Annotated in this window: 45 protein-coding genes (1 of these 45 running past the window's edge); 13 read left to right on the top strand and 32 right to left on the bottom strand. The window is 44.4% G+C overall.

Going from position 1 to position 57671, the window contains the following annotated elements; all coding sequences use genetic code 11:
* Nucleotides 1-2237 carry the 3' portion of a serine/threonine-protein kinase gene (locus tag AC438_RS08875; RefSeq protein WP_053980899.1) on the top strand. Its footprint begins 181 nt before the window's first position, so only the last 2237 of its 2418 coding nucleotides appear in the window; its start codon lies off the left edge, out of view; the stop codon is at nucleotides 2235-2237.
* 301 nt (nucleotides 2238-2538) lie between these two features.
* Nucleotides 2539-4767 carry a DUF1631 family protein gene (locus AC438_RS08870; protein ID WP_156317042.1) on the top strand — a complete coding sequence of 743 codons (2229 nt, stop codon included), beginning with the start codon at nucleotides 2539-2541 and terminating at the stop codon, nucleotides 4765-4767.
* A gap of 462 nt (nucleotides 4768-5229) precedes the next feature.
* On the opposite strand, the gene AC438_RS08865 is transcribed toward AC438_RS08870, so the two are convergent.
* The 21 genes from AC438_RS08865 to AC438_RS08765 form a co-directional block, all read right to left on the bottom strand.
* Entirely contained in the window at nucleotides 5230-5637 is a 408-nt protein-coding gene (locus AC438_RS08865; RefSeq protein ID WP_162230715.1) for a DUF2802 domain-containing protein, read from the bottom strand.
* Nucleotides 5638-5667: 30 nt separating this feature from the next.
* Entirely contained in the window at nucleotides 5668-6153 is a 486-nt protein-coding gene (locus AC438_RS08860) for a chemotaxis protein CheW (protein ID WP_053980896.1), read from the bottom strand.
* Nucleotides 6154-6252: 99 nt separating this feature from the next.
* Nucleotides 6253-7449, bottom strand: coding sequence for a chemotaxis protein CheW (locus AC438_RS08855; RefSeq protein WP_053980895.1), 1197 nt, complete (start codon nucleotides 7447-7449; stop codon nucleotides 6253-6255).
* Nucleotides 7450-7463: 14 nt separating this feature from the next.
* A complete protein-coding gene (locus AC438_RS08850) occupies nucleotides 7464-8267 on the bottom strand; it encodes a ParA family protein (RefSeq protein ID WP_053980894.1) in 804 nt (267 codons plus the stop codon).
* Nucleotides 8268-8645: 378 nt separating this feature from the next.
* A complete protein-coding gene (locus AC438_RS08845) occupies nucleotides 8646-9506 on the bottom strand; it encodes an OmpA/MotB family protein (RefSeq protein ID WP_053980893.1) in 861 nt (286 codons plus the stop codon).
* On the bottom strand, nucleotides 9503-10243 hold the full coding sequence (locus AC438_RS08840) for a flagellar motor protein (protein WP_053980892.1): 741 nt from the start codon (nucleotides 10241-10243) through the stop codon (nucleotides 9503-9505). Before AC438_RS08840 ends, AC438_RS08845 begins: the two co-directional genes overlap by 4 nt.
* A 1-nt stretch (nucleotide 10244) precedes the next feature.
* Nucleotides 10245-11363 (bottom strand): protein-glutamate methylesterase/protein-glutamine glutaminase, encoded by a 1119-nt coding sequence (locus AC438_RS08835; RefSeq protein ID WP_053980891.1) that lies wholly within the window; start codon nucleotides 11361-11363, stop codon nucleotides 10245-10247.
* Between the two features lie 36 nt (nucleotides 11364-11399).
* Nucleotides 11400-13727 carry a chemotaxis protein CheA gene (locus tag AC438_RS08830; protein WP_053980890.1) on the bottom strand — a complete coding sequence of 776 codons (2328 nt, stop codon included), beginning with the start codon at nucleotides 13725-13727 and terminating at the stop codon, nucleotides 11400-11402.
* A 9-nt stretch (nucleotides 13728-13736) separates the two neighbouring features.
* Nucleotides 13737-14549, bottom strand: a complete 813-nt coding sequence (locus AC438_RS08825; protein WP_053980889.1) for a protein phosphatase CheZ — start codon at nucleotides 14547-14549, stop codon at nucleotides 13737-13739.
* Nucleotides 14550-14718: 169 nt separating this feature from the next.
* Nucleotides 14719-15102 carry a chemotaxis response regulator CheY gene (gene cheY, locus AC438_RS08820; RefSeq protein WP_053980927.1) on the bottom strand — a complete coding sequence of 128 codons (384 nt, stop codon included), beginning with the start codon at nucleotides 15100-15102 and terminating at the stop codon, nucleotides 14719-14721.
* A 462-nt stretch (nucleotides 15103-15564) separates the two neighbouring features.
* On the bottom strand, nucleotides 15565-16284 hold the full coding sequence (locus tag AC438_RS08815) for an RNA polymerase sigma factor FliA (protein WP_053980888.1): 720 nt from the start codon (nucleotides 16282-16284) through the stop codon (nucleotides 15565-15567).
* Nucleotides 16285-16290: 6 nt separating this feature from the next.
* A complete protein-coding gene (locus tag AC438_RS08810; protein WP_053980887.1) occupies nucleotides 16291-17112 on the bottom strand; it encodes a MinD/ParA family protein in 822 nt (273 codons plus the stop codon).
* A 204-nt stretch (nucleotides 17113-17316) separates the two neighbouring features.
* The gene (flhF, locus tag AC438_RS08805; RefSeq protein WP_053980886.1) at nucleotides 17317-18846 is read right to left on the bottom strand and encodes a flagellar biosynthesis GTPase FlhF; all 1530 of its coding nucleotides are present in this window, start codon (nucleotides 18844-18846) and stop codon (nucleotides 17317-17319) included.
* A 62-nt stretch (nucleotides 18847-18908) separates the two neighbouring features.
* Nucleotides 18909-21131: a flagellar biosynthesis protein FlhA gene (gene flhA, locus AC438_RS08800; protein ID WP_053980885.1), complete on the bottom strand. Its 2223-nt coding sequence runs from the start codon at nucleotides 21129-21131 to the stop codon at nucleotides 18909-18911.
* Between the two features lie 196 nt (nucleotides 21132-21327).
* Nucleotides 21328-22554, bottom strand: a complete 1227-nt coding sequence (locus AC438_RS08795; protein ID WP_053980884.1) for a type II secretion system F family protein — start codon at nucleotides 22552-22554, stop codon at nucleotides 21328-21330.
* Nucleotides 22541-24397, bottom strand: a complete 1857-nt coding sequence (locus tag AC438_RS08790; RefSeq protein WP_082354049.1) for a GspE/PulE family protein — start codon at nucleotides 24395-24397, stop codon at nucleotides 22541-22543. Before AC438_RS08790 ends, AC438_RS08795 begins: the two co-directional genes overlap by 14 nt.
* 125 nt (nucleotides 24398-24522) lie before the next feature.
* On the bottom strand, nucleotides 24523-26133 hold the full coding sequence (mshL, locus tag AC438_RS08785) for a pilus (MSHA type) biogenesis protein MshL (protein WP_082354048.1): 1611 nt from the start codon (nucleotides 26131-26133) through the stop codon (nucleotides 24523-24525).
* 18 nt (nucleotides 26134-26151) lie between these two features.
* Nucleotides 26152-26511 (bottom strand): hypothetical protein, encoded by a 360-nt coding sequence (locus AC438_RS08780; protein ID WP_053980882.1) that lies wholly within the window; start codon nucleotides 26509-26511, stop codon nucleotides 26152-26154.
* Nucleotides 26501-27238 carry a hypothetical protein gene (locus AC438_RS08775; RefSeq protein WP_053980881.1) on the bottom strand — a complete coding sequence of 246 codons (738 nt, stop codon included), beginning with the start codon at nucleotides 27236-27238 and terminating at the stop codon, nucleotides 26501-26503. Before AC438_RS08775 ends, AC438_RS08780 begins: the two co-directional genes overlap by 11 nt.
* Nucleotides 27235-27849, bottom strand: coding sequence for a hypothetical protein (locus tag AC438_RS08770; RefSeq protein WP_053980880.1), 615 nt, complete (start codon nucleotides 27847-27849; stop codon nucleotides 27235-27237). The genes AC438_RS08775 and AC438_RS08770 overlap by 4 nt, the downstream gene beginning before the upstream one ends.
* Complete coding sequence (locus AC438_RS08765) at nucleotides 27836-28774, bottom strand: hypothetical protein (protein ID WP_053980879.1); 939 nt, start codon at nucleotides 28772-28774, stop codon at nucleotides 27836-27838. The genes AC438_RS08770 and AC438_RS08765 overlap by 14 nt, the downstream gene beginning before the upstream one ends.
* 220 nt (nucleotides 28775-28994) lie before the next feature.
* Here AC438_RS08765 and trmL point away from each other — a divergent pair, with 220 nt between their 5' ends.
* The gene (gene trmL, locus AC438_RS08760) at nucleotides 28995-29459 is read left to right on the top strand and encodes a tRNA (uridine(34)/cytosine(34)/5-carboxymethylaminomethyluridine(34)-2'-O)-methyltransferase TrmL (protein WP_053980878.1); all 465 of its coding nucleotides are present in this window, start codon (nucleotides 28995-28997) and stop codon (nucleotides 29457-29459) included.
* A gap of 245 nt (nucleotides 29460-29704) precedes the next feature.
* Here trmL and AC438_RS08755 read toward each other — a convergent pair whose 3' ends face one another.
* Nucleotides 29705-30028 (bottom strand): BolA family protein, encoded by a 324-nt coding sequence (locus AC438_RS08755; protein WP_053980877.1) that lies wholly within the window; start codon nucleotides 30026-30028, stop codon nucleotides 29705-29707.
* A 173-nt stretch (nucleotides 30029-30201) separates the two neighbouring features.
* Between AC438_RS08755 and efpL the strand changes: the two genes are divergently transcribed.
* The 5 genes from efpL (at nucleotide 30202) to AC438_RS08725 (ending at nucleotide 36942) form a co-directional block, all read left to right on the top strand.
* Nucleotides 30202-30768, top strand: a complete 567-nt coding sequence (gene efpL, locus AC438_RS08750) for an elongation factor P-like protein EfpL (RefSeq protein ID WP_053980876.1) — start codon at nucleotides 30202-30204, stop codon at nucleotides 30766-30768.
* 597 nt (nucleotides 30769-31365) lie between these two features.
* Nucleotides 31366-33195, top strand: coding sequence for an extracellular solute-binding protein (locus AC438_RS08740; RefSeq protein WP_053980874.1), 1830 nt, complete (start codon nucleotides 31366-31368; stop codon nucleotides 33193-33195).
* Nucleotides 33196-33257: 62 nt separating this feature from the next.
* Nucleotides 33258-34256: a microcin C ABC transporter permease YejB gene (gene yejB / locus AC438_RS08735; RefSeq protein ID WP_238376360.1), complete on the top strand. Its 999-nt coding sequence runs from the start codon at nucleotides 33258-33260 to the stop codon at nucleotides 34254-34256.
* 5 nt (nucleotides 34257-34261) lie between these two features.
* Nucleotides 34262-35350, top strand: a complete 1089-nt coding sequence (locus AC438_RS08730; protein ID WP_053980872.1) for an ABC transporter permease — start codon at nucleotides 34262-34264, stop codon at nucleotides 35348-35350.
* Between the two features lie 2 nt (nucleotides 35351-35352).
* The gene (locus AC438_RS08725; RefSeq protein WP_202904732.1) at nucleotides 35353-36942 is read left to right on the top strand and encodes an ABC transporter ATP-binding protein; all 1590 of its coding nucleotides are present in this window, start codon (nucleotides 35353-35355) and stop codon (nucleotides 36940-36942) included.
* 28 nt (nucleotides 36943-36970) lie between these two features.
* On the opposite strand, the gene AC438_RS16965 is transcribed toward AC438_RS08725, so the two are convergent.
* The 3 genes from AC438_RS16965 to AC438_RS08710 form a co-directional block, all read right to left on the bottom strand.
* Nucleotides 36971-38614: a caspase family protein gene (locus AC438_RS16965; RefSeq protein ID WP_162230714.1), complete on the bottom strand. Its 1644-nt coding sequence runs from the start codon at nucleotides 38612-38614 to the stop codon at nucleotides 36971-36973.
* 80 nt (nucleotides 38615-38694) lie between these two features.
* Nucleotides 38695-40239: a serine/threonine-protein kinase gene (locus tag AC438_RS08715; RefSeq protein WP_053980870.1), complete on the bottom strand. Its 1545-nt coding sequence runs from the start codon at nucleotides 40237-40239 to the stop codon at nucleotides 38695-38697.
* 47 nt (nucleotides 40240-40286) lie between these two features.
* Nucleotides 40287-41024, bottom strand: a complete 738-nt coding sequence (locus tag AC438_RS08710) for a DUF599 domain-containing protein (protein ID WP_053980869.1) — start codon at nucleotides 41022-41024, stop codon at nucleotides 40287-40289.
* 240 nt (nucleotides 41025-41264) lie between these two features.
* On the opposite strand from AC438_RS08710, the gene AC438_RS08705 reads away from it, so the two are divergent.
* Nucleotides 41265-44198, top strand: a complete 2934-nt coding sequence (locus AC438_RS08705) for an insulinase family protein (RefSeq protein WP_053980868.1) — start codon at nucleotides 41265-41267, stop codon at nucleotides 44196-44198.
* Nucleotides 44199-44310: 112 nt separating this feature from the next.
* On the opposite strand, the gene AC438_RS08700 is transcribed toward AC438_RS08705, so the two are convergent.
* From AC438_RS08700 to AC438_RS08680, 5 genes are all read right to left on the bottom strand, one after another.
* Complete coding sequence (locus AC438_RS08700) at nucleotides 44311-46329, bottom strand: transglutaminase TgpA family protein (protein ID WP_053980867.1); 2019 nt, start codon at nucleotides 46327-46329, stop codon at nucleotides 44311-44313.
* A gap of 7 nt (nucleotides 46330-46336) precedes the next feature.
* On the bottom strand, nucleotides 46337-47380 hold the full coding sequence (locus AC438_RS08695; RefSeq protein ID WP_082354047.1) for a DUF58 domain-containing protein: 1044 nt from the start codon (nucleotides 47378-47380) through the stop codon (nucleotides 46337-46339).
* Nucleotides 47381-47424: 44 nt separating this feature from the next.
* On the bottom strand, nucleotides 47425-48378 hold the full coding sequence (locus AC438_RS08690) for an AAA family ATPase (RefSeq protein ID WP_053980866.1): 954 nt from the start codon (nucleotides 48376-48378) through the stop codon (nucleotides 47425-47427).
* A gap of 143 nt (nucleotides 48379-48521) precedes the next feature.
* A complete protein-coding gene (locus AC438_RS08685) occupies nucleotides 48522-49709 on the bottom strand; it encodes an O-succinylhomoserine sulfhydrylase (protein ID WP_053980865.1) in 1188 nt (395 codons plus the stop codon).
* 82 nt (nucleotides 49710-49791) lie between these two features.
* Entirely contained in the window at nucleotides 49792-50286 is a 495-nt protein-coding gene (locus AC438_RS08680; protein ID WP_053980864.1) for a DUF2489 domain-containing protein, read from the bottom strand.
* Nucleotides 50287-50409: 123 nt separating this feature from the next.
* Here AC438_RS08680 and murI point away from each other — a divergent pair, with 123 nt between their 5' ends.
* The 4 genes from murI (at nucleotide 50410) to AC438_RS16960 (ending at nucleotide 54436) form a co-directional block, all read left to right on the top strand.
* The gene (gene murI, locus AC438_RS08675) at nucleotides 50410-51330 is read left to right on the top strand and encodes a glutamate racemase (protein WP_053980863.1); all 921 of its coding nucleotides are present in this window, start codon (nucleotides 50410-50412) and stop codon (nucleotides 51328-51330) included.
* A 117-nt stretch (nucleotides 51331-51447) separates the two neighbouring features.
* Nucleotides 51448-52455 carry an ArsJ-associated glyceraldehyde-3-phosphate dehydrogenase gene (locus AC438_RS08670; protein ID WP_053980862.1) on the top strand — a complete coding sequence of 336 codons (1008 nt, stop codon included), beginning with the start codon at nucleotides 51448-51450 and terminating at the stop codon, nucleotides 52453-52455.
* Between the two features lie 25 nt (nucleotides 52456-52480).
* Nucleotides 52481-53797: an organoarsenical effux MFS transporter ArsJ gene (gene arsJ / locus AC438_RS08665; RefSeq protein WP_156317041.1), complete on the top strand. Its 1317-nt coding sequence runs from the start codon at nucleotides 52481-52483 to the stop codon at nucleotides 53795-53797.
* Between the two features lie 363 nt (nucleotides 53798-54160).
* A complete protein-coding gene (locus AC438_RS16960; protein ID WP_053980860.1) occupies nucleotides 54161-54436 on the top strand; it encodes a hypothetical protein in 276 nt (91 codons plus the stop codon).
* Nucleotides 54437-54554: 118 nt separating this feature from the next.
* Here AC438_RS16960 and AC438_RS08655 read toward each other — a convergent pair whose 3' ends face one another.
* Complete coding sequence (locus AC438_RS08655) at nucleotides 54555-54998, bottom strand: DUF3015 family protein (protein ID WP_053980859.1); 444 nt, start codon at nucleotides 54996-54998, stop codon at nucleotides 54555-54557.
* A gap of 5 nt (nucleotides 54999-55003) precedes the next feature.
* Nucleotides 55004-56905, bottom strand: coding sequence for an Lnb N-terminal periplasmic domain-containing protein (locus tag AC438_RS08650; protein WP_202904731.1), 1902 nt, complete (start codon nucleotides 56903-56905; stop codon nucleotides 55004-55006).
* Between the last annotated feature and the right edge of the window lie 766 nt (nucleotides 56906-57671).

Below are 57671 nucleotides of genomic sequence, written 5' to 3'. Positions count from 1 at the left end.
GTAAGTTAATTCACCCGAATATTGTCACGGTTTACGATGTTGGTCTTTTTGAAGGTAGCTATTACCTGTCGATGGAATACATCGACGGTGAGGATCTTAAACACTGCCGCAAGCAACTGACTTTCCAAGAAAAAATACGCGCAGTCAAAGATATCGCCAGTGCCCTAGATACTTCGGGAGCTAAAGGGTATGTACATCGCGATATTAAACCCGAAAACATTATGATCGAAGCGGCAACCAAACGCGCCGTTTTAATGGATTTTGGCATTGCCCGTGCCAGCGAAGCCGATATCAGCGTTACCCAAGCCGGTACCGCAATAGGTACACCTCATTATATGAGCCCAGAGCAAGCCAAAGGGCTCGATGTTGATCCGCGTGCCGACCTCTATAGCCTCGGGGTTGTCTTATTTTATTTGACCGCAGGCTACGTGCCCTTCGAGGGAGATTCTGCCGTGGCTATTGGTATTCGGCATATTACCGAAGCCATTCCCGAGCTACCCGCCTACCTGCGAGAAATGCAATGGCTAATCGATAAATCAATGGCCAAAGACCCCGATGATCGCTTTCAAAGTGGTGCCGAGTTTATTGCGGCCCTTGACGAACTGGATGTGACCTTACTAGCGGATAATATGCACCGCGAAAGCGATCACTCGGAACCTGTCGATTTTGACACGCCAACACTGGTCGGTGAGCAGCCTCTCCACCAGTATGGCGACGGGATTCATGAAGAAGAGCCCGAAAACTTTACCTTATCATTTCACTCGCAAGAGCCGCCAACTATTGTGGATATAAAGTGGCCTATGTATGCTGCCGGCGCTTGTGTCACCTTACTGGTTTCAATCGGGCTCTACTTGGTAAGCACTTATGAGCCCAGTAGTATTGAGGCTCAATCCTCGCTGGGTCAGCCGCAAAACCTGCAAAGCTCACGATCTAACCTTAAAGCTGACAAGCCGCTATCAGCCGAACAACAACAAGCACTGCGCAGTATTCAGCAACGTATTACTCATGCAAAAAGCAGCTACCATCACGAGAAATCTGAGCACCATTTAACCCAATTAGTTGAGCTGTACCGTCAAGTATTATCGATTGAGCCTAACAATAGCGACACTCAATATATACTTAATGCCCTAGCAGACGAGCAGATAAACCGCATTATGCCTTTGTTTAATCAGGGTAAATTCAAAGAGGCTCAGCGTCAGCTGGCACTGGTTGTCTCGCTGTTTCCTCGCTATACGACAGCAATGCTAAACAATATACGCAGCCAAATGACCCTTCGCAGCCAAATCGAGTCACTGCAGCAAAAGGCCCAGCAATATTGGATACGCAAACAACTCGTCGAACCCAACGAGCACAATGCCGCCGCGAGCTACCAAGCAATACTGGCCATTGCACCTGAATTTAAGCCTGCTCATGACGGTCTCTCGCGCATTGCCCAATCGCTAACACAAAGTGCACGCAATGCTTTAGACGCGCAAGACATTAAAAATGCGCGCCGTTTTATGTATTTGGCGCTCTCGGTATTACCTTTTTATCAGCCAGCTTTAAACCTAGAGGCGCAGCTGTTTAATCAAAGTGCCCACGCCGAGAAAATTCAAGCACTGCTTAAAAAAGCCGAACGCTATCAACAACATGGAGCTATCTATAGCCCTAAAGCCCAAAATGCCTATGCTGTATTATCTCGCCTGTTAATCCTTGATCCAGACAACACATCCGCAGTGCAACAACGCAACCAGTTAAGCGCTGTATTTAAAGCTCATTTGCTCTCACTTATTCAACAAGGGCACTATGGCCAGGCACAAAGAGCAGCCAGCGAAGCACAGCAAGAGCACTCTCGCGATAAAGCAATACAAACCGTTGCACACGATATAGAACAGATTATTCAAGAGCATCAAACTGCTAACCGCCCTAAAATTATTAATATCAGAGCCTCAGGGGCACCCAAGCCTCGCCTCGACCGCAAACAACCACGCAGTATTGCCGTGGCCGACAAATTATTTTTTAGATTTGAATATCTCAATTTTGCCCCCGAGCAAATGCAACTACACGCCCAGTTAATTGATGAGACAAACAACCTAACGCTTGGCCACAAAGTATTATTTATTACTGGTCCTAAAGGCGAATATGAGTTTTTACTCGACCTAAGCCGCGCAGGCATTAAGGCGGGTCGCTACCGCATCGATATTCATAAAACACACTCAAGTCCAGCCTTAGGATCACTACACTTTAAAGTGAGTTAAGTCATAGGGATACCAATATCCCCGAATACAACATTTTACTGGCTCTAGCTTCTCAGCCCACCTCAAGAACCGACAAGCACTAGTCTTCAGTCCTCTGGCATCCTCCTCATTGCAAATATAGCCTTATACTTTATTGATATAACGCTCATCCCAAATTATTAACCACTCGAAAAAATAGCACTTTAGTTTATGTTAGAGTAAGTAATGAGATAAGCCTTTAGCGTTTTATTTCACTTTGGAATCATTAATACCTTGACTTAGGCAATTATTGAAAGTGACGCTAGATTTGCAGGAGTAAATTGTGCCCCCGACTAACACCAGTGCCGAGATAGTAACGCTCGACTCGATGGCAAACCCTATTCACCTAGAGTTAAATAAACTGCCAGCCAGTATCGCCTGCGTGCACCAAAAATACAGAGTCGTCTTAGAGGCGTTGCTCAATGTCTTTTTTGAACGAGCCGATGAAGCTATTTTTTTTGCTGCAGATACGGCCGCTCATCAACACCTCGAAAGACAGCTTTTTGAGGTAAGTCACACGTTGAGAGCACAAAAAAAGACTTTTATTCGGGCTTTCCTTAATCATATTGATATGTCTTTTAGTCATTTTATGAGTGCGCAAACTCATACTCAATCACCCATTACCACAACCAGCGTCACCTCTGACAAACACAATCGGTCGGGCGAAGTCAGAGCGTTAAATCATTTAATGGCTCGTATTCATAGCGCATTAGCACACCGTGTTACCGATCAAAACATCATGTCGCGACCTGTTTTAAGTGCATTTTTTCGCACGCAAATACAGCATTTAGCGCTACCTCCAGAGGCTCTGATGTGCGTAAAAAAGGCCTTTAATGATATCGTTCTTAACTCGCTTGAAGCAGTTTATGAAGGCCTAGAGCAACAACTCAACGCCTATAATATCCCTGCCACCGATCCCACTGACAAACACTTTTCAGGCCAGCAAGTCACGCAATTAATCCTTCAAAAAAAACAAGAAAATAACCGCTACTGCTTTGATGATGTCACAGCATCCATACTACAAAACACACTAAAAAATAACAAAAAATCGCAAGAAATAACACCTAAAGATCAACTCAGAATATTAGATATTGCACAGCGTGAACTCGCCCAAACAACCACACATCACTCTGGTGCAACGATTCAGTTGCTCACGAATATACAGAGCCGCCTAGCCATTCACGGTCAGATATCTACTCGCACACTAGAGCTCATTAAACTGGTCAATGTGATGTTTGCCATCACAACTCGGCATAAAAATATTGACACTATTATAAAAGGTTATATTCATCGATTATTAATTCCCACTTTGAAAATAACAATGATTGATAAGTCATTTTTTACCACCAGTCAACACCCCTTTAGAGTGCTAATTAATGAAATAGTCACCTTTGCCTTAGATTGGCAGCACAGCAATGATCCTAAGCTCAACAGTCCTATTATTCGATGCGTTGATAATATCACCGCTGACATTTGTGAAAACTTTAGCTCTGATATCGAGATTTTTACACGAGCATTAAAAAAACTTCGGCAGCAGCCTCGTACCGTTAAGCAATTATCATTACTGAGTACTCGCCTCACGGCGAGCACTCAGAGTAAACTTACGCTTCAAAAAATTGACACCATCGTTAACTCGGCAATTAAAGAGCAAATTAAGCAGCTCAAACCACCGACTATTATTGTTTTATTTGCCAATACATTATGGCGAGAAGTACTGACTGTTTGCGCACTGAATAATGGCACCCAGTCAACCCAATGGAAACAGCATATAGCGCTACTTCAAAGACTTAGCCGATTAGCAACGCCTTGCACGAACACCAAAGAAAAAATCAATAGAGCGCAACAACTACCTCTGATTTTTATAGAAATACAACAGTGCCTAGCGCTTTGCACACATAGCGTATTTGATGCAGCAGAAATGATCGAAGCACTTAATCAGACGTTACGCACCTGCCTAGCGGGTCAAGAAGCACCTAAGGACTTTACACTTAAAAACACGCAAACCGCTGAAAACCCTAATCCACATAATATCGAGCACGCCCACACAATCTCATCTATACCGACACTCAAAAACGATAATTCAATCACACGTACCGAACAACCTAGTCCAGTACAAGCAGCGCCAATCTCATCCAAAATCAGTGTCGATAGCTCATCGTCTTCGACAAGGCTGAATACCAGTACCCCGCATACTCCCCTGCACACTGATGCCGAAATAGAGCAACAAATATTCACTTTTAGTCGAGGTATGGCTTTTAACTGGCATGAGCCAGGTAGGGGTATTATAAGATGCCGCTTAGCGGCTATCATAAAGCAAACCAACAACTATATTTTTATTAACAGAAATGGTATTAAAGTCGTACAGTTAGGTATGCCAGGACTGGTCGATGCCATTAAAAATGGCCAAATGACTACCATTGAAAATGATAATAAAATATTTAACTCCGCATTAGAAGAAGTAGTATCGGGACTGCGCCGAGATAAAACAAATAACGCAAGCACCAATCATTAAAAATCGTAACTATTCAATAGCATTTAATTAATTCAGTAAGACTCCATAAATCAGTCACAAGTCTAGTTAATTTCTTATTTGCTCTTTGCCCGCAGGAGTAAAAATACAACAAGACATCATAGGTTATTTTCTGGACATGTAAACACTACGCCTTACAGGTAGCAAAGATTAAGCCGTAACGTATATTTTGCATCTCATCGGAGCCTACAAGGTAGGGGCACATAATAAGCCTATAAGATAAGACTTTGCACCTGCATAAGGATATGCAAGATTAGACTTTACAGGAAATAAAGTCGAGGAGCATAAAGTCGTAGATAGCTTGAGCGGCCCAGACAATAATTCGTGAGTGCCCAACTTCGGCACCTCTGAATAGTTGCATATTTGATTATTACACTTTATTGATTTATTGCGATAAAGCACTGAGCACGTCCAGCCATACACAGCTCACAAGATAAGCATAAACTAATCACTTTCAACCAAACCTTCAGCACACATACGTTGCATCAGATGAGCTTCAGAATGAGATATTCCACAGGTCGCGGCAATAGTATCGACATCCGCACCCTGCCGAATCATTTGGGCTGCTTGTGAATAGGAAAAAGACGGCTCCTCCATGACCTCTGCCGTAGGCTGCTCAAGTAAAGTTTTAACACGCTTTTCTAAATGCAGCATTCGCTGCCCCATGCCAATCGAAACTTTTAACGATTGAGCCTGTGCTTTTTGTAAATCTAATAATATTTGGTGATCCGAAGCAGCTTTACGCGCATACCTGCGACACTGTAGTAAACATATATACAAAACAATCAGTGCAGGCAGTACACCTACCGCAGCAATAATAGCCCCCTCTAATATGACACTACCGCTCAACATGAACATCTCATATCGCTATCTGCATGATGATCAAAAACCACCTATGGCTGCCCATTCCTCATCAGAAATCAACTTATCTAATTCAATTAAAATCAGTAATTCACTATTTTTATGACAGACGCCCTGAATAAATTTAGCGCTTTCTTCGTTACCCACATTAGGGGCGGTTTCAATTTCTGACTGACGTAAATAAACAACCTCTGCAACACTATCAACGAGTATACCCACAACATTTTTTTCAGCTTCAATAATCACAATTCGGGTATTATCAGTAATTTCACCAGGCGATAGTGCAAAGCGATTACGCGTATCGATCACCGTCACAACGTTGCCACGCAAGTTAATAATGCCAATAACATAATGCGGCGCTCCGGGTACAGGGGCGATTTCGGTATAACGCAAAACCTCTTGCACTTGCATCACATTAACGCCATACGTTTCACCGGCCAAATGAAATGTCACCCACTGTAAAACAGGATCTTCACTGGGGTTTTTTTTTGTTAATTGTGCCGTCATGCCCTGCGCCCTCAAAAAGCTGCCAATAATACATTACTCTTCTTTACTATAGACGACAGCAGCAGCTGTGCCAGTAGCCTAACGATAGGATTGTAAGCTTTAGACAGATGGCAGCTGCAAAAAAGTCAGCAATGCAGGGGCATCAATTAAGACACACATTTGCTTTTTAATTGCGCCAGCGAGCCAGGGATTATGGCTATTTAAAGATCGCCACTGAACGTCTTCGGGCTTAATAGTTACTGGATTGGTGAGAGTATCGACCGCAAAACCCCATAAGCACCCCGCCAAACCGAGAATATAGAGTTCACCCTCTAGATTAAGGCTAGGCGCGCGCTCAGGCATAAAGTATGCTCCTGCATCAATGACTTTTAACTGACCTTGAGGCAAAGGCTTAACCCCTAGCATCCATGACGGTGTATTAGGTAATTGCTTGAGCCTCTCCTCATGAGTATAAATATGCCCGAGCGAGGTTAAAGGGATAGCTAAGGTCACCCCTCGGCATTTGAATAGCAGTGCATCAAAGGTGCCTTGGGCCCACGAGGGACAGTGATTACTCCAATGAGCGCGGTAGTCCGGTAAATCGGGTGATATTGTTTTGCATACCGCCTCTAGTGCGCTTACGTCAGAGTTCGTTAATACTTGATGATTAACACGCATCTCATCAGTACATTCGGTTTTGATGGCTGGCATTAGATGAGTGCTAGGCAACGGTATATCCGATAACCTTATGCCCGAATCATGGAGCGTAGATGCCTGAATACGCGGCTTATCTTGCGCGGCAATCGTTGTTGCGACCACTGAGCGTTGAGGACTTGCGATGGGCTGACGATAAGATTCATCAGCACAAGACGTCAAAGAAGCATTAAGACTTTGATCTAAGAGCGCCTGTAGCTCTCTTTTTTGATTCGGCGCCAACAATACATCAGTAGGAATCTGCTCTGCCTTGTAATCTGATTTTTTAGGCGTGGAGATGGAAGCACTTGCTTTACAATCATCAACTACTGTCGGTAGTATCGAAGTGGTGCCTGATGAAGCCTTAAGGCCGTCGTCAGTAATCAGCGAGCCTTTATCTGGGTGCTGATCGGAAGCCACTGTATGCATCTCGCCTGTCACTGTATTAAGTCTGGGGCTTTTTCGAAGTACGGTATTCTGATTGCGCTCTAGTTCTTGCTTTTCCTCTTGCGGTATCGTGATGTCGAGTTTTGATGACGTACTGCTCGGCACGCTAAAAAGGCTCATCATATAGTGCTCAAGGGGGTCATCCCCTGCTTCCGATTGATCAACAACATCAGACATAATAGCAACCCAAATTAACTGGCACACCTATGCTCGCCATCGGTGAGTATTTCATGGCAAGCAAGCTGATCATAAAGCCTCTGATAACACTCAACCGCGGAAGAATGCGGTGAAAATAAATTAGGTGGTACACCGGCCTTACTAGCATCACGAATGCGTGTATCGATGACAACTTTACCTTTCCAAACACAATCGCCGTACTCATTCCGTAAGGCGCGCAGGCTTTGTACACTCGCTGATGTTCGGCGATCAAACATCGTCGGCACCACAACATAGGATAAAGGGGTGGGCCTTGAACGCCCAAGCATCTTTAATGTATGCAGCATTCGCTCAAGACCTTTTATCGCTAAGTACTCTGTTTGCACGGGAATAATCAATTGCTGGCAGGCCGCCAACGCATTGATCATTAATACTCCCAATACAGGCGGGCAATCAAGAATAACCAGATCAAAGTCCTCTTTAATCAGCTCGAGTGCGCGGCTTATCACCAAGCCTAAACCATCGCAGGCATGCATTTGCCGCTCTAACGTAGCTAATGCTGTTGCCGCTGGCAATAAATGTAATGTCGGCAGAGGTGTTTTTCGAATTAAACTGAGTAGTAATTCTTTATTTAATCGATTTCGCTTTTCAAATAAAGTGTAAGTACTTTTGTGGGTGTAATCAGGCTCTTGCCTAAAATACATACTCAATGAACCATGAGGATCTAAATCGACCATTAAAACCCGCTGCCCTGCTGCGGCAGCAATGCCTGCTAAGGCCACAGTGGTAGAAGTTTTACCGACACCACCTTTTTGATTTGCAATAGTCCAGACTTCCATCTTAAATACCCGACGATGAGTTCATTGATCTGTGAAAATACAAAGCAATATTCGCTCCAGTATTAGCACATACATTGAATCCAGAACCGCTCTAAAACCCACTATTAAAGCGTTATATCACTGCCTAAGATAACCAGGGTTAGCCCTTACTCTGAATGTTGGCAAGAGAAGGCTGCAAGGAAGCTCTGAATAGCAGTACCTGACTTATGAGCCACTATACTCAGTATCTCATAGGTAAAAGCGACGTCACTATTCGGCGATAGCGAAATTGGGCCGCTGTAAACACGCTCGGTTTAAATGCCCAGAAAATAATACATCACCCCTGCCTACTGCGGTTTATCCGTTAATTTGAAGAGTGACAAAGCAGTGACATAGCGGCTAATCTTTTGAAAATTTAACACCGCCATTTATTTTTTTTTGGGGCGTTATACCCTTTTTCAGCAGTCGTTGCTGCAATATTTGTTTAACATCTTGCGTTGAACGCACAGTATTACCAATATCTGCCTCGTTAACATTATCAAGACGAACATCAGAAGAGGATGAGGCGGGCTGTACGGAATAATCACCCTCTGAATAATCATAGGAATGATGGGTTTTGTTATCAAAATACTTCTGCATAATTAAAGGGTTATCATTTTGTACTTTTATCACGACACGTCTATTTTTTTTGCGTCCTGAGGCCAAATCATTATCGGCAATCGGCGAATACTGTCCAAAACCAACCGCTCTGAAGCGCTCACCTTGCACACCATGATCATAACTAACAAAAAAATCCACAACAGCGACCGCTCTGGCACTCGATAAAGCCCAATTACTGGCATAACGTTCCGTATGAATGGGTTGATTATCTGTATGGCCTTCCACCTCAACCACACCTGATTGCGCAGCGATCATTGGAGCTATTTTTGTCAATTCACGTTTTGCGACTGATGTCAGGCTTGCACTGCCACTATCAAACAAAGCCTCACTCGCCACCGTTAAATATAACCACTGCCCTTGCATATCAATAGTAAAAAATTGGCTATCGGAACGGCTCATGCTAGGCAATGATAACGAAGGTAAAGGTGTGGGTGATATGAAACTCTGCTGCAGTGCTTTGATAACTTGCTCTTTTTCTTCGGATTCCATGGCGCTGATCGCATACATCACAATAAAAAACCCTAATAACAACGTTAGCAAGTCTGCATAGCTGACTTGCCAGCGGTCAGGTCCTGTCAATTGCTGTGACCGAAAAGTCATAAGCAATAACCGCTCAATCTCGCCTCGATAGCTTTAGGGTTATCACCTTCGGCAATAGCTGAAATACCATCAACTAATAACTGCTGCCATATCGCAACTCTATTCACATGCGCTCGCAATTTATTAGCCACAGGAAGACATATTAAATTAGCCATACTAACGCCATAAAGCGTTGCAACAAAAGCAATAGCTAATGCAGGGCCAAGCTCTTCAGGGCTCCCAAGATGACCCATTACATGAATCAAGCCAATAACTGCCCCTATAATACCTACCGTAGGCGCATATCCACCCATCGATTCAAAAAAGCCTGCAGCATCATTATCACGCTGCTTAAGTAGTGTAATATCATTTTCTAACACCTGCTTTATTTTGGCAGCGCAAGTGCCATCTACCAACATTTGCAGTCCTTTTTTTATAAAAATATTTTTTTCTGATGCAATAATGGTATCTAACCCTAACAACCCTCGTTTTCGCGCAATTTCAGCCCAGCTAACCACTTGCTTAATCGTTTTTTTTTGAGATAACAGCGGGGGTTTAATAACCCATATCAATAAAATTAAGGCACGCCTTAAAATATTTTTAGGTGTTTGTAAAATAGCTGCGCCGACAGTACCGCCCAACACGATGATTGCAGCAGGATAATTAATTAATAAATGCCAAGCACCACCTTCTAAATAATTACCGCCAATAACCGCCGAAAAAGCAACAACAATACCAATAACAGTTAAACCATCCATACTATGTGACTCGCGTTAATGCAGCACCCATTTCACCAGGCCGCATCACCTGATCGCATAACCCAGCATCAGCGACTGCCTTGGGCATGCCATAGACGATACAACTAGCTTCATCTTGCCCCCATAACGTGCCGCCTTTGTGCTTTAATATTTTTGCACCTTCGCAGCCATCAGCTCCCATACCGGTCAATACAATACCCAAAACACCTGCACCAAAACAATTAGCGGCCGATGCAAAAGCAATATCCAATGAGGGCTTGTAATTCATGCGATCATCACCTTCGAGCAGTTTAACGGCACCGGATGCATTAAACATACACTGCATCCCCCCTGGAGCCACTAAAATATTACCAGCTATTAATTGATCGCCATTTTTAGCTTCTGTTACATTTAAAGCGCACACTTTATTGAGGCGTTCGGCCAAAGCCCGTGTAAAATTAGGTGGCATATGTTGAATCACAACAATCGGTAATGGAAAGTCGCTGGGCAAAGCATCAAGAACTTGGTGTACCGCAACAGGGCCACCCGTCGATGCACCAATCACCAATAATTTACTTTTACTGGGTCGATGCACATGCAAAGGCAAGTGCTTCTTATTATGTACTAATATATTTTTCTGATTGTCATTAGAATTTTCATCTAATGTAGGTTCAAATTCAGATTGAACATGATTTATTTGGTTTTGAGAGTCGACCTGCTCACCCTGCTGCTTAGCCAGATTAAATTTTTTCGCAAACGATAATAGGCGTGAATGTAATTTTTGTTTTAAATGTGAGGAGTTTTGAGAGATTTCAGAAAAATTTTTAGATATAAAATCGACAGCGCCAGCATCTAATGCATCAAGTGTAATTCTTGCACCATCATAAGTTAACGATGAGAACATAATAATAGGCACTTTTTGCTCAGCAAGAATCATCTTGACTGCCGTCACACCATCAAGCAATGGCATTTCATAATCCATTGAAATCACATCAGGTTTTAATTCTCTGGCAAGATCAATCGCCTCTTGACCATTCGTCGCAACCCCAATAACATTCAAATCGGGGTGCTCGTTAATAATTTCTGTTAACCTATTCTGAAAGAAATTAGAGTCGTCGACGACTAAGACATTATAAATCACACAAAGGCCCAATCCATTTAAACATTAATAATAAAATCACATCACCCCAACATATTTATTCAACATGCTAGGTACATCTAAAATTAACGCAATAGTTCCATCACCTGTAATCGTTGCGCCCGCCATACCGGGCGTTCCTTGCAACATTTTACCTAATGGCTTAATCACAACCTCTTCCTGACCAATAAGCTGATCAACAATAAAGCCAACCCTACGTGTACCAACATTCACAATGACAACATGCCCTTCTTCTGGTTTATCAGCCGATACAGGCCCGCGAACCAGCCAGCGCTTTAGATGGAAAATAGGAATAGCTTTTTCTCGAATCGTTACACATTCTTGGCCATCGACAACATTGGTTTTGCGTAAATCCATATGGAAAATTTCGTTAACACTTACTAACGGCAAGGCAAATGTCTGACGTCCTAACATAATCATTAACGTTGGCATAATCGCTAGAGTCAAAGGTACTTTAATGGCAATACGCGTCCCTTCACCTAATTTAGAATCGATATCAATAGAGCCATTGAGCTGAGTGATTTTAGTTTTAACCACATCCATGCCGACACCACGACCACTGACATCAGAAATTTCTGTTTTTGTTGAGAAGCCTGGTGCGAAAATTAAACTGAACGCTTCAATATCTGACAACCTCGCAGCTGCATCGGCATCGAGTATTCCCTTTTCCACCGCTTTTTCTCGGAGCTTATTCGGATCCATACCCCCGCCATCATCAGTAATGGATAACAAGATATGATCGCCCTCTTGCTCTGCTGCTAAAATTACCTTTCCTAAACGGGATTTACCTTTTTCTTCACGTACTGAAGGCAATTCGATACCATGATCAACACTGTTTCGAACTAAGTGAACTAAAGGGTCAGCAAGTGCTTCAACGAGATTTTTATCTAGATCGGTTTCTTCTCCAACCAGCTCAAGTACAATTTCTTTTTTTAGATTACGCGCAAGGTCACGTACAACACGCGGGAAACGGCCAAATACTTTTTTGATCGGCTGCATCCGCGTTTTCATCACTGCGGTTTGTAAATCGGCCGTGACAACATCTAAATTACTCACCGCTTTAGACAGTGACTCATCATTAGCGTCTAGCCCTAAACGCACTAAACGATTACGGACTAAGACCAGTTCACCGACCATATTCATAATATCGTCTAGCCGCTGAGTATCGACTCTGACTGTCGCCTCTGCTGCTGGAGCAGCATTGACACTAGCACCCCCGCTTGCAGTTTCACGCGCAGGTGCTGGTGATACAGTGGGCTTAGCCGAACCAATGGCGGCTATATGAGTGCCAGAATCTGAGGCTTTGGCGTTAGTTACCCCTGCTGCAGCGGGCACTTTTTTCATGCCGGATGACGTCGCAGCTTTTGGCGCCTGTGTTATTGGTGTCACTGACGAAGGTGCTGATGCTATGCTCGAGTTGCTATCGTGTGAAGGTGATGCAATCGTAGGGCCTTTACCTGCGCCATGGAGTTGATCCAGTAAATCTTCGAATTCACTATCGGTTATTAAGTCGCCACCTTGAGACGCAGCTGTATTAACAACCGGATCGGCTGATTTTTCGGCTGCTGATGGACTCTTACCCGAACCGTGCAGCTGATCGAGTAATGCTTCAAATTCATCCTCGGAGATTTCATCGCTTGAGTGATCACTAGCAGCGTTAGAGGCTTTAGGGGCGCTAGGTGTCGAATCCGCTGCGGTGTGACTTGAGGATTCCACACCTGGGCCAGAACCCTTGCCGTGTAACTGATCTAATAAATCATCAAATTCCTCTTCTGATATTTCATTACTGCTCGACGATTCTGGAACATGCGTACTGGCACTCGCTTCGTCTTTATCAGAAATCGCGTCCATATAACCTTCATATTGATCATCCGATAAATCCAGATGATCATTGACTACCTGACTAGAAGATTCCGGTGGCAAAGACGCAAGTTCTTCCACATTATCGTTTAGGTCTTCACACGAAACTAAACGTTCTAATCGAGTCACCAATTCAGCAGGCGGATCCAACGCAGGGCGACGTTGCTGTACATCTTCAAATTGAGAATTGACCGTATCCAGTGCTTGCAATACGACATCCATTAACTCAGAGGTTACAGGGCGCTTACCGTTTCTTAAAATATCAAATAAATTTTCTGTGACATGACAGCATGTCACCATATTATTGAGCTGTAAAAATCCCGCTCCACCTTTGACCGTATGAAATCCTCGAAAGATAGCATTCAGTAAGTCTCGGTCATCAGGTCGCTGCTCGAGCTCCACCAGCTGCTCAGAGAGTTGGTCTAGTATTTCTCCAGCCTCGACTAAAAAGTCCTGAAGTATCTCTTCATCTTCACCAAAAGACATAGCAGCTCCTTAAAACCCTAAGCTTGACAATAAATCATCAACATCGTCTTGACCGTTAACGACATCGTCACGTTGTGCAGCATGAATTTGAGGCCCTTCTGCTTCGCAGGGCGATACCGTTTTTTTCTTGGATAATGAAGTGTCAATAGGTTTGTCAGTGCTAATACCTGCAACTGCTTCAATTTTTCCTGCGATACGCATTAGATTAACCAGTTCATTCTCAACATCTGTCACTAAGCCTATGACTTTTTTTAGTACTTGTCCGGTTAAATCCTGAAAGCCTTGCTCTAAAATAATGGCCTGTAAGTTTTCATTTAATTCATCGGCACCTAATGTCATACCAAGTAAAAATTCATCGATACGCGCATATAATTGAGCAAATTCTTCTTTACTCACCTCTCGCCGTCGGAGCCGGTCCCACTCATCCTTTAGTGTTTTAGCTTCACGGCCTAAATTCATCGCAATAGGCGCCGCAATTTCTACACGATCCATCGTTTTTTCAGCCGCATTTTGTGTCATATTAATTACGTAATGTAAGCGATCGGATGCGTCTTTTATCTCGCTATCACTGCCATCAGCATGACTATTGACACCAGTCATATCAGTGTCAACATTGAAATTGACAATGGCGCTATGCAAAGCACGGGTTAATTGACCCACAGAATTAAACAGGTGCTGATCTCGCGAGTCCATGATAGAGCGGATAACGCCAGAGGCATTCTCGTAATCCTTTTTTTGTAATTGCTCAACCAGCTGAGCTGAGCACTCTTTCAGTTCATCCAGAAATTGTTCGTCGTGATGCCAATTATCCGTTGATTCCATAATAACTCAATGCCTCGCAGCGATAGTTCCTCACACACATATTTATAATGAAGCTGCTAGCATATACTCATAAATCGCAGCAAACATAATGACTATGCAACACAGCAAAACACCTGCACTTTACTAACCTATTAATTCAATGCTGGCACAATGCTTTAAAAAGTAGGAACTACCCTACGCGCTCAAAAATCTTATCGATTTTTTCTTTTAACACTTGTGCAGTAAAAGGCTTAACAACATACCCGTTTACACCCGCTTGTGCAGCTTCAATGATTTGATCTCGCTTGGCTTCTGCTGTCACCATTAACACCGGCAGCGAGACTAAACGTTCATCAGCACGCACTTGCTTTAACAGCTCAATACCTGTCATACCTGGCATATTCCAATCTGTAACTAAAAAATCGAAATCACCACTTTTGAGCATCGGTAATGCTGTTGCTCCATCATCTGCCTCTTGTGTATTTGTAAAGCCCAAATCCCTGAGAAGATTTTTGATGATCCTACGCATTGTTGAAAAATCATCAACGATTAGGATTTTCATATTCTTATCCAATGCAACCTCCAAAATGGTGATTAAGATCGACGTTCTTTCTTGAGCCCCAAGACTATTCACGCAACCTAACAACGAAGCAATCCGCACAGCCTTTTCATTATTTACCACATTATTGTGTTCAACTATTTTAATAGATCAATTTATAGATAGATCAATACTGGGATAATGAATTTTTAAATCGCCTATTTGAGTACCTATTTTAAATACGCTATTTCAGTGCTCCACAGTCAGGGTATACCACACGATTGTCATCATTTTTTGCAGATTAACAATACTAAAAACCCATCCCGAGTAATCATAAGTCTAGCTGGTCAATGGCGGCTAGCCAGTTTTCGTTTTGAATTAAATAATGATTTTTAGTACAATTTGTCATCGCCCAAGGCGACCCAAGGAGAGGGTTTTATAGAAGAATAACGCGCGATGGCAGTGCATCGAAATACTCAGCTTTAGTACTCTACAAGATTAGCGCTGCCACTGCGCCATCCGCGATCGAATACGCAAGGCTGTTTGACTTAAAATTTGACTGACTCGTGACTCTGTTACACCCAGTACTTCGCCAATTTCTTTTAAATTCAATTCTTGCTCGTAATATAAACTCAACACCATTTGTTCGCGTTCTTTAAGACCTTTAATGACCTCTGTTAATGCGGTTTTAAGGGCTTGCTTTTGCACCATGTCGGCTGGATTTTGATGCTGTTTTGAGCTATCGCTTGTCAATATTTCTTCGCCGTCCTCATCAAAGGTCTCTTCATAACTAAACAACTTAGTGCTCGCACAATCTTGTGCCATTGCATAGTACTCTTCGAGACTAATACCTAAGACTTCGGCGATTTGGCAGTCGGCAGCATCCTTCCCTGTTCGCGCTTCTACTTTAGCAATAGCGTCGTTAATTCGTCGTGCATTACGGTGCACCGATCTTGGCGCCCAATCTCCTCTTCGCATTTCATCTACAATCGCACCACGAATACGGATGCCAGCATAGGTTTCAAAACCTGCGCCTTTATCGTCTTGATATTTTTGTGATGCCTCTAGTAACCCAATCATACCCGCTTGAATTAAGTCATCAACTTGCACCGAAGCTGGCATACGTGCCACCATATGATAGGCAATACGCTTCACAAGATATGCATAGTCTTCGATATTAATTGCAGGTTTAAGCTCTGCTGATGGTAAATACACAATAGACCTTTAATTTTGCCCGCTGACCGAAAGTAATCGCTCAAAAAAGAATTCGAGATGACCTTTGGCATTGCGCTGGACGGGCAGCTGATCTAAGCGCTGGGCAATCATGGAAATGGCCTGCGCTGCTTTACTACGCGGTGCATATTCTAGTAAAGGTTTACGTGACTGGACCGCTTTGCGCAAATTTTCATCGAAAGGTACCGCGCCAATATAATGAATCGAGGCATCTAAAAAGCGCTCACAGACAGCATTCAGTTTATTAAATAGTCTTTGCCCTTCGGCAACACTGCGGCACATGTTCGCAATCACCCGAAAGCGCATAACGCCATTGTCTTTATTTAACACTTTCATGAGAGCATAGGCATCTGTGATCGATGAAGGCTCATCGCACACCACAATCACTGCTTCTTGTGCAGCACACACAAAGCTCACCACTGTATCGGAAATACCCGCTGCCGTATCAATCAGCAACACATCCATTTGGTCGCCTAACTCACTAAAAGCATGAATAATACCGGCGTGCTCACCAGCAGATAAAGCCGCCATTTTTTGCACTCCAGAAGAGGCAGGAATGACTTTTAAGCCACTAGGGCCATGCAACATAACCTGCTGCAAAGTACGCGCACCACTGAGGACATCTGCCAGTGTAAATTGCGCTTGCAAACCAAGTAAAAGATCAACATTGGCTAGACCTAAATCCGCATCCATTAGTACCACTCGGCGACGCATCTGAGCTAAGGCTATTCCCAAATTGACAGAGATATTTGTTTTACCTACACCGCCTTTACCACCAGTTATAGCGATCACTTTTACGGGATGACTACTCATGAACAATACATCCTTCTGTTTGGCTTTTAGTATTTCAGCTGTTTAGTATTGACCAACGCGGCATAAAGCACGCACTAAATGGGTCATAGCTCAACACATATGCACAGCCATTTATCAAGTATAGAAGCTTTGGTGTTTCACGCTTGCCATCGGTCTCTTTTATCCACTGTTAAGCGCCATTTACTCAGCACATAAGTGGCGATATTAAGCGCCTGCCGCCATTTTTCGGCCTTCGTCATTGCGTGCAAGCTTAACTGCTAAAGCCACAAGGTTGGTGGCACTGGCAAGCTGAATATCATCAGGGATTTCTTGACCGGCTGCGCTATATAATAACGGGACGCGCCCATCGCTAAGCGCGCCAAAGGCTTCACCTAAGCTGGCACACTCATCGAGTTTAGTCATGATGCATCCTAAGAGCGGTTGTACGCCATAAGCATGTATTGAGGCTTTTAGTATTTGTGCTTGACTATTACATGCCATAACAAGAATGCGGCGCAACTCTGGGCAAGCGCTCAACAGAGCTTCTTGTTGTGCCTGCTTGGTATCACCTTGGCGAAACCCAGCCGTGTCGATGAGAATTAAAGAGTATTGCTTAAGGCTTGCCAGCACAGCCTCCATTTGATGCTCGCCTTCAATGGAGCGCACGGGCACTTGCAATATACGCCCCAGTGCTTTTAGCTGATCGTGCGCGCCAACACGGTAGGTATCTGTGGTGACGATAGCAACCTTTCCACGTCCATGATTCAGTACATAACGTGCTGCCAATTTAGCAACCGTTGTCGTTTTGCCCACTCCCGTAGGCCCAACAAAAGCAAATATACCTCCTTGCTCTATCGGGTCTCGAGTATCGATAGGTAATTTGCGCGCCAGCATGCCTAAAGCATTACGCCAACATACTGGTAAACGCTCTTCGTCATTAGCACACTCGAGTAATGCCTGCGTTAGAGGCTCGGGAAGTGCTAGATGACGTAATTGTGCAGCCAATTGTTTAGCTCTACCTGTTAGCGGTTTTGCGCCGAGTAATGCCGATGGTGCCTGCTCGCGATGCCACATTTGCTCCTCTAATAGCATTCGCATTTCAGCAATTTCGTTATAAAGAGAGTGTAATTTATCATTTGGCACGTCGCTAGTTTCTTCTAACCCTCGTGCTTTTACTTGCTGGGTAAAGCCCGCTACTTGACGATTTTGCCCTTGTACAGATTGTGCGCTAACAGAGGATGACGGATCAGCATCATCATGAAAGTGTTGCCCGCGAGCAGCGAGCATACGCTCATGAGCCACTTGAATTTCACTCGCTAAACGCTCGGCATGGATAGCCGCTGACTCGAAGGGTTCACTCGCTATCGACTGAGTATCGTTCGCTCGAGAAGAGGGTATGTGCTGGTTTTGAGGAGTTACTTTCGCTGCTGTGGGCTTAAAGCGTGCCTCGTGAGGTACTGAACGGCTAACCGATGCCTGCACCTGTGTGTTGGCGGCAATGCGCTGGGCCTGGTGGTGATCCCCCCATTGTGTATCGCTATCGAGTGGTTGATCTAAGTCTTCATCAAAGCGTGCTGCAAATTGCTTTTTTGCCAATTTTTCAGGTGAGGGCGACACGTCATCAAGCGTGGCAATAATTTCTACGCCTTTGTCGGCACGCTTGCTTGACAATATAATGGCATCAGGGCCAAGCTCTTCACGCACTTTTTTTAACGCTCGACTCATATCATTGGCTAAAAATCGTTTTGTTGTCATAAATACCTCTGTCTCATATCAACCCAGTAAATGCTTTGAGCGCTGCCCTCAACACATCTGTTTTATGTATTGTTTAAATCGCCACCCACACTCGCTTGAATAGAGATTTCTTTATTATCTGGAATTTCGTTGTAACCTAGCACATATAAATCCGGCAGGCTAAAGCGTGTAAATTTAACCAGCATTGAGCGTATAGGTGCTGCCACTAATAACACCTGAGGCACACCTGCAGCTTCCATTTTTTGCCCTGCCTCTAACAAAGATTTATTGAGGCGTTCGGCCAATTGCGGCTCAATCAAACTGGCTGCGTCTGCGCCAACTTTTTGTGCTTGCTGCAATGACTGTAGCAACAAGTGTTCCAGTGATGCGTCTAAGGTAATGACATTTAACGTAGGCTCACTGCCTATAATATTCTGGACAATTTGTCGCGCCAGTGCGACGCGTGCATAGCCAGTTAAGGTGCTAATATCGGCGTTTTTATCGCCATGGGCAGCTAAAGCTTCGGCAATAGAGCGCTTATCTCTTATGCTAACTTGCTCACGCAATAAATTTTGGAGTACTTTAAGTAACTGATTAATAGAAAGCGTGTTAGGCACTAGCTCTTCAACCAGCCTAGGTGACTGATCGGCCAATAAATCAAGCCATTTTTGTACATCTTCATGCCCGAGCAGCTCGTACGTATGCTTGCTGACCAGTTGATTTAAATGTGTCGCCACCACTGTCGCGGGGTCAACCACGGTATACCCTAGCGTCTGTGCTTGTTCTTTTTGTGCGTCATCGATCCAAATCGCCGCCAAGCCGAACGCCGGATCTTTTGTAGCGATACCTGCCAGAGGGCCAAATACTTCACCGGGGTTAATTGCCATAGACTTGTCAGCAAATACCTCCCCTTCACCAACTTCGACTCCCATTAGCGTTAAACGGTACGTATTAGGGAGTAAATCTAGGTTATCGCGAATATGGACAGGTGGAATCAAAAAGCCAATATCTTGGGAGAGTTTTTTGCGTACGCCTTTAATACGCCCGAGCAGTTCACCCCGTTGATTTTTATCCACTAATGGGATAAGACGATAGCCCACCTCTAAACCCAAAATATCAACCGGCTTCACATCATCCCAGCTAACTTCAACGGGATCATCGTTGAGCGGTTGATGCTCTAGCGCTGGGGTACCCGACAACGACGATGGCTGATCAAGGTTGACGGGCCTAGCCGCCATACCCGTGGTATCGTCTTCTTCTAAAACCCTATCAGCGAAATCGCGTTTAAAAACAATATAATACGCCAAGGCGCCACAAATAGTCGCCAATCCTAAAAAAGGAATATGCGGCATACCGGGCACCGAGCCCATCACAGCTAATATAAACGCTGCTATGCCTAGAGCCCGCGGTGAAGCAAACATTTGGCCTGTCACCTGGTTCCCCATATCTTCAGAGCTATTGACACGCGTCACCATAATGGCAGCTGCTGTCGACAACAGTAATGAGGGAACTTGAGCAACCAAACCGTCGCCAATGGTCAACAGCACATATTTTTCGAGTGCATCAGCAAACTCTAACTCATGCTGAACCATGCCAACAATCAAGCCCCCAATAATATTGATAATTAAAATTAGGATGCCGGCGACCGAGTCCCCTCTGACAAATTTACTGGCACCATCCATAGAGCCATAAAAGTCAGCCTCCTGTGAAACCTCTGCGCGACGTACACGAGCTTCATCTTGATCAATAAGACCTGCATTTAAATCGGCGTCAATCGCCATTTGTTTGCCCGGCATTGCATCTAATGTGAAGCGCGCACTCACTTCTGATATTCGCCCCGCACCTTTTGTGACCACCACAAAATTAATAATCACCAAAATGATAAAAACAACAAGGCCAACAGCAAAATTACCACCAATCACTACTTCGCCAAAGGCTTGAATCACTTTGCCTGCCGCTGCACCGCCTTCATGCCCCTCTAATAAAACTACCCGCGTAGAGGCTACATTCAAAGCCAAACGCAATAGCGTTGCCACCAACAAAATCGTTGGGAACATGGCAAAATCTGTTGGCTTTAAGGTATACACACTGACCAATAAAACGACTATAGACAAAGCAATATTAAAAGAAAAAAAAGCATCTAGTAAGAAAGGGGGCAATGGCAAAATCATCATGCCAAGCAGCATGAGTAGCAGTAAAGGAACTGACAAATTACCATGCCATAATGACCGCGCATTCGCCAATGCCTGAGCGCGCGTCATATTTTTAGGAACTTGCTTTAAATGCTGAAATAAAGAAATTGTCATTAAATACCGCCTAAACCTTGACGTAATGTCACTTGTTTAAGAGGCATCGCAAAATATGTTCCACTCAGCGGTATATTGAACGTAACCGCATATTTAATCCGGCTATGTATTGCATAAATGTAATGTTAAAAACAAGTATCTTTTTTACAATAAGATACATGGCTGAATGGATACGAGAGTGATCAGGTCTCTCTTATTATCCTGATTTTTGTACACTATACATATCCCACATGGGTAAAAATATACCCAGCGCCAATACAGTCACAAAACCTGCCATAACAACAATTAAGATCGGTTCAATTTTAGCACTCAATGTTTTCAGGTCATAATCAACTTCACGCTCATAAAAATCGGCAACTTCTTCTAATAATTGGTCGACCTGACCACTTTCTTCACCCACCGAAATCATTTGCAAAATTAACGGTGAGAACAATTGCGTGGCTACATGCGTGCGTATAAGACTATCACCACGCTCTACGCCTCGCCGAATCCCCTCGATCTTTTCAGCAAGGTAAGGGTTATCGATTGCACGTGAACACAATGTTAATGCCTGATTAACGGGTAACCCGGCTTTAAGCATTAAAGCAAAACTGCGTGCGTAGCGTGCCATTAAGGCGCGACTAATTGTTTCCCCTACCACCGGCAACTTTAACTTAAAGCGCCCCCAAATTTGAGCACCTTTTGGATTGCGTAAAAATAAGTATATGCCGGCAGCGATAATACCGGCGATAAGTAATAACACCCACCAGTAATGGATAAAAGCACTAGAGGTAGCCATTAATATTTTGGTCACTAATGGTAAAGGAGCATCGTATTTTTCGAACATCGCTGCAAACTTAGGCACCACAAATACATTTACAATTGTCATCGCAATAGCAAGTGCAATAATCACAAACATAGGATAACGAATAGCGGATTTAATGCTTTTGCGCGTCGCTTCATCGCGCTCTAAATAAAACGCTAACTGTTTAAAAACATCCTCCAGTTTACCGCTACTCTCGCCTACATTAATCATGCTCACAAACAGATGGTTAAAAACTACAGGGTGCTTTGACAAAGCCGCCGATAATGTCATACCGCTTTCTAAACGATCAGAAATATCATTTAACACCTCACGAAAATGCTCATGACGTATACTCGCAGCCAAGCCTCTAATCCCGCGAACTAAGGGGATTCCTGACTTCGTAATCGTATACATTTGCCGGCAAAACATAATCAGCTCAACCGATTTTATTTTTTGACTACCCAGTAACACACCAAGCTGCATACCCGCGGATGCCACCATAGTCACTTCGGTAATATTAACCGGTGTGACTCCACGCGTTTGTAACTGCAAGGCGACAGCATCAGGCGAAGCAGCGTCTAAAACGCCGGTAATCGGCTGGCCTTGATTAGTGCGACCAAAAAATTTAAATGTCGCCATTAGGACTATCTACCGTCGCTGTACTAGGATCGGATAATGACACATCATGAATCTCATCACTCGCCGCCGCAATAGCGGGTAATGACGTCGTCGCAGGCGATGGAACCGTGGATGGTGGCTTAGGGGTTGGTGGTGATGCAATAGACTCGTCTTCAACTTGCGCTGTGACTTTAAGTACTTCCTCTAACGTCGTTAGCCCTTCAATCGCATAATCTAAAGCACCTAAACTTAAAGGCCTATAGTGCGGATGATTATGAGCCACTGTATTAAATTCTCGTACATTATTATCGCGCAAAGCATTCGCCATGGCTTGGTTCAATTCTAATAATTCAAAAACACCAATTCGGCCATGGTATCCTGTGTTGTAGCAATGTGAGCAGCCTATACCACGATAAAAAGGTATACTGTCATCGACCCCTAAACTCTTCAGTAACAGCCGCTCATCACTAGACGGCATCGCGGGTTGCTTGCAACTTTCACAAATTTTACGCACTAGCCGCTGGGCAATAATAGCTTTTAGGCTAGAGGCAACAAGATAAGCATCAACACCCATATCAACTAAACGCAATGCAGAGGCTACCGCATCATTGGTATGCAATGTTGATAACACCATATGCCCAGTCATTGCCGCCCTAAGGGCAATTTCTGCAGAACTTGCATCTCGTATTTCACCCACTAATAAAATATCAGGATCTTGCCTTAAAGTTGCTCGTAGTACACGGGCAAAATCTAAGCCTATTTTTTCATGAACTTGCACCTGGCTAATACGAGGCAATCTAAATTCAACAGGGTCTTCTACCGTAATGATTTTTTTCTCGGGTGTATTTAGCTCGCTTAACCCTCCATACAACGTCGTGGTTTTTCCACTACCGGTTGGCCCCGTAACTAACACCAAACCATGTGGACGCGTAATAATATGCCTAAATCGCTTCACATATTCCGGAGTCATGCCCACACGATCAAGCTTTTTAATACCTTGAGAGTGATCGAGCAATCGCATAACAACTGATTCGCCAAATTGCACCGGCATTGTCGATAACCGCACATCGATATTACGCTTATTAATGGTCAGCTGAAAGCGGCCATCTTGTGGCAAGCGCTTTTCAGAAATATCTAAATTAGACATCAATTTTAAGCGCACCACTAACGCCCCAGCAATGCGCTTTTCATTCATCACCGTCTCGGCCAACACGCCATCAATACGCTGGCGAATACGGAGCACATGTTCATCCGGTTCAATATGAATGTCTGATGCCCGCGTCTTAAGCGCTTCTTCAAAAATCTTTTGTAACAACTTGACGACGGGGGCATCAGTATCTTCAACCGAAGATAGCAACTCACTTAAATTTAACGCTTCACCACCCAACTCTTCATCAAGTTGCTCTGCCAGTGATGCTATTTCACCTGCACGACTATACGCGGTATCAATAATATCCATGAGTTCCGATTCACGGACTACTGCCGGTTTAATATTTTCCTTTAAGGCTTTATGAGCCTCGTCAAGGCCAAAAATATCGGTAGGATCGCTCATACCTAACAATAAGCCATCAGGATCACGTTTTAGTACAACTAAACGATAACGTCGCGCAATGGTCTCTGGCAGTATTTGAACAAGCTCTTTATCATATTGAAACTGTTTAAGGGCAATAAAAGGGTAATTAAGCTGCTTAGAGAGTAAGGTTAGTAGTGTATTTTCTTCAACATAACCCATCTCTATTAATTGCCGGCCCAGCTTATGGCCTGTATTTTTTTGCTCGTCTAAGGCATTTAAAAGCTGCGCTGATGTAATAATTTGCTGCGCGACCAACAAATCACCAATACGAATTCTCTGCTGAGTTGTCATAGTAAACCCCCTTAGCACACTACTCACAATATCTTGACTTGCGCTATATTATTTCCTATAAATGAGTCGCGTAATAAGATATGTCTAAGTTTTTGAGTAGTCTATCCATATCATGACTCATATCATCATTTTTGCTTTCTGAATTCGTTACCAACTTTTTCAAAACGCTGAAGACTATTGCGAATATCATCTTTCCAAGCGTTTGCATCCACAACTACTGGTCGCATTAAAATCACCAACTCTTTTTTTGTCTTACGATCTTTTTTTGTTTTAAAGAATAGATTTAGCAAAGGAATGTCACCTAAAACAGGGCGCTTACCATCATTTTGAACTGTTGTTTCCTGCATTAGCCCACCGAGTACCACAACTTCACCGCTATGCGCCCTTACGATACTATCACTTTCTCTTATTTCTCTAAGTGCAAGCGGTAAATCATACTCATCATTACCCACTGTAAAAACTTTTTGCTGATCTTCTACTGTACTCACTAATGGATGCACATGAAGCACTACAGCACCATCAGCGCTAATTTGAGGTGTTATATCTAAAGAAATACCACTAAAAAAAGATGTGAGCTCTATCTCTGGCGAAGTTGTCGTCGTCGCCGCACTGGCTGTTGTATTACTTTTAACTCCGGTCACAAAAAATTCATCCGTACCTACTCTTATCATCGCTTTTTGATTATTTACGGTACTGACTCTAGGGCTAGACAAAACCTGTACAGAGCCCTGTGTTTCCAAAAAGGCCAGCAAACGAAATATATCATTAACCACGACCACCGAAGAAAAAAGCTCACCATTTTCTTGCGCACCTAAAATATTGGGAACAGTGTCAAAATCAGAAACATTATTGGTATAGGTCATTTGATTTCCTAATTGCTCCCAATTAATACCAGCTTCATATCCATCACTTAAAGTGACTTCTAATATCTTGGTTTCTAAAATGATTTGCCGATTAATATTAATCTGTGATCGTTCTAAAAATCGCCGCACTCTATTGATTTCTTTTGGTAATGCCTTAACAACAATCACACCCGCATGAGGATTGACAATCACAGATCGCCCCTCAATAGAGCCAACAATAGCATTTAACGTTTCTTCTAAATTCTGCCAATAATCCGTACTGCTTTTTGTTGTAATTTGCGTACCTGAAGCACTTTTTTCCTGACCGCCTGCTGTGCTATTACCACCCTCTTGGCTACCGCCACCATTAGAGCCTGTAATCGCACTGATAGCGACCGATGTTTCAGTTGAACTTTCTCGAGAAATATTTAAGTAATCAACATCAAAAATTTCTGTTCGTAATTTTCTTGGATAAATAACATACACATTATTATCATAGGAATATTCATAACCGTAAACATCACGCGTCACATTCAATACATCAGCGACTGTAACATCATTTAATTCTAAGCTAATAGAACCCGTAATTTCAGGGTCAGTGACTACGTTAACGCCTGCATCAGATACCAAACTTAAAAAAAATGTCTTCGCCGGTAAATTTGTAACTGATAGATTCAAGCGATTAGCTTTTTTAGGCTGGTGCTTTGTGGTCGCCACAAAAGCGTCAATATTTTTTACATCGTCTTTGAATATTTTCTGGTCTTGTTCACTGACAATTTTTGTCATTTCTCTTTCGCCAATCAGCTCACCGTTTATACGAGCACAAGCTGACATAAAAACCAGCATACCCACTAGAGGTATTATACGAAAAGCAAAAAGAGTGATTATCTTCATGACATTACCTGCAGATTATTATTGAATCAATGAGAGTCGCATATTAAGTAAAGAGCGCTTACCTTTATGACTGTAAACGACATACTTATCATTGATCTCTTCAATTTTTGCACCATTAATAACGCCTCCTTCATACACTCTTTGACCATTAATAATTGCAAAATTTTTACCGCCAACATTTGCGATTGCAAAAAGCATTAAATCAATTTCACTCTCTGTTACAATCACTTTATGCAAAGGCGTTGTAGGGTCTCTTAAAGGCCCAGCCAGTGCATCGGTATTCATCAATACGAGCATCGAAAAACCAACCATCACATAGTATAGTTTAGTGCCGGCTGCATTATTATTACGACCTTTAGGTACACTCCTACTGCTCACCCAACATACCCTCATCTGTCGATAATGTGTAAAGCTCTATCTCAACAATAGCATTAGGAAATTGCGCCACCTTATAATCAATACCTTCCCAATAAAAGCGCCAAGTTAAATTCTCGAGGACCTGCAAAAACTCCATGACTTCAAAATAAGTGCCCTCAAGGCGTAACCGAATGGCGTGGCGATAAACCTTTTCGGAAGGTAAAGCCTGATCTTCCGAGTCATCACTTTCATGACCTGACAAATAATCTTTGGCCGCGCGTGCAATCGCTTTCAACTTGACGACTTTACCACTTAAATCTATTGCCTCTGGCGGCAATGTTCTTAACGACTTAAGGTTCATTTGGCTAGCACTTTTAGAAACCTCGCGCAAAATTTCAGGAAGTTGCTCACTGGCAATTAACCGTAGAGATAGCTCTTCTAAGCCACCTTCGAGCTGCAATAGTCGCCCCTGAAGCTTTAAACGTTCACGCTTTAAATTAGCATCAGGATCTCGCTGAGCAACACGATCAAAAACTTTTTTTTCTGTTGCAATTTGATCTATTTTTTTCTGAATAGAGATCATCTCCTCAGTCAATAGCGCTTGCTTAGCGCTCGTTGGCAGAATCAATAACGTATCAAATACTAAATATAAACCCGCCAAACATGAACCAAATAGCAATACCCGTTCACGCACAACTAACGCATCAAAACGGCTACAAAGTTCAAGCCAACGCGAGATTATCTTCATTGCTTCACCGGAGTACTAAAAGAGGCTGTTCCGTCATACCCCATAGAAAACTCAACGCCCCCGCTCGCCTTAATATTACCAATATTAATCAATCCAAATTTTGATTTTGAAAAAATTTCTTCTTTTCGCAATAAACCAAAGTATTGAGGGACATCATAAGCATTTAAACCTTCCCCTGACATTTCTATTAACTTACCACCATAAGAAAACGTAAATTGAGAGATTGATAATTTTTCAGAGGCATTAACAGCCATAGCTTTCATCGCGATATGAAAACTAAAATCTTCACCTAGAGTCTGGCCTTGAATCAAGTTAAATAAGCGCTCACGTGATTTTATTTTTTTCTCTAATAGCGCAATAGACATTTTAATATCTTGCCGTGAATTAGGTGACTTTATTGTTTTGCTTTTATCTAATTCTACCCCTAATGCATCCAGAACAAGGTTTTTTTCTTCTAGTTCTTTTTCTAGCTGGCTCAGCTCATAAGTTTTAACATACTGCACCAACAATAAAATAAAAAATACTCCAACAAAAATAGCAGACAAGTATTTTGCACTAAACCAATCTTTTTGTGGTTTAAGTTCGGGTAAATATAAATTAACCTCTTGCATGGGTGGCCCCCGCACGCAACGATCCGCCAATAGCCCCTAAGCACTTTTGAAACTCGAGCGCATCACCATCATCAGGAACACCGAAAATAGCACCAATATCTAAATACTGAATCGACGAAACCAAGCTAACTCTAAGCGTATCACTGATTTTATCTTCGGCCACACCATCGCCACAAATATAAACAACGCCCGGAGCCGCTTGCCCCATTTGCCGTTCGTAATAATCTAAAGAGCGCTGTAATTCTAGGGCCAGTATATCTTCAGGCAACGCTTCTAATAAGCCGGCTTGATAGTCTAAATCAAATTGCCTTGATAAATATAAATTTCCTTTTTTGAACAGGCTAACACTACCTCGGCCCTGTCTTAATCGGGCTATCGCAACACCACGCCCCTCAAAACCTGGGTCGATTAGACTTGTAGCTAGATTGCGCATGACCAACTCATTGATATCAATACTTTTTAAATTCAAATCCACAGCTTTAATGAGCTCTATAATATTGCGCAAGCGTGATAGCTCTGATATGACGACATAGATCATTTTTTTACGTGAATGCGCACCATCTTCTGGCAAATAAAAATATTCAATGCCTGCATCATCTAAAGGCGTTGCGATCAAATCTTTAATCTTCCAGCGTAAAGCACTGCGAACCTCTTCCTCGGGCACATCCGGTGCGTCAACCAATAACAATTGATATTGCCCTTGCGGTAACACTACATTACAAGGCAGTTTTTGCAGATGGTTTGCTTTAACATAGTCACCCAACATTTTAATATTAGACGACTCTAAGCTTGCTGGAAGAAAGTCAACATGCTTAAGTAAATTGCCATAATCGACCGTTTGACGGTGCGCAATAGCAATGCCATCTTCCCTAAACTCAAGCCCTACCGTTTGATCGGAGTGACTGTTTTTTCGCCATTTAATCACGTTAACAACCTGATTTAGCCCTTTATTGGCATTTTCTCTATACGCCGCCGATGGTTGCGCATAAAATTCACCGTTAGCTTAAACGTATTTTTATACACCAATTACCAAACAAATACGGCACGTTAAACTGAGTATAGACGCTCTATCGAAATTGTCTGATATTCATTATTATCCACAACACACGCACCACGAGTAACCTCTTAAACCTTGGCAGCCCCTTATGTTAAATATTGTTTTATTTGAACCTGAAATTCCGCCCAATACCGGGAACATCATTCGCTTGTGCGCTAATATGGGCTTTCAGCTTCACCTGATTGAGCCTTTCGGCTTTGAACTGGATGACAAGCGCCTACGCCGTGCAGGACTCGATTACGCCGAGTGGCAAAATGTTAAACAGTACGCCAACTGGCAAGCCTTTATACAAACCCACCCAAAAATCAGGCTGTTTGCTATTAGCACCAAGGGCACTCACTGGTTTAGCGAGCAAAAGTTTGAGGAGGGTGATTTTTTACTAATGGGACCCGAGACACGCGGGCTCCCCGAAGAGATTAGAACGGCACCGCAGATCAGCGGTGTTTTACGTATCCCGATGCGACCCGAAAGCCGCAGTATGAACCTCTCTAATGCCACCTCTGTGATTGCGTATGAAGCATGGCGACAAATGGGCTTCGAAGGTGCCATTTAAGCCTACCCACTAAACCATTATTTTAGGTTACTACTGAGCCAAGCTGCTCAGCTTTACCCGATAGGGTTGTAACCATTCAGAAGGCCGGAATTGGGGCGAATCAATCATCATTTAGGCACTATTTTAAGCGCTCCCAGCGCTTAAAATAGACAAAAAGTACCATCAGCCCCCTATCAGGTGGAACTTTCAGCTTGGCTGAATAGTGGCATAGCGTTTTGATAGGTATTGTCTAAGCGCCTAAACATCTAAGCACCTAAGCACAGCGGCGACATTGGCGCTGCTTGCTGCTCTGCCCATTCACCCGGCGTATACAAATGAAGTGCCAATGCATGTACGCCAACGCCTGACTTACTGCCTTTTAGCTCTTGCGCTAAAATTTGATACACCGCTTGATGGCGAGCCACCGCTCGCTTACCCTCAAAGTACTGGCTAACCGCGATGACCTTAAAGTGGCTTTCGGAGCCCACAGGCACATTGTGGTTCGCGCTTTCATTGATAACATCAAGATGATCAGGACTGAGTGCTTGCTGTAATTTAAGCACTATAGCCGCCTGTATTGGATTTTGCATATGCCTGCCTTTGTATCGAGCTCTTCACTCATGGAATGGTTTGATCTGCATCTGACATAATACAACACGCCCATCATCGTGAGCTAGCCCAGTCGAAAAAGTCTATTAAATCGCTGGGCCGCTAGGTATCTACGCTTAGCTGTGATATTTTCTCGCCTTTTTGGAAATCTATTATGCCTAAAGCCAGCGAAATCAAAAAGAACGTCGCCATCGAATACAACGGTAAAGTGTATCTTGTGAAAGAAGTCAGTAAATCTGCGGTATGCGGCCGTGCCGGTGGCAGTCTCTATCGTATTCGTATGTACGAAATTGCCACAGGCATCAAAGTAGACGAAAGCTTTAAAGCAGACGAAATGATGACGCTGGCCGATTTTTCACGTCGCGGGGTGACATTTTCTTATGTTGATGGCGATGAGTACGTGTTTATGGATAGCGAAGACTACACGCCGTACAACTTGAGTAAAGAGGCTATTGCCGATGAAGTACCTTTTATCACCGAGAATACTACCGATCTTCAAGTCTTTATCGTTAACGATGTCCCCGTGGCATTAGATTTACCCTCTTCGGTTGATTTAACAATTATCGAAACCGACCCATCAATTAAAGGGGCATCGGCTACTGCACGTACCAAACCCGCCACCCTGAGTACAGGCTTAATCATTCAAGTTCCCGAATATATTGCCAATGGCGATACAGTAAAGGTCAACACAGCCGACCATAAGTTTATGAGCCGCGCCTAGCGACGACCCAACTCAACCTCATCACCAAACCTAACTGCAAGCCCAATAGGCATTGCGGGTATACGCAAATCAACTTGGACCGAGCTGCAACGATTTAAAAATACCAGCATTAGGCACCCAGAGTGCATTGACTGAGTTACTTGAGCCATCTGGGCTTGGCAACCCTCAACGCTGCGTCGTGCAAAGCTCGGCACGGAAATCCTCAAAACATCATTGAGTAGCGCCCACTCAATATCAGCCTATGTAAATATAGCCTGTTGTGGCGCTCTTATCGTAAACGCCAAGTTCCCTTATGAGCAAGGTAATCTGGGCTTACATCACATAAAACACACAATAAACACAAGAGTCATTTGCACCGAGCAATACACAACACCGATAATACTGCTACCTTCATGAGGTGATATAGCGCTCTGACCGCCTGTAGGTACTAGAGCCGACAAACCTCACTCAGCAACGCTATCAACAATAACCCCACTAACGCTACAGACACAACATTGCTATCGACGCAAATAATATTATTATCGACACTGCGTACCCACATCTACGCCAAGCTCACTCGACCTTTGGGTTCGCCACTGTAAAAAGGTGAAACGCTTAATGAAACACTTGCTGATTGCGTGCATCGCACTTTACTTATCTAGCGCGGTCATCGCACAAGATAAACAAAGCTCTATCATTCATTCACACGCCATCACGATTCATGGTGAACCCAAATACCCCAAACATTTTGAACACTTTGAGTACGCACACCCCAACGCGCCAAAAGGTGGCACATTACGGCTCGCCGAAGTTGGAACGTTTGACAGCGTTAATCCTTATGCAATCAAAGGGCGGCCTGAGCGTCACACGCTCTTACTGCTGCACGGATCACTCCTCGAAAGCGCGCATGACGAGATAGGTACCATGTATGGTCATATCGCTCAGTCGGTTGAATACCCCCTATCCAGACAGTGGATTACTTTTCACCTCAACCCTAAGGCAACCTTCAGTGATGGGCACCCTATTACCGCCCATGATGTCGCCTTTAGCTTTAATGCCTTAATGCAAAACGGCTCGCCACGCTACAAGTTATATTGGGCTGATGTTTCAAAAGTAGAAGTGATTAATGATCAAACCATCACATTTTATAATGGCAACCCCGACAATACCGAGCTCTTTCAAATATTAGGTCAAATTCCTGTCTTGGCAGAGCACTACTGGCAAAAGCATGACCTACAAAAATCAAGCCTAGACATACCTGTCGTAAGTGGTCCCTATACATTAGCGCGCGTTGATGCAGGTCGAAGAGCGGTCTACACGCGTATTAAAGATTATTGGGCACAAAACACCCCAACCAGAAAAGGTATGTTTAATTTTGATGTTATTGATGTCACCTATTATAAAGACAACAATGTTTATTTAGAGGCATTTAAAGCCGGTGAATTTGATCTTAACACACGCAATACGGCCAAAAATTGGGCAAACGCTTACAACATAGCCGCAGTCAAAGCGGGCAAAATTATTAAAGCCGAAATACCCAACGCAAATACCCAAGGCTTCACAGGCTTAATGTTTAATTTACGCAAGCGTGAGTTTAGTAGCCCGGCGCTCAGAGAAGCCATCAATTATGCCTATGATTTTGAATGGACCAATAAAAATCTTTTTTATAGTTCGTATACACGATCCAATAGCTACTTTGCGAACTCAGAGTTAAGCGCAACGGGTTTGCCCTCAGCCAAAGAACTCACACTGTTAAAACCGCTCGCACAATATATCCCTGCACAGGTATTTACCCAAGCTTATACAAACCCGCAGACTCAAGGTAGCGGTAATAATCGAGAGAATCTAAAAAAAGCAAAAGAGATATTACAGCGCGCCGGCTTTAATGTAGTCAACGGAAAACTCATTAATCCAAACACTCAAAAACCTGTAACACTCGAAATACTACAGTCCTCAACGCTGTTTGAAGGCTTAATCAACCCTTGGATTAACAACTTAAAAAAGCTCGGCATCGACGCAACCCTCCGAGTCGTGGGCTCAGCCCAATACATTAGCTTGCGCAATAATCGAGATTTTGACGCCTCTATTATTTCTATCGCTCCCACCTCTTCACCGGGTAACGAGCAGCGTGATTACTGGGGCTCTCAGGCAGCCAATCTAAACAACAGCTTGAACCACATGGGCATCAGCAACCGCGCCGTTGACGCACTGATTGAGCATATCATTGACGCCCCAAGCCGCGAGGAATTAGTGATCGCGACGCGAGCACTCGATCGCGTACTGCTGCATTCGCATTACGCTGTACCCTTTCATTACTCACCCATCAGCAAAGTGGCCTACTGGAATAAATTTAATTTTATTGCATCGCCGAAATACGACTATCGTTTTTTTTATGCTCCTCATTTTTGGTGGTATGACGATAAAAAAGCCGATAAATTACCACGCTAAACCCTATGTGGCGCTACATTACAATACGTTTATTATTAATAGGCCCTACACTGTTTGGCATTATGCTTGTGAATTTTACTATTGTACAATTCGCACCTGGCGGCCCTGTTGAGCAAACGCTCCTAAAACTGGAAACGAGCCAATATGCGCCCACTCTAGAGGCAGCGCGCATCACACACCAACACCCCACTAGTCGCCAGCACTTGCCCCAAGAGATTATCGCACAAATAACAGCCCAGTATGGTTTTGATAAGCCCGCACATATACGCTTTTGGCTTATGCTAAAAAACTACGTGCTCTTCGATTTTGGAGACAGCTACTACCGTGATGCCAGTGTCTTATCGCTCATTGCTGAAAAACTACCTACCTCTATTTCGCTAGGTTTATGGAGTACATTACTTATTTACTTAATTTCAATACCACTCGGCATTAAAAAGGCACTGCAACACCGGAGCCATTTTGATATTTGGACAAGCACACTCATAGTGGTAGCCTATGCCATACCAGGATTTTTATTTGCCATTATTCTTATTGTTATTTTTGCTGGAGGCAGTTATTTAGATTGGCTACCGCTCAGAGGCTTAACCTCTGATCACTTTAATACACTAAGCCTAGCGGGCAAAATAAAAGACTACCTTTGGCATTTAATATTACCACTAACAGCCTACACAATCGGGGGGTTTGCCACATTAACCCTACTCACTAAAAATTCATTTCTCGATGAAATCAACAAACATTACGTCACCACCGCTATTGCAAAAGGGCTGAATGACAAACAGGTATTGTATGGCCACGTATTTCGCAACAGCATGTTAATTATTATTGCCAGTTTTCCTACGGCGATTGTGAGTATATTTTTTACCGGCTCACTCTTAATAGAAGTGATATTCTCACTCGACGGGATTGGGCTTTTGAGTTACGAAGCAATTATTAATCGCGATTACCCTATTGTATTCTCTACGCTTTATATTTTTACATTAATCAGTTTACTATTAAAATTATTGTCTGATTTGATCTATCACTGGGTTGACCCTCGCATTCACTTTGATAATCGTAAATAATCATTATGAAACATTCATCGGCAATCGTGACACAGGCAAAGCCCAGTGATCAACCTTTAGCATACTGGAATCCAAGCCCTTTAACACAAAGGCGCATCGATATTTTTTTAAATAATAAACGCGCAAAATGGAGCTTATGGCTATTTGCCCTTATGCTCACCCTTTCACTGTGCTCGCCCATTATTGCCAACGATAAGCCTTTAGTTATTCAATATAAACAAAGCTTTTTCTTTCCGGTATTTAACGCCTACCCAGAAACAACCTTTGGTGGTGATTTTGAAACAACCACTGACTATACAGATCCTTATATCATTGCCCTTATCGAAAAAAACGGTTGGCTTATTTGGCCTTTAATTCCGTACCACTACACAACGCACATTCGCAATCTAACCTCACCTGCGCCATCGTCACCGTCGAGTAGTCACTGGCTAGGTACTGATGATCAAGCACGTGACGTCTTAGCACGAACCCTTTATGGCCTTAGAGTCTCACTCTTATTTGCAATAGGATTAACCTTCGGTAGTAGTCTGATTGGTATTACTATTGGGGCGTTTCAGGGCTATTTTGGCGGCACCATCGATCTCATTGGGCAACGTTTTTTAGAACTATGGAGCGGATTACCCACAGTGTATTTATTAATCATTATCTCCAGCATAATAACGCCTAACACGGCTTGGCTGCTCTTTATTATGCTACTATTTAGCTGGACACGACTCGTTGATTTAGTACGTGCTGAATGCCTAAAAGTGCGCAATCTTGACTACATAAAAGCGGCGCGCGCACTCGGTGTTAGCCATATAAAAATTATACAGCGTCATCTGCTACCTAATGCCATGGTAGCCACAATCGCTTACATGCCATTTATTTTAGCTGGCGCAATATCAACACTCACTGCACTTGATTTTTTAGGCTTGGGGTTACCTCCAGGCTCAGCCTCACTCGGCGAGTTGGTATTACAAGGCAAAAACAACCTGCATGCTCCTTGGCTGGGTTTAACCGCCTTTGTGACACTGTCGAGTACATTAACGCTCATGGTATTCATTGGCGAAGGTGCGCGCGATGCCTTCGACCCTCGATTGAAGGTATCAACATAACTATGCCAGCTTTAATGTCTATTCAAAATTTAAGCATTATTTTTGAGCAGGGTCGCCGTAAAACAACCGTAGTAGACGACATTAATATAGATATTTTTGCCGGCAAAACGCTCGCTTTAGTCGGGGAAAGTGGATCGGGGAAAAGCGCTATCGCATCGTCTATATTACAATTGCTGCCCTACCCTAGTGCCTACCACCCTCGCGGTCGCATCTTATTTGAGAGTTTGGATTTACTACAACTCAATAAACAAAGCTTACAGGCAATACGTGGCAATCAAATCAGCATGATTTTTCAAGAGCCGATGAGCGCACTGAATCCACTACACACCATAGAGCAACAAATTGGTGAGACACTGCGCATACATCAAGGCCTTAATAGGCAACAAGCCAAAATAAAAACCCTTGAATGGCTTGCCAAAGTGGGGATATCTCAGCCGAATCGACGCTTAAAAAGCTACCCGTATGAATTATCAGGCGGTGAGCGGCAGCGCGTAATGATCGCTATGGCACTCGCCAACACACCCAAAATTTTAATTGCTGACGAGCCTACTACCGCTTTAGATGTTACTGTGCAAAAAAATATTTTAGCGCTAATTCATTCGCTCAAAGAAGATTTAGATATGGGGGTATTACTGATTAGCCATGATTTACCTATGGTTAAAAAATACAGCGACAACATTGCGGTTATCTATCAAGGCAGTATTGTTGAGCAAGGCACCGCTAATGATATTTTTAACACCCCGAAGCATCATTACACACAAGCCCTTATAACCGCAGAACCACCCGCTCAAATTCTTCAGACTACACACGCGCATCCGCTATTAACCGGTAAAAATATCCAGGTTCGCTTTGCACTCAATAAACCTATTTTCAATAAAAACAAGCGTTGGTTCAGCGCCGTTAACAACGTCAATATACAAGTCAATAAAGGTGAAACATTAGGTATTATTGGCGAAAGTGGATCAGGAAAATCAACACTCGCCATGGCATTAATGCTTTTACAAAAAAGCGAGGGTGCTTTATTTTTTGACAACGTAGCATTAAAAAAACTTACACCTAGACAACTACGCACTTACCGCAAAGCCTTCCAGGTCGTTTTTCAGGATCCTTTTGCGAGTCTGAGTCCACGCATGAGTATTCATCATCTTCTTATCGAAGGGCTCGATGTATTTGAGAAGCATCTCAGCCAACAACAAAAAACGCTCAAAGTGATTGATGCGCTAAAAGAAACCGGCTTAGACCCCAGTATACGTCACCGCTACCCTCACGAATTTTCAGGCGGTCAAAGGCAGCGTATTGCGCTGGCGAGGGCACTTATTTTAAAACCTAAACTGATTATTCTTGATGAGCCCACCTCCTCACTGGATCGTATAGTGCAAAATCAAATCATACAGCTACTCAAAGCACTGCAAGACAAATATAACCTCTCATATATTTTTATTAGCCATGATCTAAAAGTCATTCAAGCTTTAAGCCATTATATTATAGTTATGCAATCTGGGAAGATCGTAGAGCAAGGCCATGCCACTCAAGTATTGACCGCACCCACTGCACCCTACACACAAACACTCATAGATGCCGCGCGCAATTAATACAGTGCACTGAGTGTACCCCATATTTTTAGTGTGCTGACTCAATAAAAGCTTTCGGTACAAAGTAAAAACTTCCCCCTTCATGACCAGCCTCTCGTATAGGCTTCATTTCAGGCTCTTGTCGCAGCACTAGCCGATCTGCCCGTTGTCGAACATTCACAGACAACAGCGAAAATAATTGACTATCGCGTAAAGGCCTATCATTATTTTCAAGCACATCAATTAACGCACCGGCAAAAATAGAGTGATCGGCCTTATTACCATCAAGTACCGGTCGCTTGCCACCAGAAGAAATTACAATACGTGCGCGCCTTTTGATATCCGTTTGGATAGCAGCGCGAGATAACTTGGCACTACTTAAACCAAATAAATACGGGCTTTTATCTTCCCCTAAGTAGCCCGCAAAGCATGAATCTGCAATCACCAATACCGAACGTACCTTTAACCGATCTAAATGATCACTAATGACAGCATTATTCAGCCAGTGAGTAATATTATTACCTTGAGCATCGACGGGTAACCAATAGCCTCTCTCTGTTTTACTGAGACCTACATTCGATAGCTCACCATGCCCTGCATAGAATATTAATAAATTATCATTAGCGCCCAGCGTATGAAACAAACGACTAATAGCCATTAAAATATCTTTTCCTTCACCATTTTTAATCAACTGCGTTGTAAACCCATAACGGCGCTCAAGTACTTCTTGTAGGCGCTCAGCATCTTTCACGGGTGAGCGTAAATCATCTAAAAATTGATATTCTTGATTACCTATAATTAACGCATAGTAGCGACCAAAATTTATACTGTGTGCGATTTTAGGGTCTCCTAAACTCATATTTTCAGGAGTCATAAAATCGTTACTTATGATATTTCGGTACGCAAGATTCATAGCGTCTAAACGATTTTGAAGTTTTGAGCGTTCATCCAAAGAATGATTATATAATGCACGTAATCCCGTCACATGCCGTTGCGCACTCTTGATTTCTTGTTTATTTTGAGTAGCGCTTGATAATTGCTGCTCAAGCTCAAGAATGGTTTGATTTGCTGCGGCTATGGCGCTTTTAAAATGGTTTTTCTCTTGCTCTAAAGCAGCCCGAGCATCTTGACTTAACAACACGGCATTATTATCGATACCTGAAGCCAATCGATAATAATTGAGCGCTTTAATGAGGTCTCGCTCAACACCCATCCCTCTTTCGTACAGCAAGCCAATATTAATTTGAGCCCGTGCAAAGCCTTGATCAGCCGATTGGCCATACCAATAAAATGCTTGTGTAAAATCAGGTTCAACTCCCAAACCTTTCTCGTAAATTTCACCAACATAGTTTTGAGCTTTAGCATCTCCACGCGTGGCCAGCGGTAACCAGACATTGAGGGCACTGTGATAATTTGCACGATCGTAAGCCACATACTCTCCGCCACGGATATGACAGTCATGGGCGGTAGTTTTACTCGCTCGGCGTGTACCCATATACTGCGCATGCCCCAATCGGCGCACCTGTGCGGGCAATAAACAATCCACAATCTGAAAATCTTGCTTATGTATTACCTGCACTATCGTCTCGTGTGAAGAGTTATCAGTGGCACTGCATGACAGCAATAAAAGTACTAAAAGAATAGAGCGATATACGCCACCTACTGTTAATGCTATAAGCACGATTCTTTTCACACGTCAGCTCCAGCATTTTGTGACTCATAGAAGGGTTTTAAGGTATTGCACGAATACCATCATGGCAGCGCTTTGTACAATTACGGATTCAATGGGGGATGAGTACGCGCTTTCAAATCACTAATTGCTTTACGTATTTTGTAAGGACTACTCACAAATTCATTTTCTAAAAAAACCTCTAGCGCGACTAAATATTCACTCACTTGAAACTCACTCAACCCCCTTTCGCTTGCTTGCTGCACTAATTGAGCAACGACAGCATTTGTTCTTTCTTGAATAATAGCGCGTACTAGTTTGATATTACGCGTCTTTTTATGCGCAGCACTCATTTGGACATCTAACCACGCTTGCGAATAAAGTCGATGCGCAAGATCCACATCCTTAGCCGCTAAAGAGCGATCCCCCTCTCTCACCAAGGCTGCAACTGTTGCCAACTCAACGGGTAAATGTGCTAGCGAGGGAACACGCGTACTCCAATAACTTTGAGCTGCCACGGAACACATGATGGCCACTGCACCAGCGGCGATTAAACTGGCAATCGTATTGCTATACTGGCGCGCCTTTATCGCATCAATAAACTCGCCCGCATTGGCAAATGAAAGCTCAGCATCAAACCGTAATGCCTTACGCAACGCGCGCATGTGGCGAAGCTTTAAGCCGAAGACGCTTTCTACTTTTAAGCCCTGCTCTTGAGCCTCTAGTGCCGATACAGGTAAACCATAATGCGTGGTATAAGGGTGTCGACCGGTGAGTAATTGATAGGCTACGCAGGCCAAGGCAAAGACATCATCACGTGCGCTAATCGTCTCGCCCTGTAAGCTAGCCACTGTTGCATAATTGGGTGTCAGTGCAAATGCAGTGAGCTTATCGCCTGCCGTCATGGGTTCTTGGGCGGCATTAATCACCCTAGCAATACCAAAATCTAAAATCTTCACGCCACCATCTTGCGACAAAAATATATTGGCAGGTTTAATATCGGCATGCACAAATCCCTCTTGGTGCGCATACGCCAAGCCTCTCGCTACACGCTCTACAATACGCATGGCTTTTGAATAGCTCATGGTGCCATGTTCAGCCAAATACTCTTTTAGCGTTTGCCCCTCTAAGTACTCCATGGAGATAAACGCCGTATCACCGCACCGATCAAAATCAAAGACAGTCACAATGTTGGGATGCGACAAGGCTTGTGCTTTTTTGGCTTCACGCTGAAGCGCTTGTAAGGCACCCTCTTGGGCTTGGCACTGCTCATTGAGTAACTTCAGCGCGACAAATGGCGAACTATCCTGCATTTCTTCACGTAGCAAGTCTTTGGCGAGATACACATCTCCCATTCCGCCACTGCCTAATGTTTTAATTAAACAAAACCGATTACGCAGCACTTTGCCTTCGGGTTGCTGCCGTAAGCGTTTACGTTCAGCGGTTTTATCAATACGCGCCAAAAAGCTTAATTTACTCGGATCAACGCCAATGACCTTCTCCTTTTGCGTTTGGCGCGAGATATTACTTTTAGTCACAAGGTGATTGTCCGATGGTTCACAGCCACGCAGCGCTTGCGGACAAGGTAATGGTGAATCGCTGGATTTTTGATCACCTAACTGATGACGTACAGCCTCGATATCGAACATGACTGTAAAGCTCCCCAAGTGCAAAGGCGCTTATTATTCATTATTTCTTACATTTTTGATAGCTCATTTAATTCCAAAGTACTAACACCAATCATGGCATCCAATGTTTTAGAATGAAATTCGCGCCGATATAAAATGAGTACAGTAAATGCCGCAGCTAATAAAAACACCCAAATATTCAGGAGCCAAGCCAATACCGCCAGTGAAAAATAAAACGCTCTGAGTCCTTGATTATAAGTATGCCCCGCCCGATCAATCACTTTTGACATAAACCGAACATAATTTTTACCTGTTGCACCATCTAGGTCGGGGTCTTTATCGAGCGGGGCGGCACCTAATAGCACCGCACAAAAACCATATTGCCGCATCGACCATGTAAACGTAAAAAAAGCGTATATATGAATTAGCAATACCACAATCAGCTTAAACTGGACACTGATCGCATCAGTAGGCACTGCAAAAGGTAGTGTAGGCAAAATGGCATGTAACTGCTCCGACGAAGCTATCCCCGTCACCAAACCCGCAATAATAAACAGTGATGTAGAAGCTAAAAAGCTTGCATTACGCTCTAGGTTATTCAGTAAAGAAGCATCCGCAATGCGATTATCTCGACGCAATAGATTACTCATCCATCGCTTGCGGTATTGATGCAACACTGAAGAAATACAAAAGACATGCCTAGCTCGCCTGCGCGAAAACACCGAATACCCCCACCAACACACTAACAACCAGCCTAAACCGAATAAATCTTGTACGTGCGCCAGTACCCATTCATTTAAATTCATATTGCTTTCACCCGATGACCACACTCCACCGTGCGGCTTAATATTGTGTATTGCACTGCGTTAATCCTCGTCGCCCGAACGACAAGCAAGCAAGCTTGAGCATTGAATGATGAGATTTTATGAAAACACGTAGAATCATCCAACACAGGCCCTTTATACTGTTATCCTAAAGCATTCGCTACATCATTTAGCGAGCATCAACCCAACATTTATATAGACTATTATTAAGGCGATACCTTTATGCCCCTCTCGCACCCAGCGTTTAAACTCGTTCGCAACCAAGCGGTTGAATCTTTAAACATCACGATCGAAGAATACGAGCACATTGAAACCGGGGCGCAGCATATTCACCTAGCGGCCAATAATCCAGAAAACGTCTTTCTTGTTGCTTTACGCACCGTACCGCAAGACTCAACCGGTGTTGCGCATATTTTAGAGCATACAGCGCTTTGTGGCAGCCAGCGCTACCCCGTGCGCGACCCTTTTTTTATGATGACACGTCGCTCACTCAATACCTTCATGAATGCCTTTACCAGCAGTGACTGGACGGCCTACCCTTTTGCCAGCGTTAACCGCAAAGATTTTAACAACCTACTCGATGTGTATTTAGATGCTGTCTTCTTTTCTCGTCTTGATCCATTAGATTTTGCCCAAGAAGGCCATCGCCTTGAGTTTTCACAGCCCGATAATGCGCATAGTGACCTTGAATATAAAGGTGTTGTTTTTAATGAAATGAAAGGCGCTATGAGCTCGGTTAACTCCCAGCTGTGGCAAACACTAACAAAGTATTTATTTCCCACAAACACGTATCATCATAACAGTGGTGGCGAGCCTAGCTGTATTCCGGATTTAACCTACGATGAGCTGGTCGCTTTTTACAAAACGCATTACCACCCAAGCAATGCTATTTTTATGACCTACGGCGATATCCCAGCCGTCGAGTTACAAAACAAAATTCAAGATCAAGCGCTCGCACAGTTTAAGCGCTTAGACACGCATATTCATGTGAGTAATGAGAAGCGCTACTTCGCGCCAGTTAAAATTGAAGAGCATTACCCACTCAATGAAGAGGATCTCAGCCATAAAACACACCTTGTTAATGGCTGGCTATTAGGTGACAGCACTAATTTAGAAGAGGTGCTCAGTGCTCATTTACTTAATAGCGTACTTATAGATAATAGCGCTAGCCCATTAATGCTAGCACTCGAAACCACCGAGCTTGGCCAAGCACCTAGTCCGCTGTGCGGCCTCGATGACTCTCAAAAAGAGCTGATTTTTGTGTGCGGTATAGCCGGCAGCGAAAGAGAGCATGCCGATGCGCTTGAACAATTAGTACTAGGCACCTTAAAACAAGTAGCGGCCGAGGGTGTACCGATCGAAGATGTCGAAGCGGCGCTTCATCAATTAGAACTACAACAACGCGAAGTCGGCGGCGACAGTTACCCTTATGGGCTGCAATTGATTTTAAATGCGCTAACCGCGGCCACCCACAGAGGCGACCCCGTTGCGCAATTAAATGTGGATGCAGCACTCGAGGCTTTACGAGTAAAAATTCAAGACCCCAACTTCATACCCGATCTTATTAACCGCTGGTTACTCAACAACCCACATCGTGTGAGCTTAACTCTCACCCCCGATGCCGAGCTCAATGAGCGAAAAGACCAAGCCGAAAAAGACCAGCTCGCCAACATCAAAGCCGCATTGAGTGATGAGCAAACCCAGCATATCATCCAACAAGCGAGGCAATTAAAAGAGCGCCAAGCACAAATCGATGACGACTCTGTACTCCCTAAAGTCACCTTAGATGATGTGGCCCCGCAAGAGATCATTATTCCATCCACATTCAACCAAACGCTCCCTAACAGCCAACAGCCCTTAATGGGTTACGGCGCAGGCACCAATGGCTTAGTGTATCAACAGTTGGTGTGTGAGCTACCCGCTTTAGACGACGAACTACTGCCTCTATTACCGCTTTATTGCGCACTGCTCACTGAGGTCGGTATTGGTCAGCACAGCTATCTTGATGTACAGCGCTGGCAAGCCCGTGTGTGTGGCTCCATTAGCGCATATTCCAGTATTCGTGGTAGCGTTGATGACACGCATAAGCTTAATAGTTTCATTACCTTATCGGGTAAAGCGCTCAGCAGCCAGCATGCTCAATTGTGTGAATTAATGCGCGCCACCTTTACCGATGCCCGTTTTGACGAGCAAGGGCGTTTACGTGAACTTATCGCGCAAATGCGTACAGGCCGCGAGCAGAGTATCACCGGTAGCGGCCACGGCTTGGCCATGCAAGGCGCCGCCATGGGCATCAGCCCCAGCGCGCAGCTCAGTTTCAATCTGACCGGCCTAGAAGGCATTCGCAAAATTAAGGCTTTAGATGATAGCTTGAACACACCGGCCAACCTCAATGACCTACAGCGACGCCTTACAGCAATTCACCATGCTATTAGCCAAGCGCCTAAGCGCTTTTTATTGGTGGGCGAGCATCAGCCACTCAAGCAATACAGCAAAACCTTTGCCGAGTACTTTGATGCCGCTAAAAATACAGCAAGCGAGAGCACTTTCTTACCTTTTACTAGCCATTTTGAAGCTCAGCATACACAAAGCGCTTGGCTGACCAACTCACAAGTGAGCTTTTGTGCCAAAGCCTACCCCACTGTCGCCAGTGATCACCCTGATGCGGCGGCCTTAGTTATTTTAGGTAACGTGATGCGCAATGGGTATTTACACCGCACAATCCGCGAGCAAGGTGGTGCCTATGGTGGCGGAGCCGGGCAAGATAATAACAGTGGTGCGTTCCGCTTTTACTCGTATCGCGACCCACGCTTAGGCGAAACATTAACAGATTTTGATCAAGCGATTGAATGGGCAATGAGCACCGATCACAGCTGGCAAAGTGTCGAAGAAGCCATTTTAGGTGTTGTGAGTAGCTTAGATAAACCCGACTCGCCTGCTGGCGGCGCTAAACGAGAGTTTCATGCGCTGATTAATGGCCGCACCCCCGAAACCCGTCAGCGCTTTAGAGACAGACTCTTAAATGTTAAAGGCGCCGATCTACCTCGTGTCGCGCAAGCGTATTTGGTGAATCAACAAGCACACACTTGTGTGATCACCGATAAGAGCAAGCAAGCAGACGTCGAGGCATTACAGTTAAAAATATTTAATTTATAGCCCGCCGCTCGCCTGTTCGTACACCCCCGTTCGCACACACATCGCACTTGTGCGAACAGGCGAGCCATTAAAATTACGCTTCACGCTTAACTTTAGGCTGCCGAGCGCGGCCTCATGGTCGATGAACGGGCTTTGGGAATTGCTTCAACGCCGTCATCAATGCGGCCTCATCGGTATGATCTTGGCGGTACAGTACATGCTCAGAAATACGGGCAATGTCATGGCATGCCGTTTCATATTCTTTTTTTTGCTCGGCTAAACGGTGCGCAAATAGCGCTAGACTCTCTTCGCGATAACGCACATAGCCTAACTTTAAACATGTTTTATCGAACTGCTCAATTGCTTTTTGTAAAGGTGTTTTGCGAGAGCGATGCGGGCGAATAACCCACAGGGTATAGCCGCCTAACATACCGGCAATCAAACCAATAAACACCGCACCAATGCGCCAAGGCTCTGTGCCGCCAAACCAGCGAGCAAACAACTCGCTTTGCTTACCCGTATCGTAATTTAATACCCAGCGGTTCCATACATAACCCGCTGCATCCATGCGCTCACGCCATGCGCCCAGCCACTGCGGCGCCTGATAATGACCCGCTCCAACCAACGCGCGATCTTGCTCACCCAATGCACTGCCAATGCCTTGCTCTATGCGCTGTGGCGCTACAGCACTGGTTGGGTCGACCCGCTGCCAGCGATTTGCGAGCCATACCTCAACCCAAGCGTGTGCATCCGACTGACTAATTCGCCAGTAGTCTTCTAGGGCATTGTAAGTACCGCCTTGATAACCCACCACAACACGTGCCGGTATACCCGCAGCACGCATTAATACCGCAAAACTGCTCGCAAAGTGCTCGCAAAAGCCTCGCTTTGTCGTCAATAAAAATTCATCCACACTGTGCTTACCTAATACAGGGGGCTCTAAGGTGTAATGAAAGTCTTGGTTATACCATGTGAGTGCAGTCGCGATAATTGCTTGAGGTGCCTGATACTGCTCGCGCCACGATTGCCCAAGCGCCTGCGCCTGCGGGTTAGTACCTGCCGGCAAGCGCAATAGCTGAGCCTGTTCAGCTGCGCTCAGCGCTGACCCGCTCAGGTCGTCGGCACTGGCACTGAGTACCGTGTACTGTATGCGCGATGCAACCGGTCGATGAGCCGTTAATAAGCCTTGCTGTGTAATATGAATATTTTGCCGTGTGGCTTTTATCGACGTGACCTTAATAGGCTCGGCCAGCGCAAAAAGCCAAGGATATTGGTGCGGCTCGAGCTGCACAGTATAGTCAATTAAATCATTAGCCCCTGTGAGTTTAGGCACAAAACGCGGGTCATTTTTTAAGGTCATATCCCACTGCGCACTTAAGCGCCACGTGCGACCGTCAAACTCATCGAGCACTAGGCCGCGCCAATACATCTCATTGGGCGAGGGCGCTCGCCCGGCATTAAAATTAACCCTAAAGGCGGTGCCTTGCGATTTGACTAATTGGCCTAAATCCCCGGGCGATAAGCTATCACTAAAGCCTGTTTGCCCAGTACCTTGCGGTAAAGGTACGTGCCATAACGGGCCTAAGCGCGGCATAATGACAAACATCACCACCATTAGCGGCAAAGCGTGTAAAAGCATAAAAAAGCCGCTTTTTAGCTTGTGTACAACCCCCAAACGGCGGGTTAAATAAATTGTTTGCCAAGCGGTCACCAGCGCAACGCAAGAGGTCCACGCATAAAACGCCATGAAAAACGTTTGAGTAAACAAAAACTGTGCGCCCACAGCAATAAAGCCAATAAACAGTAACAACAAGCCATCTTTGTGTGTACGCAGCTCGAGCAATTTAAGAATAAATGCGCACACCAAGAAACCAATCATAGGCTCAACGCCGACTTGCCCCCGATAAGACACCATCAAGCCGCCCACACAGGCAGCCCCTAACATAAACTTTGTTAGCGTGGCAGGAAACGCCAGCTTGCCGTTATAAATACGCAAGCGCCACACCATAGCACCTAACCACACAAGCCACATCCAAGGCGGCAAATGAAACAGCAAAGGCACAATCGCCACGCCTTGGGCCACAATCAACCATAAAAGGTTTTCATGACGAATTAACTTATGCTGTTCAAACGCCTCTATCGATGCATCCATCCCAACACTACCCTGCAAGGCGCGTATCAAAGCGCGCCAATGCCGACAGCACGCTTAAGCGATGGCCGTCATCCAGCCCTGGCGGCAACTGTTTACCCGGCAACCGCAAGCCATAAGGCACACCTAACCGGTCGAATTCTAACGCCCAATAACACAGGGCACTTAAACGCGCTTCGGGAGGTAAATGTAAAAAGCTTTGCCACTGCAACCAGGTATCGGCCTGTTGTGCACTGGCGTACTCTTTAGAATACAAGCCTTGTTCGCGAGCATAGTGCTTCCAGGCAATATGTTTGATAGGGTCACCTGCGCGGTATTCTTTAAGCCCCGAAAAGTCATCGCCGCCGGCTGTAGGCTCTCCGTGCTGCCCCTGCTTGTCATCTAGCGATAGGGCGGGAAAATCAGCTTTTAAAGGTTTAGGGTACACCACCGCACACGCATCCAGATTCAACCATGTCCAGCAGCGAATCAGCCCTAGCGGATACGTGCTTTCAAGTAGCAATTTGCCAGGGCGTAAATACCCTCGCCGCGAGGCCATCAGTGACACCGTGATAGACTGCGCCTGTTGCGCTGTGCCTGTTGCTATTGCTGCTGGCGGCTCAAAGTCAAAGGTCATCGGCTCACCGCTCCACCATCGTGCAACAATGTTATCGTTGCCTTTAGCCCGCGTGCCGCTTACCTCTAAAACAAAGTGCACCGACTCGCCCGCAAACGCGGGTTTAGCACCGGCCACCCTAATATTAAGACCTGCCAAATTAGCATAGGTATGCAAAATAGAGACAACGAATAAGCTAATCAGCAAATAACTTAGCGCTAATATGAGGTTATTTTGATAATTAGTGCCCAACACCCAAAGCAATAAGCTCAAACCTAAAAAACCAAAACCCATCACCGTAGGAAAGGTATACAGGTTTTTGCGGCCTAACAAAACCGCCACCGCTGGCGGGCTGCGCTTGTCAATCCATTGAAAAAAATACTGCTGCCAACGGCTGGGTTTTAATGGGGCGCTGGCTTTTAGCGACGCTATAGCGTCGGGGTTTATCGGTGCATCCATGATGTCAGCCTCAACACTGCTTCATTGATTGGGATCAGTGATGGTTAGCGCAAAACGGCAACTGTTTTGAGCATGTAAGCTACTAGATCGGCGTGTTCGCTATGCTCGCTCACCTCGCCGCCTCGTACACGATGGCCAACAATAGCCGGGGCTACCGTTTGCACATCTTCGGGGATGACATAATCACGCCCAGCCAATAACGCCCAAGCCTTGGCTGCACGCAACCAAGCCAAAGCCCCTCGCGGCGATAAACCGTAAGTAAAGCGCTCATCCACGCGGGTAAACGTGACTAACGCCTGTAAATAATCCAATAAGTTGTCGCTGGTGTTCACCTCATTTACGGCGTGCTGTAATTGCTCTAAAGTACTTGGGGTCACGAGGGCACTCATTGCCTGAATGCGCCGACGCGGATCTACGCCTTGCAGCAGCAAGCGCTCGGATTCTTGACTGGGGTACCCCAGACTTATCCGCATCAAAAAGCGATCTAGCTGAGATTCAGGCAGCATAAATGTGCCCGATTGCGACAAAGGGTTTTGCGTAGCAATGACAAAAAAGGGGAATGGCAAGGGGCGAGTTTGCCCCTCGATAGTGACCTGCCCCTCTTCCATAGCCTCGAGTAACGCGCTTTGTGTTTTAGGGCTGGTGCGGTTAATTTCATCGGCCAATAACAATTGAGTAAACACAGGGCCTGGATGAAATTGAAATGCACTTTGCGCTTTATCAAACACGGCGACACCGAGAATATCAGCAGGCAGTAAATCACTGGTAAATTGCACCCGCTCGTAGTCAAGCCCTAGCACCTTGGCCAAGCACTGCGCCAAGGTGGTTTTACCCATACCGGGTAAATCTTCGATAAGTAAATGACCCTTGGCCAGTAAGCAAGCAACGGCCAGCTTCACTGCCTGCTCTTTACCCAACAACACCTGCCCAACCGCCTGCACAATGTGATTAATTAGCTGACTGTGTTCGTGTTGCGTTTTTTTCACTATTGGCTGCATATTCTGCCCTTTTTACATCGATAAATTTGAGCATAGCCAATAACCGCGATAACTGCTTTTGACATACCGGTTTTATCTGGCAATAAGACGCCATAAAAGTTCGCCGCCGGTCACGCGTTAACGTGCAGGCCTAATACCTTCTTTTATATCGCGGCAAAACCGCGCTCAAGATCAGCCAGTAAGTCTTCTATGTCTTCTAAGCCTACCGCAATACGGATCAGGTTAGCCTTAATACCAGCAGCGGCTTTATCTTCATCGCTTAAACGACCGTGAGTGGTCGTTGCTGGGTGTACAATCGTGGTTTTGGCATCGCCTAAATTGGCTGTAAGTGACATAAGCTGTGTGGCATTAATAAAGCGCCAGCACGCCGCTTGATCACCTTTGACTTCAAACGATAATACACCACCAAAAGCCGACTGCTGCTTAGCGGCCAAAGCGTGACCTGGGTGCCCGGGCAAGCCGGCATAATATGTTGTCTCAACCTTTGCGTGAGTATTGAGGTACTCGGCCAACGCTTGCGCATTGCTAGAGTGTACCTTCATACGCAAGCCTAACGTTTCTAGACCCTTGCTAAACACCCAAGCATTAAAAGGACTCATGCTAGGACCACAGGTACGAATAAAGCCTAATACTTCATCCATGAGCTGTTGACTACCCACCACCGCACCACCTAAACAACGCCCTTGTCCATCTAGATATTTAGTCGCGCTGTGAATAACAATATCAGCGCCTAATGACAACGGTTTTTGTAGTGCCGGTGTACAAAAACAATTATCGACAGCAAACAAACAGTTATTCGCCTTCGCTATCGCCGCCAGGCCGGCAATATCAGCCACATGGCAAAGGGGGTTTGAGGGCGTTTCGCAAAACATCAACTGAGTGTCTGGGGTAATAGCCGCCTGCCACTCATTAAGCGCTGTTAAACTCACCGTACTGACTTTGACCCCAAATTTTTGTAAATATTTACTAAACAATACGGTGGTTGTCCCAAAAACACTGCGCGAACACACCACGTGGTCGCCGGCTTTGAGTAGCGCCATACAAGTACTTAAAATAGCCGCCATGCCCGAGGCCGTCGCCACCGCCGCTTCTCCCCCTTCCATAGCGGCAATGCGCTCTTGAAAAGTATTGACCGTGGGGTTGGTATAGCGCGAGTACACATTGCCCGGCTCATTACCAGCAAAGCGTGCAGCCGCCTCTTCCGCACTGTTAAAAACATAGCTAGAGGTAGCAAAAATGGCCTCCGAGTGCTCGCCCTCGGCGGTGCGATTAATACCCGCTCTAATGGCAAGTGTATGAATACCTGCCGTATCTAAAAAATCTTCCGTCATGCTTGCTCAACCCTTTTTAATCACCCAAAACGCGAGCGCGCAACGCTCATTATGAAGCCTTATCCTAATATGAAGTCTTATACTAAACAGCATAAAACGCCGGTTCAACGATTTTAAAAACGGCGAGCTCTTTAGCCGCCGGTACAGCAAAGTCTTTAAAGTCACGCTCGACAGTGTTAATGGTTTTAAGATGCTGGAATTTTTCTTTTTTAGATAGCGCTTTCCAGTCTTGCAGTATGGGAATATGCGCCAAGCGCTCATGTATTTGGTCAAATACCGTAAAAGGTGCGCGCTGAGCATCCGTTAAACCCAGTACATTCATTAAACGACTCACACGAATACCCGCCTCACCTAATTCAACCTGTCCACTGATATAGCTTTTTGCAATAATATGTAAGCTTTTGAGTGCATCTTCACGATTTTTCGCCATCACAGCCTCTTGCTCAGCCAGTAATAAAGCATCTCTTTTTTTACGCAAATGCAGTTGCCAATGCAAAAAAGTTGCCATCCCCGCTAGCAACAATATGATGATGAGACCGACAAAAAATAGTAAGGTACCTAGCATTGTTTCAAACATGTTTTCACTCTTAGTTCATTAATCCAATATTTACTCATGACATAGTGTATGGCCCAACCAAACCTGTATACCGGCAGGCAGCTTGTAACCCTATCACTTTAGTTTTAAGGCCTTTTCGCTTTTATGCATATCGCTTTTTTTGACTCAGGCCTTGGCGGCTTAAGTATTGCTCAGGCTTTTTTTACTCACCCTAAAAGCGCATCGGTCGCTGTGCGCCAATGCAGTTACATTGCCGACACCGGCGCTTTTCCTTATGGTGACAAAACCGATCTTTGGCTGATTGAGCGTATCACCACAGTTGTGCGTGCCGCTATGGAGCGCATACAACCCGATCTTGTCGTCGTCGCGTGCAATACCGCAAGCACCCTTGCACTGACGTCATTACGGCAAGTATTTAGCATTCCATTTATTGGCGTGGTACCAGCCATTAAGCCTGCCGCACACGCCTCAACAACAGGAGTTATTGGCGTATTAGCCACACCGGCGACCGTGGCGCGCGATTATACAGCACAATTAATTGCCGACTATGCGCCTAAGCAACGTGTTTTATTGTACGGCTGTACCGAACTTGTCGCTCAAGCCGAGCGCCACTTATTGCATTTACCCGTAGACACGCACATATTGCAACAGGCACTGAAAGGCTTATTACAACAAGCCAACGGTTACAACATTGATACTATTGTATTGGCATGTACGCACTTCCCGCTACTTAAAGAGGCCCTTGCGCAACAATGGGCACAGCTTTGCCCCCACCGCGTACAATGGGTGGACTCTGGAGAGGCCATAGCGAGACGTATTATTGAGCTTGCTCCGTGTATTGACAGGCAAGATACGACCGGCGCTACCGATAACATACTCAGCAAGCCTGCCGTGACTCAGCTGGTGACAACTGGCGGACCCTTGGCCGCACAATATACCGCACTCTTACAGCAACAGCCTCAATGGTTGGGTGCACCATCGCCAGCAACATCGCCCGCAACAACAAAAACAACCCCAATAACAGCAAAACCAGCAACCTTTGCCCATATTGCTCTGACGCTGTAGCGCTGGGCATTCACAACCACCTGAATAACTCTAAAATTCACCATAATGGCGCCATTGCAATAAAAATGTCATATTTAGCCGTCACACTTTTCACTTTTTAAGAATGTAATCACTAAGATGACAATTAAAATAGGTATTAACGGCTTTGGCCGTATGGGGCGGCTTACATTGCGTGCCGCGTTTGATTGGCCCGAAGTCGAGTTTATTCATATCAATGATAACGCCGGTGATGCTGCCACTGCTGCCCACCTGCTCAATTACGACTCGGTACACGGCCAGTGGCAACACACTGCGCACGCGCAAAACAACACCCTCGTTGTTGACGATACACACATCACCTACAGCCAAAACAGCACCGTACAAGACACCGACTGGAGCCAATGCGATTTAGTCATTGAAGCCACAGGCGTGATGCGTAAAAAAGCGCTGCTTGAAGCCTATTTGCATCAAGGCGTTAAGCGCGTGGTGGTCACAGCACCGGTCAAAGAGCCTGGCGTATTGAATGCGGTCATGGGGGTTAATCATCATCACTTTAACGCCGACCAACACTCGATTGTGACTGCCGCCTCTTGCACCACCAACTGCTTAGCACCGGTCATTAAGGTCATTCACGAGCATTTAGGCATTGTTCATGGCTCTATGACCACCTTACATAACCTCACCAATACCCAAACCCTACTCGACGCACCGCATAAAGATTTACGCCGCGCCCGCGCCTGTGGTATGAGCCTTATTCCAACCACCACCGGTTCTGCCACTGCCATTACTGAGATTTTTCCTGAGTTAAAGGGCAAACTTAACGGTCATGCCGTGCGCGTTCCTCTGGCCAATGCCTCGCTGACTGACTGTGTGTTTGAAGTCAGTAAAGCCACCTCGGTGGCCGAAGTTAACACCCTGTTAGAGCAAGCCAGCCTAGGTGAAATGGCAGGTATTATGGGATACGAAGAAACCCCCTTAGTCAGCATTGATTATCGTACAGACCCGCGCAGCGCTATTATTGATGCGCCCTCAACACTGGTTGTCAATAACACACACGTTAAGCTGTATGTGTGGTACGACAATGAATGGGGCTATGCAAACCGCACCGCAGAGCTTGCTCGCTTTGTTGGTTTACACGATCAATAGTACTTCTTACGCACCATAAATACTGATGACAATAGCAAATAAGCCCCCGCCTTTATCCCAAGCCACTCCAGTACGGCATCACGGTCAGCGTCAGTATATGCTCATTACCGCCAACTACTGGGGCTTCACCTTGACCGACGGGGCTTTGCGCATGCTTGTGGTGCTGCACTTTCATAGTCTAGGCTTTGGCGCACTGGATATCGCCCTATTGTTTATATTTTATGAGTTTTTTGGGGTAGTCACCAACTTAGCCGGTGGTTGGCTTGGCGCGCGATTTGGGCTCAATAAAACCATGAATGCCGGCTTGGCACTGCAAATATTGGCGTTATCGCTATTGCTCGTGCCAACCAGCTGGCTCACTGTGCCCTGGGTTATGGCCGCTCAGGCACTGAGCGGTATCGCCAAAGACTTAAATAAAATGAGCGCAAAAAGCGCCATTAAGCAACTTGTGCCGGCCGGCACTACCGGTAATCAATACTTATTTCGCGCAGTCGCCATACTCACAGGCTCTAAAAACACCCTAAAGGGCATCGGCTTTTTTATGGGTGCTGCCTTATTAGCCGCCTTACATTTTAAAGGCGCCATTGTTACCATGGTATCGGCCTTAACCGCCGTGTGGGCTATTAGTCTGGTGTGCTTGCAAAACGATCTAGGCAAGGTTAAGCATGCCCCAAAATTCAATACCCTTCTCAGTCACAGCAAAGCCCTTAACGCTTTATCAGCCGCCAGATTATTTTTGTTTGCTGCGCGCGACATTTGGTTTGTGGTTGCTTTACCGGTCTTTTTAAGCGCACAGCTTGGCTGGCCCGCACAGCAAATTGGAGCGTTTTTTGCGTATTGGATTATTGGCTATGGTGCTGTTCAAGCGGCCACACCGCTGCTCTTTAAGGCAAACAATAGCGTACAAACATTCGCTCAAAAAAGCCGGCACTGGATATTGGCACTAAGCGCCATTCCTGCCATTATGGCTTTGGGGGGCAGCGAATGGAGCTTGGCGCTTTTTGAACACACTGAGTTTGGCCGCAAATTACCCTCTTATTTATCTCCCAATGCTGCGACACAATGGTTACTCATGGGTGGACTCTCACTCTTTGGTATCGTATTTGCGATCAACTCAAGCTTACACTCTTATCTTATTTTGGCACTCGCACGCGATCATGGCACCTCTATTGATGTAGGGTTTTATTACATGGCCAATGCCGCAGGCAGGCTATTAGGTACCGTACTTTCAGGTGTCATGTATCAAATATATGGCTTAGAGGTTTGCCTGTGGGGCGCTAGCCTATCACTATTTATCGCAGGGCTATTTATGGCTAGGGTCAAACCAGAAATAAGTGTTTAAAACGCAAAAAGAAACGCGCCGCATCCTGCGATCAACATAAGTAAAGGCCCAACGCCACTTAAATATCTACCCTCAATAAAGCCTTTCAGCATCACCCGCCATCACGACTGCCCAACCCAATAACCCCACGCTATTGGGTTAATGCTGATCGTTTAAGCTAATTGAACGATCTTTTAAAGGGCTCATAATAGGTTACAACAGAAGTTGTGGCCTATTTTTATGTCTGAATTTATGTAAGCGTCCAGCCAACCACACCTTAAACACTCGATGCCCCGGTCGTAAACTGATGTCTTTTCCAGAAAAGGGCATATCTCATGAAACGAAGAACCGAAGCTGAGTGGCAGGCGCTTATTAGACCACAACATGGACTATGTATCGGCTCGAATAGGGGAAGGGAATAAAATTTATCTGCTTAGCGCCATTCTAGCCCACAATTTAACGCGCGAATTGCAAATGATACCTTCTTCGCAGGTAAAAACCACTCAAGAAAAAAGACCCACTTTATGGCAATTTAAGATACTCAGGATCTTGAGAAGACAACTCATTGAAAGAGCGGGTCGAATTATTCAGTCCCAAGGTAAACTTGTTCTTTCTATGGCCAAAAATGATGCAGTAAAAGATGACATATTGCATGATTGAGATAACATTAGAAAGGCGGCCTAGCCCGAGTTCGTCTTTTTTATGCAACGTTAGGGTAAAAAAGGCCACCGAAGCAGCCTTATTAACGCTTTTTACTTTAGCTTATTTTTAAGCCTAATTATAGACTAGCTATAACCACGTTATAATAAGACTCAGGGGTTGCTTTTTTTGCTACAACTTGATCGGCTACTTCGGCACGGATAGCCTTTAGAATTTGTGGTTGTTGGCTTTGTTCAACTTCAAGCATATTCAACATGGCAGTTAAGTGAGTACCGGCACCTTGTGATGTTTCTTCGACAACTTGGTCGTAGTTATCTTGGATAAATTGCGCAGTTTTTACTTCCTTACCGTTACATGATTCTTTTGAAGAAATATTAGATGATACTGCTGTTGTACCTAAATCCCAGATAACATTTGAAAGAGCTGCCGCAGTACCATTATCATCAAAAATCTTAGCGCCAATACCACACTGCTTCCATGGGTTAATAGCATCTTCCTTTGCCATTGCATTTCCGGCTAAAAGCGTTGATGCAACTAGTGCACAAAGTGTTAGTTTTTTCATTTTTATTACCAATATTTTGAAAATTTTATAGCATATTCAAAAGCTTCATCGTATTGAACTAACGTCCTAAAATCAAAGTTACGACTTTGAAAAAAACGCTGCTCCCATTTGATATAGTTTTTGTGTTCTGCTATTTCGTTTACGTTATAGCCGCTCCCCATTTTAAAGAGAGTGACCCAATATGGTGCTATATTAAGCACCGCTCCAATTTCCGGACCCAGATAGGCAATGCCGCTAGAGAGGTCCGAGAACTGAATTTCACCAGCTAACGCTAAATAGCCTGCTGAATTGTTCATCAAATTAAAGCTCTTACCTATAAAACCACTCATATACATATCAGAGCAATCAATACAGGATAGATTATTCGGTTTATAGCCTGCGCTAAGAGACCAAGCATGGAATTTATCTTCAGCTAATCCAGTCTGGGAAACATTTAGATTTAATACATGAAATAACGTTAACTCTCGTATTGACCAGCTATTTTTTTCTGAGGTGTATAGTAAACTCAAATCAAAAGTATTCAGCTCAGAAAAAGGGATGCGGGCAGCATTAATATTCAGCAGGTCATAATAGTTCGCGCGAAAACGTAAATTTATCGCTTCTCCAAATGCATCATTGTAGAGTGGAGACAGTTGAAGCATTGCTGTGTCTTGGGCTTTATGGGGTGGCCGCTTGTTTGACTTCTCCCAGCTAGTTTTTCCTGCTGGCAAATAAAAACGCTCAGCAAGCAACTTTGCTCTCTTACTCACTTCCTCCTCAGAAAGACCGTCATGCTTAATCTCTAAAAACGCATAATAGTCATACATGGTATCAATAACTCGCTTTGCCTCTTGCTCATCAAGCGCGCGAATGACTGTCAGGATCTCATCCACTGGGAGCTCAATAATTTTTTTTACACTATTTTTTTCATCCACATTAAGTTGGCTAAACCGATTGTATAATTTTTCTTGTCGAGACTCATGATAAACCACTTTGTTGATATAGTGTTGTGCCTCAGGCTTATTAAGCATCATCACTAAGTCATAGGGCATCACCCAAATTTTTTTAGGGGCTAATAGAGGCTGATCAACAACTAATTCCAATAGCTTAGCCAATTGATAACCACAGTTTTGCTTGAAAAAATAGTAGGTTATGCTGGTATTATCTAGCTCCCATAAGTGCGCAAGTAGAAAGTCTATTTTGCCCTGAGGTAGATCTAACTGGTATTCCCATAAATCTCGCAGCTCCGCTTCACTATAAGCTAGGTTTTGGTGATGATATTTCTGGTTTGCGAAATGCCCTTGATAACCACCGGTGATCCCCTTAAAGATATAAACAAATTTATTGTCAGCATCCGGAACCATCGCCCCGTAACTAAATGTGTTATCAAGTAACTCAGTACTACCGTTAGAATTAAATTTAAGTAGGACGTGCCCATACATTGATGCAGGGTTCCCAAGGTAGCCACTCGCGTATACCACACTAATACTATCGGTTCTAAACGCTTCCATGTATTGCTGATACTCTGGGCAATATACTTCTGGGAACGATAGGTCAGGCATTATATGGGTTAACCATATTTTCCTAGCAGGAAAACGGCATTGCATACTAGGCGTTTCAATCAATGCTTGAATAGTTGCCTTTAATTCTTTTTCTGGATCATCTTGACCGGTACTTGATAAAAAAAATGAAGCGCTCGTAACACCGCTACCAGATGAAACCATACCTTTTTCATAGTGAATAAGTCGATGCCATGTAGGCGAGGCGCTAATTGTTGCCAAGTCATACTGTCGTATAACCCCTTTATGCTGTGAAAATGCAGCAACGGATACAGCCAATAATATGGCGACCAAAATAGAGTTAATTAGTTGTTTCAAAAGTGACGGGGTATACCAACCAAGTTCTAGTGCATTAATACTAGAGCGCAAATTAAACTAAATCTTTAGTTTAATCAATAAAAACAAGCAATAAACATTCCTCACATATACATTATAGCCACGCTTGAGGCAGCTTTAAGCTCTCAGATAACAGAAAACTAACAAAAAAAGCTTTAATGATATTAGCGGGAAAAGAGATAAGCCTTATAGTGTTGATCGATGTCATAGCAAATTTTGGATGGGGGCGATTTGATTCCTGTCATGAAATGTACTCATAACAACGCCAGCCAACACTCGCTACAATGTAATGATTCATGCATATAAACACCAGTGCTTATTCAGGCTGGTCTTTTGCACGTTAGTCATACTTTCGGACAAGGCGCGTTCATGAACCTCGACATTACAGAGACATGAAACAAAGCGCTATAGGTTACTATCTTCACGTTTACGTCAACTGCCCTCGCTTGCCCCAGCGAATCCCATGACTTTAGCTTTGCTCGCTTAACATAGACAAAGGTCCGCACCTGCTACTCCCCGCAAGGGAATCTTCGCGCATTACGGCAATGACTCTTACCCAAACAATAACCTCATATTATTCGCTTGGGACTATGGTGCTTTCTATTGGATTCATGTGCTAGTCGCGATTATTTTTGGTTTGACCACATGGTCATCGATGGAGCTTAGCGTCACTGTATTTTAACGATATTTATCTAGCGCATTTGCTATCAGGCTCATGAATGGTTACTCAAGTGGCACTCTTAATAACAAACATCACTTAGCTTCCTTAATGATGTTGTTGGTATATCTCTCATCTTTT

It is taken from the genome of Marinagarivorans algicola (assembly GCF_001292705.1).
In the GTDB taxonomy this organism is placed as follows: domain Bacteria; phylum Pseudomonadota; class Gammaproteobacteria; order Pseudomonadales; family Cellvibrionaceae; genus Marinagarivorans; species Marinagarivorans algicola.
This window is presented reverse-complemented; position numbering and strand designations above follow the sequence as displayed.

Bases quoted from the DNA above. Each gene is read 5' to 3' on its own strand.
- AC438_RS08795 (WP_053980884.1), bottom strand. From the start codon at position 22,554: ATGGCGACATTTAAATTTTTTGGTCGCACTAATCAAGGCCAGCCGATT.
- AC438_RS08715 (WP_053980870.1), bottom strand. From the start codon at position 40,239: ATGTTCGATATCGAGGCTGTACGTCATCAGTTAGGTGATCAAAAATCC.
- flhF (WP_053980886.1), bottom strand. From the start codon at position 18,846: ATGACAACAAAACGATTTTTAGCCAATGATATGAGTCGAGCGTTAAAA.
- AC438_RS08680 (WP_053980864.1), bottom strand. From the start codon at position 50,286: ATGTTTGAAACAATGCTAGGTACCTTACTATTTTTTGTCGGTCTCATC.
- AC438_RS08740 (WP_053980874.1), top strand. From the start codon at position 31,366: ATGAAACACTTGCTGATTGCGTGCATCGCACTTTACTTATCTAGCGCG.
- murI (WP_053980863.1), top strand. From the start codon at position 50,410: ATGCATATCGCTTTTTTTGACTCAGGCCTTGGCGGCTTAAGTATTGCT.
- AC438_RS08855 (WP_053980895.1), bottom strand. From the start codon at position 7,449: ATGTCTGATGTTGTTGATCAATCGGAAGCAGGGGATGACCCCCTTGAG.
- AC438_RS08860 (WP_053980896.1), bottom strand. From the start codon at position 6,153: ATGACGGCACAATTAACAAAAAAAAACCCCAGTGAAGATCCTGTTTTA.
- AC438_RS08655 (WP_053980859.1), bottom strand. From the start codon at position 54,998: ATGAAAAAACTAACACTTTGTGCACTAGTTGCATCAACGCTTTTAGCC.
- AC438_RS08670 (WP_053980862.1), top strand. From the start codon at position 51,448: ATGACAATTAAAATAGGTATTAACGGCTTTGGCCGTATGGGGCGGCTT.
- AC438_RS08845 (WP_053980893.1), bottom strand. From the start codon at position 9,506: ATGACTTTTCGGTCACAGCAATTGACAGGACCTGACCGCTGGCAAGTC.
- AC438_RS08850 (WP_053980894.1), bottom strand. From the start codon at position 8,267: ATGGAAGTCTGGACTATTGCAAATCAAAAAGGTGGTGTCGGTAAAACT.
- AC438_RS08685 (WP_053980865.1), bottom strand. From the start codon at position 49,709: ATGACGGAAGATTTTTTAGATACGGCAGGTATTCATACACTTGCCATT.
- AC438_RS08690 (WP_053980866.1), bottom strand. From the start codon at position 48,378: ATGCAGCCAATAGTGAAAAAAACGCAACACGAACACAGTCAGCTAATT.
- flhA (WP_053980885.1), bottom strand. From the start codon at position 21,131: ATGACAATTTCTTTATTTCAGCATTTAAAGCAAGTTCCTAAAAATATG.
- AC438_RS08755 (WP_053980877.1), bottom strand. From the start codon at position 30,028: ATGCAAAATCCAATACAGGCGGCTATAGTGCTTAAATTACAGCAAGCA.
- AC438_RS08700 (WP_053980867.1), bottom strand. From the start codon at position 46,329: ATGGATGCATCGATAGAGGCGTTTGAACAGCATAAGTTAATTCGTCAT.
- AC438_RS08830 (WP_053980890.1), bottom strand. From the start codon at position 13,727: ATGTCTTTTGGTGAAGATGAAGAGATACTTCAGGACTTTTTAGTCGAG.
- AC438_RS08840 (WP_053980892.1), bottom strand. From the start codon at position 10,243: ATGGATGGTTTAACTGTTATTGGTATTGTTGTTGCTTTTTCGGCGGTT.
- AC438_RS08825 (WP_053980889.1), bottom strand. From the start codon at position 14,549: ATGGAATCAACGGATAATTGGCATCACGACGAACAATTTCTGGATGAA.
- yejB (WP_238376360.1), top strand. From the start codon at position 33,258: ATGCTTGTGAATTTTACTATTGTACAATTCGCACCTGGCGGCCCTGTT.
- efpL (WP_053980876.1), top strand. From the start codon at position 30,202: ATGCCTAAAGCCAGCGAAATCAAAAAGAACGTCGCCATCGAATACAAC.
- AC438_RS08810 (WP_053980887.1), bottom strand. From the start codon at position 17,112: ATGAGTAGTCATCCCGTAAAAGTGATCGCTATAACTGGTGGTAAAGGC.
- AC438_RS08710 (WP_053980869.1), bottom strand. From the start codon at position 41,024: ATGAATTTAAATGAATGGGTACTGGCGCACGTACAAGATTTATTCGGT.
- AC438_RS08725 (WP_202904732.1), top strand. From the start codon at position 35,353: ATGCCAGCTTTAATGTCTATTCAAAATTTAAGCATTATTTTTGAGCAG.
- mshL (WP_082354048.1), bottom strand. From the start codon at position 26,133: ATGAAGATAATCACTCTTTTTGCTTTTCGTATAATACCTCTAGTGGGT.
- AC438_RS08705 (WP_053980868.1), top strand. From the start codon at position 41,265: ATGCCCCTCTCGCACCCAGCGTTTAAACTCGTTCGCAACCAAGCGGTT.
- AC438_RS08770 (WP_053980880.1), bottom strand. From the start codon at position 27,849: ATGCAAGAGGTTAATTTATATTTACCCGAACTTAAACCACAAAAAGAT.
- AC438_RS08695 (WP_082354047.1), bottom strand. From the start codon at position 47,380: ATGGATGCACCGATAAACCCCGACGCTATAGCGTCGCTAAAAGCCAGC.
- AC438_RS08730 (WP_053980872.1), top strand. From the start codon at position 34,262: ATGAAACATTCATCGGCAATCGTGACACAGGCAAAGCCCAGTGATCAA.
- AC438_RS16960 (WP_053980860.1), top strand. From the start codon at position 54,161: ATGGACTATGTATCGGCTCGAATAGGGGAAGGGAATAAAATTTATCTG.
- AC438_RS08865 (WP_162230715.1), bottom strand. From the start codon at position 5,637: ATGTTGAGCGGTAGTGTCATATTAGAGGGGGCTATTATTGCTGCGGTA.
- trmL (WP_053980878.1), top strand. From the start codon at position 28,995: ATGTTAAATATTGTTTTATTTGAACCTGAAATTCCGCCCAATACCGGG.
- AC438_RS08790 (WP_082354049.1), bottom strand. From the start codon at position 24,397: ATGACAACTCAGCAGAGAATTCGTATTGGTGATTTGTTGGTCGCGCAG.
- arsJ (WP_156317041.1), top strand. From the start codon at position 52,481: ATGACAATAGCAAATAAGCCCCCGCCTTTATCCCAAGCCACTCCAGTA.
- AC438_RS08775 (WP_053980881.1), bottom strand. From the start codon at position 27,238: ATGAAGATAATCTCGCGTTGGCTTGAACTTTGTAGCCGTTTTGATGCG.